The organism is Pseudomonas sp. URMO17WK12:I7 (assembly GCF_003269045.1).
GTDB lineage: Bacteria > Pseudomonadota > Gammaproteobacteria > Pseudomonadales > Pseudomonadaceae > Aquipseudomonas > Aquipseudomonas putida_J.
The window spans coordinates 1-55,283 of record NZ_QLTL01000026.1 but is presented as its reverse complement, the minus strand read 5'-3'; the positions used below and the strand labels follow the sequence as shown (position 1 = coordinate 55,283).

Here is a 55,283-nt window from a genome sequence, read left to right as displayed (position 1 = left end):
CGCCGCCCCGCAAAACTCAAGACATACTACAGCCCTTCCAGCTCGGCCATCAGGTCACTGAGCCGATCCGCCTTGCCCTCATCCAGCTCACTGCCCTGCAAGCCGCGCACATTCTCGGCCAACGCCTCCACCGTGCTGCACTCGAACATCGCCCGCAGCGGCACGTTCAGCTGCAGCTGCTTCTGCACCCGCGCAGCGATCTGCCTGGCCAGCAGCGAATGCCCGCCCAGCTCGAAGAAGTTGTCAGGCAACCCAAACCGTTTCAGTAGAGCGTTGGCCAGACCTATCAATTTTGACAGTGGCCCTACGTTTGAGTGCAGATGATACTCCGTCTGACTTCTGCCCCGTAATCAGGACCAAGGCCATGGACTACAAAGGTGACGCACCTTCAACCTTAAAGCCTCAAAGCACTGGGTTCGGCCGTACAGCACTTCTATCGACAGATAATAAAGGGTCGGTGCTTTTTGCCGCTGACGAAAGTCATGCATACGCCCCCTTTGGATACTTAAATAACCTCAAATCACACGTGCTTTACTACAATGGACAATTGCCAGATGCCCTGACGCAGCGCTATCCATTGGGAAACGGCTATCGCCACTACAGCGTACCTCTCATGCGTTTCATATGCCCGGACAGTCTAAGTCCTTTCGGCGCCGGTGGTATCAATGCATACGCTTATTGCGCCGGAGACCCGATCAATCGGACTGATGAATCAGGGCATACCGGCATTCTGACACCCCTGAACCCGCGGGCATCCCGCAATCCATTCAGTGGCTTTGAAAATTGGAAAAGTTACCCCGGGATTTCATCAGGTCAGCGCAAGCACATACTGAAGCTGGAAAAACGCATAAACAAAGCACGTCGCTTTGCAGAACACATCAACAACAATCCCGAAGCACATGATCAAATCGAGAACTCTAATTCCCGGCAGCGCTATGAGAGCAATAGAAAGAAGATTGAGACTAGCTTCTTAAAGCTGGAAGAAGGCAGGAGCATGTGGAATACCGGCAGACAACCAGGACAACCCTTTGATCTCGATGAAGTCCCTGATGTGCAAAACATACAACCCACACTCGCCGACCCACTGCTTGATCCGCCACCGACTTACAGTGAAGTCATCACAAATATATCAAAGTACCCACCAGCTTCAAGTGAAGCCAAACTCATTCGTTCAACCTAAACCATTCAAAGCAAAATGCTCGGCATGCACTGAGTCCGAAATGGCCGGGGCTGCTTTGCAGCCTTCTGTGGCGATAGGGGCGCAAAGCGCCCCCCGTACGGTCTACAGCCCTTCCAGCTCGGCCATCAGGTCACTGAGCCGATCCGCCTTGCCCTCATCCAGCTCACTGCCCTGCAACCCGCGCACGTACTCGGCCAACGCCTCCACCGTGCTGCACTCGAACATCGCCCGCAGCGGCACGTTCAGCTGCAGCTGCTTCTGCACCCGCGAAGCGATCTGCGTGGCCAGCAACGAATGCCCGCCCAACTCGAAGAAGTTGTCATGCACCCCGACCCGCCCGGCCTTGAGCACTTCGGCCCAGATACCGGCAAGCACCTCTTCAAGCTCATCCCGCGGCGCCAGGTAGGCCTGGCTGTGCTGGCCACCGATTTCGATGGCCGGCAGTGCCTTGCGGTCGAGCTTGCCGTTGGCGTTGTGCGGCAGGCTGGCGAACCAGGCCCAGTGCAGCGGCACCATGTACTCCGGAAGTTCGGCACGCAGGCGCTGCTTGACCTGCTCCAGCAACGCCGCATCGGCGAGCACGCCCTGGTGCGCCACCAGGTAGCCAACCAGGTGCTTGCCATTGGCGCTTTCCTGCACCCCCACCGCCGCATCGCGAATCTCGGCCTGCTCGTGCAGACGCGCCTCGATCTCGCCCAGCTCGATACGGTAGCCACGGATCTTCACCTGGTGGTCGATGCGCCCGACGTACTCAAGCACCCCGTCCGGGCGCTGTCGTGCCAGGTCACCGGTACGGTACAGGCGTTCGCCCGGCGCCCCGTGCGGGTGCGGGATGAATGCCAGTGCCGTGCGCAGTGGGTCGCCGACATAACCGCGACCGACGCCAGTACCCGCCACACACACCTCACCCACCGCACCCAGCGGCACCAAGGTCTGGTCTTCGCCATACAGGTACAGGCGGTTGTTGTCGGTCGGCGTGCCGATCGGCAGGTAACTGCCACGGGTCGACGCCATGTCGACGCGGAAGAAGGCCACGTCATCCGAGCACTCCGCCGGCCCGTAGGCATTGACCAGGCCAATCTGCGGATAACGCTGCAGCCATTGCGCAGCCAGCTCCGGCGGCATTGCTTCGCCGGTCGGCAACATCCAGCGCAAGCCATCCAGCGCCTGATGATCGTTGGCGAGCATGCCCTGAATCAGCGATGGGACGCTTTCCAGCACGCTGATGCCGGTTGCCTGCACATGCGCCAGCAAACCTTGCGGGTCATGGGCGATGGCGTTCGGCACAATCTCAACCCGGGCCCCGAACAACGGTGCGGCGAGGAACTGCCAGACCGAAATGTCGAAGCTCTGCGAAGCGGTCTGCGCGATCACGTCGCGCTCGCTCAAGGCCAGGTAGGGCAGCTTGCTCAACTGGTTGTTGAGCATCCCGCGCTGCTCGACCATCACGCCTTTGGGCAGCCCGGTGGAGCCGGAGGTGTAGATGACGTAAGCCAGGTTGTCCGGACCACTGTGGATGCCAGGGTTGTGGCTGGCGACGCTGCTGCCCTGCACTTCTTCCCACACCAGCAACTGCGGCCGCGCCACACTCGCCAGGTCATCCAGCAACTGGCGCGCCTGCTCGGCACAGGCCGCGCTGCACACCAGCACCGGCGTGCGGCTCAGCTCGACAATGCGCTGCAGGCGCGCCGACGGCAGGCCCGGGTCCAGCGGCAAATAGCCGGCGCCAGCCTTGAAGCTGCCGACGATCATGCCCAGCAACGGCAAGCCCCGCTCGGCCAGCAAGGCGACCGGCTGGTCGATGGCCACGCCCGCTGCGACCAGCGCATGGCCGAGGCGGTTGGCCGCAAGGTTCAGCCCGGCGTAGTCATACGACGCATCCAGGCAGCGGGCCACAGTGCGCTCAGGGTGGGCAGCCACCTGCGCTTCGAACAGTGCCACGTAGCTCTGCGTCAGCGGGTAGGCGCGCTCGGTGCGGTTGCAGTCGTCGAGCAGGAAGCGTTGTTCAGCCTCGCCCAGCAACGGCAATTCGCTCACCTCACCGTCAAAGCCTTGCACCAGCGCCAGCAACAGGCGCTTGAACTCGGCCAGCAGGCGCTCGACGGTCGGGTAGTCGAAGTAGCGCTGGTCGAACGACAGGTGCAGGCCCAGGTCGTCGCCCGGGTAGCACACCGCCGTCAGCGGGAAGTTGGTGTGGGTACGGCCAGAATCGGAACTGGCATTGAGGTGCTGGGCGTGGTCGAGCACCGCGGTTTCCACCGGTGCGTTCTCGAACACGAACAGGCTGTTGAACAGCGGCTGCCCCTTGGGCAGTTCGCTACAGTCCTGGATTGCCACCAGCGGCAGGTACTCGTACTCGCGCAGTTCCATGTTGCGTTCCAGCACAGCTTGCAACCACTGGCGCACGCTGCAGCGCTGGCCCGGCTCGGGCAGTTGCACGCGCAGGGCGATACTGTTGATGAACAGGCCGACCGTGCGCTGCATCTGCGGCAGGCTCACCGGGCGCCCGGCCACGGTCACGCCGAAGGCCACGTCGCGATCGCCGCTGTAGCGCGCCAGCACCAGCGCCCAGGCCGCCTGGGCGAAGGTGTTGATGGTCAGCTGATGGGCCTGGGCCAGTTCACGCAGGCGCACGCCGTCGCTTACCTCCAGGCGGGTATAGCAGTCGCCCACAACCATGCCGTCACCGGCGTGATCGTTGCGCAGCGGGCGGTCGCTGGGCAGCGCCGTGGCGCGTTCGAAGCCGGCCAGGCTGGCCTGCCACCAGTTGCGCGCTTCGTCCATGTCCTGGCGCTGCAGCCAGCCGATGTAGTCGCGGTAGCGCGGCGGCACCGGCAACTGGGCCTGGCGGTCTTCGCCGAGGGCCTGGTAGAGCTCGAAGAAGTCGTTCATCAGCAACGAACGGCACCAGGCATCGATAAGGATGTGGTGGTTGCTCATCATGAACCAGTAGCGCTCATCATCGACCCGCACCAGGCGCAGGTGGAACGGCGGCTCCTGCAGCAGTGCAAAGCCCGCTTCCCGCTCCTGCTTGTGCAACACTTGCAGGCGCGCCTCCTGGGCCGCTTCATCAAGGCCGCGCCAGTCCTGATAGTCCACCGGCGTGTTGCCCGGTTTATGAATGATCTGCAGCATGGTTTCGCCGGCGTTCCAGCTGAACGAGGCGCGCAAGGCCTCATGCCGTGCCACCACGGCCTGCCAGGCCAGGGCGAAACGCTCGGGGTCGAGCGCGCTGTTGATGCGGTAGCGGTCCTGCATGTAGTAGAGGCCGGTGCCCGGTTCCAGCAGGGTATGCAGCAGCATGCCCTCCTGCATCGGCGTCAGCGGGTAGACGTCTTCGATCTGCGTGGCCGGGACCGGCAGTGCGTCGATCTGCGCCTGGGTCAGGTGCGCCAGCGGGAAGTCCGATGGCGTGAAGCTGCCGTTGCCATCGGCCAGGCAATGGCCGATCAGGGCCAGCAGCTCCTGGCGATAGGCCTCGGCCAGCTGCGCGATGGTCCGCTGGTTATACCGCTCGCGGCTGAAGGTCCAGCGCAGTTGCAAGGCACCGCCGTAGACCTGCCCATCGACACTGAGCCAGTTCGGCAGCGGCGCATCCAGATCGTGGGCCAAGCCTGCCGGTGCATCCAGCGGCAGGAACAATGCGGCCTCGTCGAACTGCTGATCGAACTGGCCCAGGTAGTTGAAGGTGATGCGCGCCTGCGGCAACGCCGCCATGCGTTCGCGGCTGGCAGCATCGCCCAGGTAGCGCAGCACGCCATAGCCCAGCCCCTTGTGGGGCACCTGGCGCAGCTGTTCCTTGATGCACTTGAGCGAAGTGGCGCGCGCGGCATCGTCGTCGCCAACCTGCGGGTTCAGGCGCAGCGGGTAGGCATTGGTGAACCAGCCGACGCTGCGGGTCAGGTCCATGTCTTCGAACAGGCCGTCGCGGCCGTGGCCTTCAAGCTGCACCAGCACTTCCTGGTCACCACTCCAGCGGCACAGGGTACGCGCCAGTGCGGTCAGCAGCAGGTCGTTGACCTGGGTGTGGTAGGCCGCCGGTGCCTGTTGCAGCAACTGCCGGGTCTGTTCCACGTCCAGGCCGATGGCCAGAGTGTCGGCATGCCGATGCAGGTTGCCACCCTGCGGGTGATCGCATGGCAGCCCATGGCGCACGCTGCCGAGCTGGCCTTGCCACCAGCCCAGTTCGTCGCGCAGCGAATCGCTGCCGGCGTAGCTGGCCAGGCGCGCGGCCCAGTCGGCCATGGCGTGGGTCTTGGCCGCCAGTGGCTGGCCGCGATACAGCGCTTGCAGGTCTTCGAGCAGCACGCGCCAGGACACCCCATCGACCACCAGGTGGTGGATCGCCAGCAGCAGGCGTTGCGCGCCCTGTCCATCACTCACCAACAGTGCGCGCAACAGCGGGCCCCGTTCCAGGTCAAGGCTGCGTTGCACGTCGGTATACAGCGCCTGGCAGTCGGCGAAGTCGGCGACCGTTGCAGTCCACAACAGCTGCTCGGCAGACAGCGCGGCGAACGCAGCGTGGCCTTGGGTGAATCGCAGGCGCAGGCTGTCGTGGTGCGTCACCAGCCCGGCCAGGGCCTGCTCAAGGGTGGCACGCTCCAGTGGCTGGCGCGCGTCCAGCAGCACCGCCTGGTTCCAGTGCTGCGGCTGGGCCACGTCACGGTCGAAGAACCAGTGCTGAATCGGCGTGAGGCCGCTGCGCCCCTCACGCGCCCCCTGGTCGATACTGCTCGGCGCCGCGCTGCGGCTGACCACGGCAGCCAGGGTCTGGATGGTCTGGTGCTGGAACAGGTCGCGCGGGGTGAACTGCAGGCCCAGCTGGCGAGCGCGGCTGACCACCTGAATCGACAGGATCGAGTCGCCACCCAGTTCGAAGAAGTTGTCCTGCACACCTACGCGGGACGTGTTGAGCACTTCGCGCCAGACTTGCGCCAACTGCTCTTCCAGCTCATTGGCCGGGGCCTGGTAATGCTGGCGCGCCTGCTCCAGGTCCGGTGCCGGCAGTGCACGGCGGTCGAGCTTGCCATTGCCCATCAGCGGCAGGCGTTCGAGCAGCACCAGGTGCGCTGGCACCATGTAGTCCGGCAGGTGCTGACGCGCATCGGTCTTGACCGCTTCGCGCAGCCTGGACTGGGTTTCGCTGTCGGCAGTGGCCTGCGTGCACACCAGGTAACCAACCAACTGCTTGCCGCCCGGCAGGTCAAGGGCCAGGACCACAGCCTCGTCGACATCGGCATGCGCCTGCAGGCAGCTTTCGATTTCGCCAAGTTCAATGCGGAAGCCGCGAATCTTCACCTGCTGATCGGCGCGGCCGATGTATTCCACCAAGCCATCGGCGCGCAGGCGCACCAGGTCGCCGGTGCGGTACAGGCGCCCGCCGTCATGGCTGAACGGGTCGGCGACGAAGCGCTCGGCGCTGAGGCCCGGGCGGTCATGGTAACCCTGGGCCAGGCCGGCACCGCCGACGTAGAGTTCGCCGATCCCGCCTTGCGGCAGCAGGGCCAAGTCTTCGTCGAGGATGTACGCCGTGCGGGCACCGATCACCCGGCCGATCGGCACGCTGCCAGCGTCGGCGGGCATCACCTGCGGCGCCAGGCAGGCCAGTGGCATGACCACGGTTTCGGTGGGGCCGTAGGCGTTGAAAAACTGCTGCGGGACAAAGGCCTGGCGGATGCGCTGCAGGTGCTCGCCGGTCAGCGCTTCGCCGCCGGTGATCACCAGCCGCACCGGCAACTGCTCACCCTGCCCGGCCAGGTACTGGGCCAACTGGCTGCCATAGCTCGGGGTGAAGCCCAGAACGCTCACCTGCTGCTCACGCACCAGCTGGCAGATGTCCTCGGCACCCCATTGGCCCTGGGCACGCAGCACCACGCGGGCGCCACACAGCAGAGGTACCAGTAAACGCTCGCTGGCTGCATCGAAGTTGATCGAATAGAAGTGCAACTCGCAGTCATCGCTGCGCATGCCGAAGGCGTCGATCACCGCCTGGCAATGCATGGCGATTTCGCCATGGCTGACCACCACGCCCTTGGGCTTGCCGGTGGAGCCGGAGGTATAGATCAGGTAAGCCTGATGCTGCGGCAGGTTGAGGTTGTCCAGCGGCGCATCGCTGTAGGCCGACAGGCTTGCCGCGTCGTCTTCAAGGCTCCAGCGGGCCACGCCGTCGGGCAACTCACCGAGGTTTTCAAGCAGCGCTTGCTGGCCCAGCAGCAGGCCGATGCGGCTGTCTTCGATCATGTAGCGCAGGCGGTCGAGCGGGTACTCCGGGTCGAGCGGCACATAGGCGCCACCGGCCTTGAGAATGGCCAGGAGGCCGACCACCATCTGCAGCGAACGCTCAAGCGCCAGGCCCACACGCACCTGCGGGCCGACCCCGCGCTCGCGCAGGGCACGCGCCAGGCGGTTGGCCTGCTGGTCGAGCTCGGCGTAGGTCATGTGCTGGCCGGCGAAGGTCAGCGCCCCCGCGCTGGGCGTACGCGCAGCCTGGGCGGCGAACAGGCCGTGAATCGTCTGGTCGAGTGCGAAGTCCTGCTCGCCTTGCAACTGGCCGATCAGCACCTGTTGTTCGGCATCGGCCAGCATCGGCAGCTCGCACAGGCGCTGCTGCGGGTTGTCGAGCAGGCCGACCAGCAGTTGCTGCCAGTGCTCGGCCATGCGGGCGATGCGCGGCTCGTCGAACAGGTCGCGGCTGTAGGTCAGGCAGCAGCCCAGGCGGCCGTCGAGGTCAGTGACCTCCAGGTACAGGTCGAACTTGGTGGCACTGGCGTCGTTGACCAGGTAATCCACCTGCATGCCGGCCAGTTCACGGCTTTGCTGGAAGGCCCAGCGCTGCACGTTGCACATCACCTGAAACAGCGGGTTGTAAGCACTGCTGCGCGGCGGCTGCAGGGCCTCGACCAACTGGTCGAACGGCAGGTCCTGATGCGACTGGCCTTCGATAGCGGCCTGGCGTACCTGGTCGAGCAACGCGGCAGCTGTCATTTGCCCGTCCAGTTCACAGCGCAACACCTGGGTGTTGAGGAAGGCACCGATCAGGCCTTCGCTTTCCGGGCGGATACGGTTGGCCACTGGCGCACCGATGCGCAGGTCGCGCTGGCCGCTGTAGCGGTGCAGCAACGCAGCCAGCGTGGCGGTCATGGTCATGAACAGGGTCAGCCCACGCTGATTGTTGAAGGCATGCACGCGGGCGACCAGCGCCGGGTCGAGGTCGAAGCGGTACAGCTCGCCGCGGTGGCTCTGCACAGCCGGGCGCGGGCGGTCGGCGGGCAGCGCCAGCACCGGGTGGTCACCGCCGAGGCGGTCTTTCCAGTAGGCCAGCTGGCGTGCGCCCTCGCCGCTTTCCAGCCATTGCCGTTGCCACACGCTGTAGTCGAGGTATTGCACCGGCAGCGGCGCCAAGGGCGACTCACGGTCATCGACGAAGGCTTCATAGAGCTCGCCCAGTTCGCGGGCGAAGATGTCCATGGCCCAGCCTTCGGTGACGATGTGGTGCAAGGTCAGCACGAAGTAGTGCTCACGGTCCTCGGTCTTGGCCAGGCACGCGCGCAGCAGCGGGCCACGCTCCAGGTCGAACGGCTGGTGGGCCTGGTCGTCGGCCAGTTGTTGCAGGCGCTGTTGACGGGCCTGCGCCGGCAGGGCCGTGAAGTCCTGCCAGTCCAGTTGCAGCCCGCTGTCGTCGGCCACGCACTGGTACGGCACGCCATCGATGCTCGGGAAGGTAGTGCGCAGGCTTTCGTGGCGCACGATCAGTGCCTGCAGGGCGCGTTCGAAAGCATCCACATGCAGGGCACCACGTAAACGCGCCATGCCGCCAACGTTGTAGGCGGGGCTGTCTGGTTCCATCTGCCAGAGGAACCACATGCGCTGCTGCGAATACGACAGAGGCACGGCCTGGCGGCGGTCGACCAAGGCGATTTCGCCTTGCCGATTGCACTCACCGGCAGCGCGGATGCGGGCGATTTCTTCACAGAACGCAGCCAGCTCGCTGGCGTCGAACAACGCCTTGAGCGGCAGCTCGACATCACAGGCCTGGCGGGTGCGCGAGACAATCTGGGTGGCCAGCAGCGAGTGGCCGCCGAGGGCGAAAAAGTCATCGTGCAGGCCAACCTGCGGCAGGTTCAGCACCTCGCGCCAGATGGCTGCCACCTGTTGCTGCAACGCAGTCTGCGGCTCGACATGGGCACGCTGCTGCCACACGGGCGCCGGCAGCGCCTTGCGCTCGACCTTGCCGCTCGGGCCCAGCGGCATCTGCGCCAGGCCGATCAACTGGGCCGGCACCATGTACGCCGGCAATTGCGCGGCCAAGGCAGCCAGCAGGGCCTCGGACTGTGCCGTGCCACTGTAGTAACCGACCAGTTGCGCACCGACGGCGTCCTGGTGAATCAGCACCAGTGCCTGTTCGACACCCGGCTGGGCCAGCAGGCAAGCCTGCACTTCTTCCGGCTCGACTCGGAAACCGCGCACCTTGACCTGCTGATCGAGGCGACCGAGGTATGCCAAGGCCTGGTTCTGCACCTGCCAGCGGGCGCGGTCGCCACTGCGGTACAGGCGCGCGCCATTGCCGTCGGCCTGTGGCACGAAACGCTCGGCCGTCAGGCCCGGCCGGCCCAGGTAGCCACGGGCAAGGCCCGCTCCCCCCAGGTACAGCTCGCCCGGCACGCCAGGCGCGGTCAGTTCAAGCTCATCGTCCAGTATCCGGCAGAGCACGTTGCCCAACGGGCGACCGATCGGCGAGCGTTCACCATCTTCTGCCTGGCACTGCCAGTGGGTGACGTTGATGGCGGTTTCGGTCGGCCCGTAGCGGTTGTGCAACTGCACCTGTGGCAGCAACTGCAGCACACGGTCACGCAGGTTCGAAGGCAGCGCCTCGCCACCGGAGAACAGCCGGCGCAGGCTGCTGCAGCCAGCGGCCAGCGGCTCCTGCACAAACACCTGCAGCAGCGGCGGCACGAAGTGCAGCGTGGTCACGCCATGCGCTTGCACCAGCGCGGCGATGCGCTGCGGGTCGCGGTGCTCGCCGGGGCCGGCCAGCACCAGCTTGCAACCGCTGATCAGTGGCCAGAAACACTCCCACACCGACACGTCGAAGCTGATCGGTGCTTTCTGCATCAGCACGTCGCTTTCATCCAGCGCATAGCTGGCCTGCATCCACTGCAGGCGCTCCGCCAGGGCGGCATGGGTATTGCCAACGCCCTTCGGCTGGCCGGTGGAGCCGGAGGTATAGATCACGTAGGCCAGGTTGTCGCCCTGCAAGTGCAGGCCCGGTGCCTGGCTTGGCCAGCTGTCCAGGTGCAACTGGTCGAGGGCGATGGCGCTGACGCCGTCCACCTGCGGCAATGTGCCGAGCAGGCTGCTGTGGCTGAGCAGCAGGCTGGCCTGGCAGTCGCCAAGCATGTAGGCCAGGCGCTCGGCCGGGTAATCGACATCCAGCGGCACATAGGCACCGCCAGCCTTGAGGATGGCCAGCAAGCCGACCAGCAGTTGCGGCGAACGCTCGACAGCGATGGCCACGCAGGTGTCGGGGCCGACGCCTTTGTCGCGCAGATAATGCGCCAGCCGGTTGGCCTGCTGATGCAGCTCGGCGTAGTCGAGGCTACCGCCCTCCCAGACCAGTGCAGTGCGCTGCGGCGTCAGGCGGGCCTGTTCATTGAGCTGCTCGACCAGCAGACGCTGCGGCGCGGCCGCAGGCGCCTGCCCCCATGCCAACAGTTGTTGGCGCCCCTGTTCATCCAGCAGTTGTACGTCGCCCAACGGCAATTGCGGCTGCGCGCAAACTTGCTCGAGCAGCGCCAGCAAGTGCTGGGCCAGGCGCTTGACGGTGCTGGCTTCGAACAGCTCGGCAGCGTAGTCGAAGGCCAGGCTAAGGCGGCCCTGGTGGTCTTCCTCACTGTGCAGCTGCAGGTCGAACTTGGCTTCGCGGCTGTGCCATGGCAGCTCTTCGGCGAGCAGGCCCGGCAAGCGGCGCAAAGCGCAGAGGTCGCGCTGCTGGTGGTTGAACATGACCTGGAACAGGCCCTGCTCGCGCGCCTCGGGCAGCGCTTCGAGCAGTTGCTCGAACGGCAGGTCCTGGTTGGCCTGGGCGCCGAGTGTCGCGCCACGCACCTGGGCCAGCAGTTGAGTGAACGGCAGGCGGCCATCGAGCTGCGCACGTAGCACCTGGGTATTGATGAAGAAGCCGACCATGCCCTGGGTTTCCTGGCGCGGGCGGTTGGCATTGGGCACACCGACGCGGATGTCACTCTGGCCGGTGTAGCGATGCAGCAGGCCCTGCCAGGCAGCCAGCAGGACCATGAACAGGCTGGCCTGCTGTTCGCGGGCCAGGCCCTTGAGGGCGTCGCCCAGCTTGGCCGGCACTTTCACGCTCAGGCGCGCGGCACGGTTTTCATGCTGGCTGGAGCGCGGCTGGTCCGGGTACAGGTCGAGCACTGGCGAGGTATCGCCCAATGTGGCTGTCCAATACTCCAGCTGGCGCGCACTTTCGCCCTCGGCCAGCCATTGGCGCTGCCAGGTGCCGTAATCGGCATAGCCCAGGGTTAGCGGTGCCAGCTTGGCGTCCAGCCCCTGGCAATGGGCGGCATAGAGTTTGGCGAACTCGTCGAGCAGGATGTTCAGCGACCAGCCATCGGCGATGATGTGATGCAAGGTCACCCACAGTTGGTGGTCTTCATCATCCAGGCGCACCAAGGTTACGCGCAGCAGCGGGCCATTGATCAGGTCGAAGGGTTGCCGGGCCTCGTCCTCGCGACGCGAGGCCACCTGTTCAGGCGCCAGCCCTTCCAGGTCCAGACGCTCAAGGCTGAATGGCTGCTGCGCCAGCACACGCTGCAACGCCATGCCGTCTTCTTCACTGAATACCGTGCGCAACGATTCGTGACGCGTGACCAAGGCTTGGAACGCCCGCTCAAGTGCGGCCTCATCCAGCTCCCCGCGCAGGTGCAGCCCCGCAGGAATGTTGTAGGCCGCAGACTGCGGCTCAAGCTGCCAGGTCAGCCAAAGGCGGTTCTGTGCCAGCGACTGCGGCAAGGCCTGGTCGCGGTTCAACGCCGTGATAGCGCAGGCTTCACCGGCGCCTTCCGCCAGGATGGCTGCCACGCCAGCGCAGTACTCGGCCAGCGTTGGTGCTTCGAACAAGGTACGCAGGCTCAGCTGGATACCCAGCTCATCAGCCAGGCGTGCAGTGACCTGCGTGGCAGCGATGGAGTTGCCGCCCAGCAGCAGGAAGTGATCGTCAGCGGCAACCGTCTCGACCCTGAGGACCTCGCGCCAGACTCCGGCGATGCGAGCCTGCAGGTCATCGCCCGTTGCCGTAACTGCAGCCTGCCCGGTAGCGATGGGGAAGCGCGCATAGCAATCCAGGCTGCCATCGTTCATGCGCAGGCGGCAGGCCGAACGCTGCAGCTTGCCGCTGGAAGTCTTCGGCAATGCGCCCGGGTTGAGCAGCAGGACCACGGCCGGCGCCTGGCGACAGGCATCGGCGATCACCTTGCGCAGGGTCTTGATCAGGTCCTCGGGCTTGACGGCTTTCTGCACATTGCGGCTGACCTCTACCGCCACGCCGATGCCCTCCTGGCCCTGGTCGTCGACCGCGAACACGGCCACCCGGCCCTTGCGCAGCACTTCGACCTCACGCTCCAGGGTCTTTTCCAGGTCTTGCGGATACAGGTTCTGGCCACGGACGATCAGCATGTCCTTCAGGCGGCCGGTGACGAACACTTCGCCGTCACGCATGAAACCAAGGTCGCCGGTACGCAGCCAGGTCTGGCCATCACTTTCGACGAAGGTACGCGCCGTGGCTTCAGGGTTGCGCCAGTAACCCAGGGCAATGCTCGGGCCGCCGGCCCAGATCTCGCCGACCTGGTTGTCGCCCAGTACCTCAAGTTGCTGTGGCTCGACGATGCGCACCGCGTGGCCGGGCTGCGGGTAGCCACAGCTCATCAGCACGCTGCCCTTGCCGGCTTCGGCACGGTGGGCGGCGAACGCCTCGGCATCCAGCTCCAGCGCGCCGATACCCTGCCCACGGCGGCTGCCACTGACGAACAAGGTGGCTTCGGCCAGGCCATAGCTGGCAAAGAAGCTGCCCGGCTGGAAACCGCAGGCAGCGAACTTGCCGGCGAAGGTGGCGAGACTGTCCTGGCGGATCGGCTCGGAACCGGAATAGGCCACACGCCAGCGGCTCAGGTCGAGGCCGGCCAAGGCCGCCTCGCTGACCCGTTCGCTGCACAGCCGGTAGGCGAAATCCGGCCCGCCGCTGATGGTACCGCCGTACTCGCTGATCGCCTGCAACCAGCGCAGCGGCCGGGCGAGGAAATAACCCGGCGACATCAGCACGCACGGTACGCCACTGAAGATCGGCTGCAGCAGCCCGCCAATCAGGCCCATGTCGTGGTACAGCGGCAGCCAGCTGACGATCACGTCGTCGGGGTTGAGGTCGATGCCGAAGCCCGAGCGGATCAACTGCTCGTTGGCCACCAGGTTGCCGTGGCTGACCTGCACGCCCTTCGGTAGCGCGGTGGAGCCGGAGGTGTACTGCAGGAAGGCGATGTCGTGCGCCTGCAACTGCGGCTCGCGCCAACTGCCCGCCAATGCCGGGTCAAGCGTATCCACAGCCAGCAGCTCGGGGGCGTTGTTGCCGCTCAGGGCCTCCAACCCCTGCAGGCTGTCGTGCAGCGCGGCAACGGTCAGCAGCAGGCGCGGCTCGGCGTCATCGATGATCGACAGCAGGCGCTCCTGGTGATGCTGGCGGGACGACTCCGGTGGGTAGGCCGGCACGGCAATGACGCCGGCGTACAGGCAACCGAAGAACGCCGCCACGTAGTCCGGGCCGCTGGGGAACAGCAGCACGGCCCGCTCGGCAAACCCGGCGCGGGCCTGCAGCGCCGCCGCGATGGTGCGCGCACGGGCGTCCAGGTCGCGATAGCTGAGCACGGCCTGCTCGCCGGGGGCATCGGCCAGAAAGCGCAGGGCGATGCGGTCCGGGGTCAGCGCGGCGCGTTGCGCCAGGGCCTGGACCAGCGAGAGCGGGAGTTCGAAGGCGTCCGTCATGGGGGGTTCCTGCCAGTGTCTGGTTGAGTCGGGCTGGCTGCCCCGCACAAGGTCGGCGGGCAGCGGCAGCGGCCGGATGTACACAGGGGAACGGATGGGCGTGGCAGGAAATTAGCGGTGCGAAAAAGGCTGAGGGGCGCAGGAAGGTGAACTGCGTCACGCGCGCTCGCTTAGAACTGAAACTAATGGAAACTCATTAACTTTCGTATTTGACAATCATTATCATTCTGAATAGTTTGTCGCACGTCGTAGGAAGCTTCCCTTTTTGGGGTGCTCCCTTTCCCCTTCGAGACAAGGTGATTTCCATGGCGGAACAACTATCCACAAGTAAGTGCGATTCACCATTACTCCAGGCATTCGTCGACAACCGCAGCATCCTGGTCAAGATCGCAGCGCGCATCACCGGCTGCCGCTCGCGGGCCGAGGACGTGGTGCAGGACGCCTTCTTCCGGCTCAGCGCCGCCCCGCAGATCACCTCGTCGTTCAAGGCACAGCTCAGCTACCTGTTCCAGATCGTGCGCAACCTGGCCATCGACCATTACCGCAAGCAGGCGATGGAGCTGAAGTATTCCGGCAGCGAAGAGGAAGGCCTGAACGTGGTCATCCCGAACGCTTCGCCCGAGGCCACGCATATCAACCTGGCGGCGCTCGAACACATCGCCGAAGCACTCAACGAACTGCCCCAGCGCACCCGCTATGCCTTCGAGATGTACCGCCTGCATGGCGTGCCACAGAAAGACATCGCCAAGGAACTGGGGGTGTCACCCACGCTGGTCAACTTCATGATTCGCGATGCCTTGGTGCATTGCCGCAAGACCGCCAACCGGCAGGTCTGAAACATCGGTGCTGGCTTCTTCGCGGGTAAACCCGCTCCCACAGGGGCGGCGCAGGCCTCAGATCCTGTGCTGTCTCTGTGGGAGCGGGTTTACCCGCGAAGCAGGCGACGGGGTTTCAGACCAGCTTGCAGCGGTCGAAGAATTGCTCCCGCCCCAGAATCATCAGCGCCGCGCGCTTGTGCGGGAAATCGAACGCCTTGTCGCAATGGAAGCACTGGTCGTGCATGTAGCCGATCATCTTGCCATTGTCGGCACGCGGCTCAGCCACCACCCGCTGGGTGCGCGGGTCATCCAGGAACAGGTAGTGCACCAGCGCCGACAGCCAGCTGGCGACCTTGTGCGGGCCACGGTGCGTCTCTTCCCCCACCAGCATGTGAATGCCACGGTCGTAATCGTCGGCCGGGTAGAACGGTGCGATGCGATCTTCCTTGGCCCAGTACGCTTCGAAGTAGGCAAATGGCTGGTCATCGAAGCAACCAATCAGGGTCAAGGCATGGGGGTCGGCCTCCAGCTTGGCCAGGTACTCGCGGTGCTGCTCCAGCGAACCCGCCTCCTGCCAGAATTTCTCCACCCGCGGATTGTTCTGCCAGCGATTGAAACGCTCCAGGTCCTGGTCGATTTCCAGGGTGCGCAGCGACACCCAGGCGCCCAGGCGCGCATCGAACCGGCGATACACCTCGCCACGCGGCTTGGGTGCCCGGCGTGGGTGGCGCTTGCCATTGCTGAACTGCATCTGCTGCGGGTAGATACCGCTGGCCAAGGCGCCCAGCCACGGCTGCGGCAACTGCCAGAACAGCGTGCGCTCGCACACGTAGACACCTGACTGCTCAGTGGCCAGCAGCAAGCCGCTGGCCAATGCCTCAGGTACGCTTGCAGACACGTGCACAGCCAGGCGCCGACGTGCCGGATCACGCGACAGCAGCCAGTAACAGGCGGCCCACAAGGCCTGCTGCGGGCGCTCCGGGCACAAGTCCTGCACATGAACCTGCAGCGTCTCGCCCGGCTCCAGGCGTACCTGGATCAGGGGGCGGCCTTCAAGGGTCAAGCTCAGCCAGCAGTCACCCTCCTCGGCATCGAGGCTGCGCCAACGTGGTAACGACAGGGGCTGCGAAGCGGCATCGAACGGCATGGTCTTGGCTCACGGAAAAATGAAAGAAAGGCTCACTGCTGATGACGTGCCCGTGCCGGGGGAATTTAGTCGCCCGGTGCGGCAACGGTGATCCGGTAGGGCTGGAAGATGCGCGTCAGTTCACCCGTGTCGCGCAGGTAGCCCATCAGCTCGGCGAACTTGCGATCACTGATCGGTGAATCGGGACGGAGCAAGGCATAGTGGTGATACACCTGGTCGATGCGCTGCGAGGCCATCAGCTGGTTGAGGCTTTCGGGGTTGCGGGCGAGGAAGTCGCTCAGGTACGAGCGCGTTACCAGGGCGATGTCGGAGCGCCCGGCCTGAACCATCAGCAGGTTGCTGTCGTGGGAGTAGGTCAGTGTCGCGTTGTAGGTTTTGCGCAGGTAGTCGGGGTCGGGGTTGAAGTTGGCGAAGGCGTAGTGATAACCGTTGAACAGTGCCAGGCGCTTGCCACCCAGGTTATCGAAGTAATGCTGGTCTCGGCCATTGACCTTCCTGGCAACGAACACTTCGGCATCCTCCAGGCCCATGTCCACCGTCTGGTGGGGGATCTGCTGCCACCCCCACTGAGGGTTCTCGAAGATCGCCATGTCGGTGCGACCTTGCTGGAAATCACCGAAGCGCCGCTGAATGGAGGTCGGCACCAGGACGAAGCGGTAGTCCTGTTGCAGGCGGTTCAAGGCCTCGACCAGCTGTGGCAGCAAACCGGTGTCGGCACCCTGCTCCGGGCGCACGGTATATGGCGGGAAATGCGCGGCACCGATCTTCACGTCGATGGCCTCGGCGGCCCACGCTGGCACCGCCAGCCAGGCTGCGGCCAGCATCAACAGGGTGGAAAACAACTTCAGGCCGGGCACTGGAGTCAAAGCGGGCGCTCATCACGGTTCATACCTGGATGCGCCTAAACTAGGCGTTTTCACGGCACGGCACAACCGCTGCTTATGCCAAAATGAGGGCATTTTGCCAGGGGATGCCGTATGGCCAGACATTGGCTACGCTGCTTTGGCATGTATGGCGAGGGAGCCTGGTATGGGCCACTGGTTGGTGATCGACCTGGAAGCCACCACCGATGACGGTGGCTGGCCGGTCACGGAGATGGAAATCATTGAAATCGGCGCCAGCCTGGTGACCCGCGAGGGCCGCGAAGTGGACCACTTCCAGCGCTTCGTGCGGCCCCGGCGGCGGCCACAGCTGACGCCGTTCTGCCGCGAGCTGACACACATCAGCCAGGCAAATGTCGACAGCGCCGCAGCCTTCCCTGAAGTGTGGGAGCGTTTCGAGCGCTGGCTGGGGCACCATCGCGGGCAGCTGCAGGCCTGGGTCAGCTGGGGCGACTATGACCGCCAGCAGCTGCTGCAGGAGTGGCGCCAGCACGCAGTCGACAGCCTGCTGCGCGAGCTGCCGCACATCAACCTCAAGCAGCGTTTCGCCAAAGCCCGCCACCTGCAGCGCCCGGCCGGGCTCAATGGCGCGCTGCAGCTGGCCGGCATGCACTTTTGCGGACAGCAGCACCGAGCCTTGGAAGATGCCCGCAACACGGCGCGCCTGCTGCCCTTGAGCCTGCCCGCGAACGGCACTTGAAAGCAGATGACGAGGCAGAAGGGCTTTGGCATACTGGCCAGCCCTTTTTCACCCCTATTTTTTCAGGAGTCGCCCATGTTCAAGGTCAACGAGTACTTCAACGGCACCGTCAAGTCGATCGCCTTCGCAAGTGCTGAAGGCCCTGCCACCGTGGGTGTGATGGCACCCGGCGAATACGAGTTCGGCACCGCCCAGCGCGAGATCATGCACGTGGTGTCCGGCGCCCTGACCGTGAAGCTGCCAGGCAGCGACAACTGGGAAACCTTCAACGCTGGCGACAAGTTCAACGTGCCGGCCGACAGCAAGTTCCAGTTGCAGGTGAACGTGGATACCGCCTACCTGTGCGAGTACCGCTAATAAGCGGTAGCCTGCTCCGGCCTCTTCGCGGGTAACCCCGCGAAGAATCCAGCACTATCCCTTCAGGAAACCCGCCACCTTTTCAGCCGCAGCCTGCAGATGCTGTTCATGGCTGAACCCGGAAGCCTTCAGCGGCTTCAGATCATGATCCCCCGCCACCAGCCAGCTCACCTCGATCGACGGTGACAGCGCATACCCCTCGACAGCCTCACGATTGCCCAGCGCATCCCGCTCCCCTTGTACGATCAACGTACGCGTCTTCAGCTCGGCCAGATGCTCGACCCTGGGCTTCTCCGGCTTGCCCACCGCATAAAACGGATACCCCAGGCACACCAGCGCATCCGCGCCCAGCTCATCGGCCAGCAGGCTGGCCATGCGCCCGCCCATCGACTTGCCACCAATGGCCAGCCTGCCCGTGACCAAAGGTCGCACCTGCCGGTACACCTCGCGCCAGCATTCGAGCAGCACCTTCTGCGGATTGGGCGGCCGCTTGCCGCCACCGTTACGCCGCTCGGCCATGTAGGGGAACTCGAAGCGAATCACCGCTACCCCAAGCGCCGCCAGCCTTTGCGCCATTTCGTTCATGAAATCGCTGTCCATCGGCGCGCCCGCGCCATGGGCCAGGATCAGGCACGCCGACACAGCACCTTCGCCTCCATTTTTCGGAGGATCGCAGCGCAAGCCTGGGACATTTCCGACTTGCGCCCATTGATCCCCGTCAATACCGGCACTTTGCCCATTACTCATGCTTGCCTCGCTGTAAAGCCTGCCAAAATAACCGTGGATGGGAACCCATACATGAACACAACCAGCAGTACCGCCTATAACTACAAGGTGGTCCGCCAATTCGCCATCATGACGGTGGTGTGGGGAATCGTCGGGATGGGGCTCGGCGTCTTCATCGCCGCCCAGCTCGCCTGGCCTTCCCTCAACTTCGACCTCCCCTGGACCAGCTTCGGCCGCCTGCGACCCCTGCATACCAATGCGGTGATCTTCGCCTTCGGCGGCTGCGCGCTGTTCGCCACCTCCTATTATTCGGTGCAACGCACCTGCCAGACCACCCTCTTTGCGCCGGGCCTGGCCGCGTTCAGCTTCTGGGGCTGGCAACTGGTAATCCTGCTGGCGGCCATCAGCCTGCCGCTGGGCTACACCAGCTCCAAGGAATACGCCGAGCTGGAATGGCCGATCGACATCCTGATCACCATCGTCTGGGTGAGCTACGCCATCGTGTTCTTCGGCACGCTGATGAAACGCACCACCAAGCACATCTACGTGGGCAACTGGTTCTTCGGCGCGTTCATCCTGACCGTGGCGATACTGCACATCGTCAACAACCTGGAACTGCCGGTCAGCCTGACCAAGTCGTACTCGGTCTACGCCGGCGCCACCGACGCCATGGTGCAATGGTGGTACGGCCACAACGCGGTGGGCTTCTTCCTCACTGCTGGCTTCCTGGGGATGATGTACTACTACGTGCCCAAGCAGGCCGAACGCCCGGTCTATTCCTATCGCCTGTCGATCGTCCACTTCTGGGCGCTGATTACCCTGTACATCTGGGCAGGTCCCCACCACCTGCACTACACCGCCCTGCCGGACTGGGCGCAGTCGCTGGGCATGGTGATGTCGCTGATCCTGCTGGCACCGAGCTGGGGCGGCATGATCAACGGCATGATGACCCTCTCGGGCGCCTGGCACAAACTGCGCAGCGACCCGATCCTGCGCTTTTTGGTGGTGTCGCTGGCGTTCTACGGCATGTCCACCTTCGAAGGCCCGATGATGGCCATCAAGACGGTCAACGCCCTGTCCCACTACACCGACTGGACCATCGGCCACGTCCACGCCGGCGCCCTTGGCTGGGTGGCGATGATCTCGATCGGCGCGCTGTACCACACCATCCCGAAAGTGTTCGGCAAGCAGCAGATGCACAGCATCGGCCTGATCAACGCGCACTTCTGGCTGGCGACCATCGGCACCGTACTGTACATCGCCTCGATGTGGGTCAACGGCATCGCCCAGGGCCTGATGTGGCGCGCGGTCAACAGCGACGGCACGCTCACCTACTCGTTCGTGGAAACCCTGGTGGCCAGCCACCCAGGCTTCATCGTGCGCTTCGTCGGCGGCGCGATCTTCCTCAGCGGCATGTTCCTGATGGCCTGGAACACCTGGCGCACCGTGCGTTCGCCGGCGCTCGACGCCGCCCCTGCGAACGCCCAGCTGGCTTGAGGAGACCTGCCTGATGAAACATGAAGTCATCGAGAAAAACGTCGGCCTGCTGGCCCTGCTGATGGTGTTTGCCGTGAGCATCGGCGGCCTGACCCAGATCGTCCCACTGTTCTTCCAGGACGTCACCAACAAGCCGGTCGAAGGCATGAAGCCCTACACCGCGCTGCAACTGGAAGGCCGCGACATCTACATCCGTGAAGGCTGCGTCGGCTGCCACTCGCAGATGATCCGCCCGTTCCGCGCCGAAACCGAGCGCTACGGCCACTACTCGGTCGCTGGCGAAAGTGTCTGGGACCACCCGTTCCTGTGGGGCTCCAAGCGCACCGGGCCGGACCTGGCCCGCGTCGGCGGCCGCTACTCGGACGACTGGCACCGTGCGCACCTGTACAACCCGCGCAACGTGGTACCGGAATCGAAGATGCCGTCCTACCCCTGGCTGGTCGCCGAAAAGGTCGACAACAGCCACACCGACACCAAGATGCGCACCCTGCGCACCCTGGGCGTGCCGTACACCGACGACGACATCGCCGGGGCCCGTGACGCGGTCAAGGACAAGACCGAGATGGACGCCCTGGTCGCCTACCTGCAGGTGCTGGGCACCGCAATCAAGAACAAGAGGTAACCCCCATGGAAATGGACATCGGCATGATCCGTGGCCTGGGCACCCTGGTGGTGATGATCGCCTTCATCGGCCTCTCACTGTGGGTGTTCAACCGCCGCCGCGACCATGATTTCGCCGAAGCGCGCCTGTTGCCCTTCGTCGACGACCGCCTGCCCCCCGTCGGGCAGGAACCTGCTGCCATGACTGCGGCTGTGAGGAGCAAAGCGCAATGACCACCTTCTGGAGTACCTACATCAGCGTACTGACCATCGGTAGCCTGATCGGCCTGGCCTGGCTGTTGCTGTCGACCCGCAAGGGCCAGAGCAACACCACCACCGACCAGACCATGGGGCACAGCTTCGATGGCATCGAGGAGTACGACAACCCGCTGCCCAAGTGGTGGTTCTGGCTGTTCGTCGGCACCCTGGTGTTCGGTGCCGGTTACCTGGTGCTGTACCCGGGCCTGGGCAACTGGAAAGGCATCCTGCCCGGCTACGAGAATGGCTGGACCGGGGCCAACGAGTGGCAGAAGGAAATGGAAAAGGCCGACGCCAAGTTCGGCCCGATCTTTGCCAAGTACGCCGCCATGCCGGTCGAGGAAGTGGCCAAGGACCCACAGGCACTGAAAATGGGCAGCCGCCTGTTTGCCTCCAACTGCTCGGTGTGCCACGGCTCCGACGCCAAGGGTGCCTACGGCTTCCCCAACCTGACTGACAAGGACTGGCGCTGGGGTGGCGAGCCAGAGACCATCAAGGCCTCGATCATGAACGGCCGCCACGGTGTGATGCCGGCGTGGGTCGAGGTGATCGGCGACCAGGGCGTGGCAGATGTCGCCGCGTTCGTGCTGAGCAACCTCGACGGCCGCAGTCTGCCGGAAGGGGTCAAGGCCGACCCGCTCAAGGGCAAGGAGATCTTTGCGGGCAACTGCGTGGCCTGCCACGGGCCTGAAGGCAAAGGCACCCCGGCCATGGGCGCGCCGAACCTGACCCACCCGCAGGCGTTCATCTACGGCTCGAGCTTTGCCCAGTTGCAGCAGACCATTCGCTATGGCCGCCAAGGGCAGATGCCAGCCCAGGCGGAAATCCAGGGCAATGACAAGGTGCACCTGCTGGCAGCCTATGTGTACAGTCTGTCGCAGGATAGCGCTGCTGAAGCGGTGACCGCCAAGTGAGTTCGTCGAGAGCGATTCGGCGCCTGTGAAATCGAGCGCCGCCCGCGCGGCGCATCGCGGATGAATCCGCTCCTACATTTGTTGCAACGTGGCCATGCCTGCAAGGCCATGGTTGTCAGCCGGTTTGAACGGCTCAAGTCATGCGCCAAGGCAGGCCACCATGGCGTAACAGGTTCGGCACGTAGCAACAAATGTAGGAGCGGATTCATCCGCGATGCGCCGCGCGGGCGGCGCTCGATACCCGCCCCACCGCAACACCCATGCCTTACACCCGCCGTACCCCTCCCTTGCACCCCCTCCGAACAGAACTAAGCTTGTTGCCACAGTGGGCTTCGCTCCCAAAGGAGCGAAGCAGACGCGGCGCACAGCCTGATGCCGTCCGCAAAAAAAAGCTTGACCGATCGATCAGAAAAAGGTGAAAAACGGTACACATTACAAATATTTATTTGTGTACAATCGTCCCGACCCTATCGCCGTGGGACACCGACGAAAGGGCCCGGACACGGGTCGGCGCAAGGATCCTTGCGTTGCCATAACCCAAGTGGTTATCGATACTGGCGCCGATTTTTCGACCAACAAGAACACCAAAACCGTGGAACCTTAGAATGAGCACAGCAATCAGTCCGACTGCTTATAACTATAAGGTCGTCCGCCAGTTCGCCATCATGACGGTGGTCTGGGGGATCCTTGGCATGGGCCTGGGCGTCTTCATCGCCTCGCAGCTGGTGTGGCCGCAACTGAACCTGGACCTGCCCTGGACCAGCTTCGGCCGCCTGCGCCCGCTGCACACCAACCTGGTCATCTTCGCCTTCGGTGGCTGTGCGCTGTTCGGCACCAGCTACTACGTGGTGCAGCGGACCTGCCAGACCCGGCTGATCTCCGACAGCATGGCCGCCTTCACCTTCTGGGGCTGGCAGGCGGTGATCGTCGGCGCGCTGATCACCCTGCCGATGGGCTTCACCACCACCAAGGAATACGCTGAGCTCGAGTGGCCGCTGGCGATCCTGCTGGCCATTGTCTGGGTCACCTACGGGTTGGTGTTCTTCGGCACCATCGTCAAGCGCAAGACCAAGCACATCTATGTCGGCAACTGGTTCTACGGTGCCTTCATCGTGGTCACCGCGATGCTGCACATCGTCAACCACATCTCGCTGCCGGTCAGCCTGTTCAAGTCGTACTCGGCCTATGCCGGTGCCACCGACGCGATGATCCAGTGGTGGTACGGCCACAACGCAGTGGGCTTCTTCCTCACCACAGGCTTCCTGGGGATGATGTACTACTTCGTGCCCAAGCAGGCCGAGCGGCCGATCTACTCCTATCGCCTGTCGATCGTCCACTTCTGGGCGCTGATTACACTGTACATCTGGGCAGGCCCCCACCACCTGCACTACACCGCCCTGCCGGATTGGGCGCAGTCGCTGGGCATGGTGATGTCGATCATCCTCCTGGCACCGAGCTGGGGCGGCATGATCAACGGCATGATGACCCTCTCGGGCGCCTGGCACAAACTGCGCACCGACCCGATCCTGCGCTTCCTGGTGGTGTCGCTGGCGTTCTATGGCATGTCCACCTTCGAAGGCCCGATGATGGCCATCAAGACTGTGAACTCGCTGTCGCACTACACCGACTGGACCATCGGCCACGTACATGCCGGCGCCCTCGGCTGGGTGGCGATGATCTCCATCGGCGCGGTCTACCACATGATCCCGAAACTCTACGGCCGCGAGCAGATGCACAGTGTCGGCCTGATCAACGCGCACTTCTGGCTGGCGACCATCGGCACCGTGCTGTACATCGCCTCGATGTGGGTCAACGGCATTACCCAGGGCCTGATGTGGCGCGCCATCAACGATGACGGCACGCTCACCTACTCCTTCGTCGAAGCTCTGCAGGCCAGCCACCCTGGCTATATCGTCCGCGCCCTGGGCGGTGCGTTCTTCGCCTCCGGCATGCTGCTGATGGCCTACAACGTATTCCGTACCGTACGTGCCGCCAACCCGGTACAGGCTGAGGAAGCCGCCAAGATCGTCGTCGTGGGAGCGCACTGATGAAGCATGAAGCCGTCGAGAAGAACATAGGCCTGCTGGCCTTCTTCATGGTCATCGCCGTGAGCGTCGGTGGCCTGACCCAGATCGTCCCACTGTTTTTCCAGGACGTCACCAACAAACCGGTCGAAGGCATGAAGCCGCGCACCGCGCTGGAAGTCGAAGGCCGCGACATCTACATCCGTGAAGGCTGCGTCGGTTGCCACTCGCAGATGATCCGCCCGTTCCGCGCCGAAACCGAGCGCTACGGCCACTACTCGGTCGCTGGCGAAAGCGTCTGGGACCACCCGTTCCTGTGGGGCTCCAAGCGCACCGGGCCTGACCTGGCCCGCGTTGGCGGCCGCTACTCGGACGACTGGCACCGCGCGCACCTGTACAACCCGCGCAACGTGGTACCGGAATCGAAGATGCCGTCCTACCCGTGGCTGGTCGAGAACAAGCTCGACGGCAAGGACACCGCCAAGAAGCTCGAAGTGCTGCGTACCCTGGGCACGCCGTACACCGATGCAGACATCGCCGGCGCCCGCGACGCGGTCAAGGGCAAGACCGAAATGGACGCCCTGGTCGCGTACCTGCAGGGTCTTGGCACCATCATCAAAAGCAAACGGTGACGCTAATGGATATCGGGATGATTCGCGGTCTGGGCACCGTCGTGGTGATGGTGGCCTTCGTGGGCCTGGCGCTGTGGGTGTTCAACCCACGGCGCAAGAAGGACTTCGACGAAGCGACCCAGCTGCCCTTTGCGGATGATCCCGGGGCCAGCAAGCACGTCGAGCAAGCAAAAGCTTCTGGGAGCAAACAACAATGACAACCTTCTGGAGTCTGTACGTTACCGTCCTGACCCTGGGCACCATCTTCTCGCTGACCTGGCTGCTGCTGTCGACCCGCAAGGGCCAGCGCGAAGAGGTCACCGACGAAACCGTCGGGCATGCCTTCGATGGCATCGAGGAATACGACAACCCACTGCCCAAATGGTGGTTCTGGCTGTTCGTCGGCACCATCATCTTCGCCCTTGGCTACCTGATGCTGTACCCAGGCCTGGGCAACTGGAAAGGCATGTTGCCGGGCTACTCGTACCTGGATAACGACAAGCAGACCGAGTTCTCCAACGGCCAGCCGGGCTGGACCGGCGTGCACGAGTGGGAAAAGGAAATGGCCAAGGCCAACGCGCGCTTCGGGCCGATCTTTGCCAAGTACGCCGCCATGCCGCTCGAGGAAGTGGCCAAGGACCCCCAGGCGCTGAAGATGGGCGCACGCCTGTTCGCTTCGAACTGCTCGGTCTGCCACGGTTCCGACGCCAAGGGCGCCTACGGCTTCCCCAACCTGACCGACCAGGACTGGCGCTGGGGCGGCGAGCCGGAAACCATCAAGACCACCATCATGGGCGGGCGCCATGGCGTGATGCCAGCCTGGGGTGACGTGCTCGGCGAACAGGGCGTGGCCGATGTCGCCGCATTCGTCACCAGCAAGCTCGATGGGCGCAGCCTGCCAGAAGGCGCCAAGGCCGATGCCGAGAACGGTCAGAAGCTGTTCGCCGCCAACTGCGTGGCTTGCCACGGGCCTGAGGGCAAGGGCACCCCAGCCATGGGTGCGCCAAACCTGACCCACCCGCAGGCGTTCATCTACGGTTCGAGCTTTGCCCAGCTGCAGCAGACCATTCGCTATGGCCGCCAAGGGCAGATGCCAGCCCAGGAGCAGCTGCAGGGTAATGACAAGGTGCACTTGCTGGCCGCTTATGTGTACAGCCTGTCGCACCAGCCGGAGGCGGCCCAGCAGGCCGAGTAAGGCAGGCCTGGCCTCTCGCGGATGAATCCGCTCCTACAAGGGTTACACGGGCCCTGTAGGGGCGGATTCATCCGCGATGAGCCTGGCAAAAGCTACACAAGATGACCTGGATCAATTGACACCCGCCATAACACGATTCATGCCACGAACCCAACGCGACTAAAAGTCGCAGCGCGATCCCATACCGCCATCAGCGGCGTATCATGGACCGCAGAGCGCTAGCAGAATGCGCGAGACTGCGGCCGGCACGCACTGGCCGCGGCGTTTCTCCACTGCCGTGGGACTTGATGATGAGCAAGCAAATTCCGGTACATGACGTCACCCCGCCTGCCAACAAAGGGAAGGATTCCGTCGATCTCTACGCCTCCCGCGAAAAAATCTACACCCGCGCCTTCACCGGCATCTTCCGCAGGCTGCGGATGGTCGGCGGCGCGGTGCTGTTCCTGCTCTACTTTGGCACCGTGTGGCTGAACTGGGGCGGGCACCAGGCCGTGTGGTGGAACCTGCCCGAGCGCAAGTTCTACATCTTCGGCGCCACCATCTGGCCCCAGGACTTCATCCTGCTCTCGGGCATCCTCATCGTCGCCGCCTTCGGCCTGTTCTTCGTCACCGTCTACGCTGGCCGCGTGTGGTGCGGCTACACCTGCCCGCAAAGCGTGTGGACGTGGATCTTCATGTGGTGCGAAAAAGTCACCGAGGGTGACCGCAACCAGCGCATGAAGCTCGACCGCTCCCCCATGAGCGGCAACAAATGCCTGCGCAAGTTCGCCAAGCACAGCCTGTGGCTGCTGATCGGCTTCGTCACCGGCATGACCTTCGTTGGCTACTTCTCGCCCATCCGCGAACTGCTCACTGAATTCTTCACAGGCGATGCCGACGGCTGGGCCTACTTCTGGGTCGGCTTCTTCACCCTGGCCACCTATGGCAACGCCGGCTGGCTGCGCGAGCAGGTGTGCGTGTACATGTGCCCCTACGCGCGCTTCCAGAGCGTGATGTTCGACAAGGACACCCTGATCGTTTCCTACGACCCGCGCCGTGGCGAAACCCGCGGCCCGCGCAAAAAAGACGTCGACTACAAGGCCAAGGGCCTGGGCGACTGCATCGATTGCACCATGTGCGTTCAGGTATGCCCCACCGGCATCGACATCCGCGACGGCTTGCAGATCGAATGCATTGGCTGTGCGGCGTGCATCGATGCCTGTGACAGCATCATGGAAAAGATGAACTACCCCAAAGGGCTGATCAGCTACACCACCGAACACAACCTCTCGGGGCAGAAGACCCATATGCTGCGCCCACGCCTGATCGGCTATGCCGCGGTGCTGCTGGTGATGATCGTCGCCTTGGGTACGGCCTTCGCCACCCGCTCGCTGGTGGGCTTCGACGTCAGCAAGGACCGCGTGCTGTACCGCGAGAACGCCCAGGGCCGGATCGAAAACGTGTACAGCCTCAAGGTCATGAACAAGGACCAGCGCGACCACGTCTACGTGCTGGACGCCGCCGGCCTGCCCGACCTGCGCCTGGAAGGCCAGCGTGAAATCCGCGTGGCCGCCGGCGATATCGTCAGCCTGCCGGTGCAACTGTCGATCGCCCCCGAGAAGCTGCCCTCGACCACCAACGAAATCACCTTCATCCTCAAGAGCGCCGACGACAGCGCTGCCAAGGTTGAAGCCAAGAGCCGCTTCATCGGCCCACAGATCCGCTGACAGAGAGAACACTGACAATGCCTGCCGCCACCGCCGCCAGCCCTTGGTACAAGCACCTCTGGCCCTGGATCATCATCGGCATCCTGACCGCCTCGGTGTGCCTGAGCCTGACCATGGTCAGCATTGCCGTAAACAACCCGGACAACCTGGTCAACGACAACTATTACGAGGCTGGCAAAGGCATCAACCGCTCGCTGGACCGTGAACTGCTGGCCCAGACCCTCAATCTCAAGGCCAGCGTGCACCTGGATGAGTTGACCGGCGAAGTGGACGTGCGCCTGAACGGCAACAGTGACCCACAGAACCTGGAACTGAACCTGATTTCGCCGACCCAGCCAGATAAGGACCGCAAGGTGCTGCTCAGCCGGGTCGAGGCCGGGCGTTATGTCGGGCAGCTGGAAGACAAGGTCGACGGGCGCCGGTTCGTGGAGCTGCTCGGCAGCCAGGACGAACATGTGTGGCGGTTGTTCGAGGAAGAGAAGGTCGAGCATGGCGTCACGTTGCAACTGGGCGATGAAGCCATCCAGGGCGCCGAGCACCTGTAGCAGCGGCCTTGCGTCGCGAACGGGGCGCGGAGCGGCCCCAGGATTTAAGCTTAGCCGCAAAGATTGCCGGGGCTGCCATGCAGCCCTTTCGCGACACAAGGCCGCTCCTACAAGGATGCGCGTCATGCAGACGATTTGTGTAAGGCCATGATGTAATGACCCAACCCACCCCCTGCTACCACTGCGCCCTGCCCGTCCCCGCCGGCAGCCGCTTCACTGCCGTGGTCCTCGGCGAACCCCGGCAGTTTTGCTGCCCGGGCTGCCAGGCGGTGGCCGAGTCCATCGTCGCCGGCGGCCTTGCGCACTATTACCAGCACCGCAGCGACAGCAGCATCAACCCCGAAGCGCTGCCCAAGCAACTGCAGGACGAACTGGCCCTTTACGACCGCAGCGATGTACAGCAGCACTTCGTCCGCCATGCCGGCGAACTCGCCGAGACCACCCTGCTGGTCGAGGGCATCAGCTGCGCTGCCTGCGGCTGGCTGATCGAAAAACACCTGCGCAACCTGCCAGGCGTCGCCGAAGCCCGCCTGAACCTGTCCAACCATCGCCTCCAGCTCAACTGGGACGACCACCAGCTACCGCTGTCGCGGCTGCTCGCCGAGCTGCGCCAGATCGGCTATGCCGCCCACCCCTACCAGCCCGACCAGGCCGCCGAGCAGCTCGCCCGGGAGAACCGCAGCGCCCTGCGCCGCCTGGGCGTGGCCGGGCTGCTGTGGTTCCAGGCGATGATGGCGACCATGGCCACCTGGCCGGAATTCAACATCGACCTGTCGCCAGAGATGCACACCATCCTGCGCTGGGTCGCGCTGTTTCTGACCATTCCCATCGTGTTCTACAGCTGCGCACCGTTCTTCAAGGGTGCCGCGCGCGACCTGCGCACCCGCCACCTGACCATGGACGTCTCAGTGTCGCTGGCCATTGGCCTGGCTTTCGGCGCGGGCATCTGGACGGCCGTGACCGGCAGCGGCGAGCTGTACTTCGATACCGTCGGCATGTTTGCCCTGTTCCTCCTCACCGGCCGCTACCTCGAGCGCCGCGCCCGTGAACGTACCGCCGCCGCCACCGCGCAGCTGGTCAACCTGCTACCCGCCTCATGCCTGCGCCTGGACAGCCTCGGCCGGGCCGAACGCATCCTGCTCGGCGAGCTGCAGCGTGGCGATACCGTGCAAGTGCTGCCTGGCGCGGTGATCCCTGCCGACGGGCGCATCGTCGAAGGCCGCTCCAGCGTCGACGAATCGCTGCTGACGGGCGAGTACTTGCCACAACCGCGCCGGGCCGGCGAGCGCGTCACTGGCGGCACGCTGAACGTCGAGAGCACGCTGAACGTGGAAGTCGAAGCCCTCGGCCATGACTCGCGCCTTTCAGCCATTGTCCGCCTGCTTGAACGCGCGCAGACAGAAAAACCACGGCTGGCGGAAATCGCCGACCGCGCCTCGCAGTATTTCCTGCTGTTCTCGCTGCTGGCCGCCCTGGCCATCGGCCTGTGGTGGTGGTACCTGGACCCGGCGCGGGCATTCTGGATCGTCCTGGCCATGCTGGTGGCAACCTGCCCATGCGCCTTGTCCCTGGCCACCCCGACCGCGCTCACCGCTGCCACTGGCACCCTGCACAAGCTGGGCCTGCTGGTGACCCGCGGCCACGTGCTGGAGGGCCTCAACCAGATCGACACGGTGATCTTCGACAAGACCGGCACCCTCACCGAAGGCCGCCTGACCCTGCGCAACATCCGCCCTCTGGCGGCGCTGCCTGCCGACCGCTGCCTGGCCCTCGCCGCTGCCCTCGAGAACCGCTCAGAACACCCGATCGCCCGTGCCTTTGGCCGTACCGCCAGCCCCGCCGACGAGGTCCAGACAGTGCCGGGGCTCGGGCTCGAGGGCAAGGTCGACGGCCAGCCACTGCGCATCGGCCAGGCCACCTTCGTCTGTGCGCTCAGTGGCGCCGAAATCCCCAGCGTGCCAGAACCTCGCGGCCAATGGTTGCTGCTGGGCGACCGCCAGGGCCCAATGGCCTGGTTCGGCCTCGATGATCGCCTGCGCGAAGATGCCCCGGCCCTGCTCGCCGCTTGCCAGGCACGCGGCTGGCGTACGCTGCTGCTGTCCGGCGACAGTTCGCCAATGGTCGCCGAGGTGGCCGCGCAACTGGGCATCGACCAGGCCATTGGAGGGCTGCGCCCGGACGACAAGCTGGACCGGCTCAAGGCGCTTCAGGCGTCGGGGCGCAAGGTGCTGATGCTTGGTGACGGGGTCAACGACGTGCCGGTGCTGGCCGCCGCCGACATCAGCATCGCCATGGGCAGCGCCACCGACCTGGCCAAGACCAGCGCCGACGCGGTGCTGTTATCCAACCGCCTGCAAGCACTGGTCGAGGCCTTTGACCTGGCCCGCCGCACCCGCCGCAACATCCTCGAGAACCTGCTCTGGGCAACCCTGTATAATGGCCTCATGTTGCCGTTCGCCGCGCTTGGCTGGATTACCCCGGTGTGGGCGGCCATCGGCATGTCGGTCAGTTCACTGATCGTGGTGCTCAATGCCCTGCGCCTGACCCGGCTGGCTAACCCGCCGGCGGCAGCGGGGCTGCCTGCGAACGACACAGCAGCTAACGGAAGGAAGTCGCCATGCCCGCGCTCTATGTGATGATCCCAGCCGCCCTGCTGCTGGTTGGCGTGGCCGTGTACATCTTCTTCTGGGCGGTGGACAGCGGCCAGTACGACGACCTCGAAGGGCCGGCCCACAGCATCCTGTTCGATGATCAGGACCCGCGCCATCAGGCGGCGGTCAAACCTGACGAAACCACAGCGCCAGGCGACAAGGAAGCACCACCCCGTGCCTGACCTGCTTCCCCTGATCGGCTCGGCACTGGTCCTCGGCCTGCTCGGTGGTGGCCACTGCCTGGGCATGTGCGGTGGCCTGATGGGCGCGCTGACCCTGGCCATCCCCCCAGAACAACGCGGGCGGCGCCTGCGCCTGCTGGTGGCATACAACCTGGGGCGCATCCTCAGCTATGCCTGCGCCGGCCTGCTGCTGGGCCTGGCTGGCTGGGCAGTGGCCAGCAGCCCGGCAGCCATGGCCTTGCGCGTGGTGGCAGCATTGTTGCTGATCGCCATGGGCCTGTACCTGGCCGGCTGGTGGAGCGGGCTGACCCGCATCGAAGCACTGGGCCGAGGGCTTTGGCGGCACATCCAGCCAGCCGCCTCCCGCCTGATGCCGGTGTCCAGCCTACCCCGCGCACTGCTGCTGGGCGCGCTGTGGGGCTGGCTGCCGTGCGGCCTGGTGTACAGCACCTTGTTGTGGGCGGCCAGCCAGGGCAACGCTGGCTACAGTGCTGCGTTGATGCTGGCATTCGGGCTGGGGACCTGGCCGATATTGCTGGCCACAGGGCTGGCGGCGGAGCGGGTAAACGCCGTGTTGAGGCGGCGCAGTGTGCGCATGGCCGGTGGTGTACTGGTGATCCTGTTTGGAATCTGGACGTTGCCTGGCCCTCACCAGCACTGGCTCATGGGCCACTGATGGGCCGTGTCGCGGCCCATTCGCGGGCAAGCCCGCGCCCACAGGGACGGCACACGCCGTGAGGCCTGTGGTGGCCCTGTGAGAGCGGGCTTGGCCCGCCAATGGGCTGCAAAGCAGCTCCTGTCAGCCTTGATACAAATCAACACAGTTTCCTACAGACGGCCATAGACTCCGGACACTGCTGCATTATCCGGGGACCGCCCACATGCTCGACGACCTACGTTGGGATGCCGACCTGATCCGCCGCTACGATCTCGCCGGCCCACGCTACACCTCCTACCCGACCGCCGTGCAACTGCACAGCGAGGTAGGCTCGTTCGACCTGCTCCACGCCCTGCGCGAGAGCCGCCGGGCCGTGCGCCCACTGTCGCTGTATGTGCACGTACCGTTCTGCGCCAACATCTGCTACTACTGCGCCTGCAACAAGGTCATCACCAAGGACCGCGGCCGCGCGGCACCTTACCTGCAGCGCCTGGAGCAGGAGATCCAGCTGATCGCCTGCCACCTGGACCCTAAACAGCGCGTTGAACAGCTGCACTTTGGCGGTGGCACGCCGACCTTCCTCAGCCATGTGGAACTGCGCCAGCTGATGGCCACCCTGCGCCAGCACTTCAACCTGCTGGATGACGATTCCGGGGACTACGGCATCGAGATCGACCCCCGCGAAGCCGACTGGTCGACCATGGGCCTGCTCCGCGAACTGGGCTTCAACCGCGTCAGCCTCGGCGTGCAGGACCTCGACCCGGCTGTACAACGCGCGGTCAACCGCCTGCAGAGCCTGGAGCAGACCCGCACCCTGATCGAGGCCGCACGCACCTTGCAGTTCCGCTCGGTCAACCTCGACCTGATCTACGGCCTGCCCAAACAGACCGTGGAAGGTTTTGCCCGAACCGTCGACGAGGTGATTCGCCTGCAACCGGATCGGCTCTCGGTGTTCAACTACGCCCACCTGCCCGAGCGCTTCATGCCGCAGCGGCGCATCGACAGCAACGACCTGCCGGCCCCGGCGGTGAAGCTGGAGATGCTGCACAACACCATCGAGCAACTGACCGCCGCCGGCTACCGCTACATCGGCATGGACCACTTCGCCCTGCCCGACGACGAGCTGGCAATCGCCCAGGAAGAAGGCACCCTGCAGCGCAACTTCCAGGGCTACACCACCCACGGCCACTGCGACCTCATTGGCCTGGGGGTTTCGGCGATCAGCCAGATCGGCGACCTGTACTGCCAGAACAGCAGCGACCTCAATACCTATCAGGACGCCCTGTCCAACGCCCAACTGGCGACCCAGCGCGGGCTGCTCTGCAACCACGACGACCGCCTGCGGCGGGCCGTGATCCAACAGCTGATCTGCCATTTCGAACTGGACTTCGAGCCGATCGAGGAGGCGTTCACCATCGATTTCCGTGGATATTTCAACGGTCTGTGGCCAGAACTGCAGAGCATGCAACGTGACGGCCTGATCAGCCTCGACGACAAGGGCATACGCATCCTGCCAGCCGGGCGCCTGCTGGCGCGCTCGGTGTGCATGGTGTTCGACGCCTACCTGGCGATGCAAAACCGCCAGCGTTTTTCCCGGGTGATCTGAACGGCGAGCCGATCAACCGCATGGACAAGCCTCCTGGCCAGGCACACTATGGGCACACATGGACTCCCGGCAGGTAACCTGCCGGGGTATCGCCAGCGCGCACCACCAACGCGCAACTGGCCTACACCCTGTGTCGTGGGTTACCCTTACGACTTATGTGTGCTTTCCCACAAGGATCGATTCAAATGTCCGAGCCAGTCAAACTGCGCCCTCATAACCAGGCCCACTGCAAGGACTGCAGCCTGGCCCCCCTGTGCCTGCCTCTTTCGCTCAACCTGGAAGACATGGATGCACTGGATGAAATCGTCAAGCGCGGGCGCCCACTGAAGAAAGGCGAGTTCCTGTTCCGCCAGGGTGACAATTTCGGCTCGGTTTACGCCGTTCGTTCCGGCGCCCTCAAGACCTTCAGCCTGAGCGACAGCGGCGAAGAACAGATCACCGGCTTCCACCTGCCCAGCGAGCTGGTCGGCCTGTCCGGCATGGACACCGAGGCCTACCCGGTGTCGGCCCAGGCCCAGGAAACCACTTCGGTCTGTGAAATTCCCTTCGAGCGCCTCGATGAGCTCTCCGTTCAGCTGCCACAGCTGCGCCGCCAGCTGATGCGGGTGATGAGCCGCGAAATTCGTGACGATCAGCAGATGATGCTGCTGCTGTCGAAGAAAACCGCCGACGAACGCATTGCCACCTTCCTGGTCAACCTGTCCGCACGCTTCCGCGCCCGCGGCTACTCGGCCAACCAGTTCCGCCTGAGCATGTCGCGCAACGAGATCGGCAACTACCTGGGGCTGGCGGTGGAAACCGTGTCGCGAGTCTTCACCCGCTTCCAGCAGAACGGCCTGATCCGCGCCGAAGGCAAGGAAGTGCATATCCTCGACCCGATCCAGCTGTGCGCGCTGGCCGGCGGTGCAATCGAAGCCTGAAATTGGCGTTTAGCGGGTATACTTGGGCATTCGTTTTCCCAGGATACCCGCAACAATGCACAGCGACGCCTTCGACCTCAAAGCCCTGATCCGCCCGGTAGTGGACTTCCCCAAGCCCGGCGTGATCTTCCGCGACATCACCCCGCTGTTCCAGTCGCCGCGCGGGCTGCGCTACGTGGCCGACCAGTTCATCGAGCGTTACGTCGAGGCTGAGTTCAGCCACATCGGCGCCATGGACGCACGGGGTTTCCTGATCGGCTCGATCATCGCCCACCAGCTGAACAAGCCGCTGATCCTGTTCCGCAAGCAAGGCAAGCTGCCGGCTGACGTGTTGAGCGAGGCCTACCAGACCGAATACGGCGAAGCCTTCCTGGAAGTGCATGCCGACAGCCTGTGCGAAGGTGATTCGGTACTGATCTTCGATGACCTGATTGCCACCGGCGGCACCCTGCTGGCCGCAGCCAACCTGGTGCGCCGCACCGGTGCACAGGTATTCGAAGCGGCAGCGATCATCGACCTGCCAGAGCTGGACGGCTCGCGCCGACTGCAGGCGGCCGGGGTACCGACCTTCTGCCTGACCGAGTTTTCCCTGAGCGAATACTGAGTTGCTGTTTGGGGCCGCTGTGCGGCCCATTCGCGGGCAAGCCCGCCCCCACAGTGTTCATGTGCGGCGGGCTTGCCTGCGAATAGCCCCAGCGATTTACAGCGAGATCGGCTTGCGCCCGGCAAAGGCATGGGCCAGGGTGCCGCCATCGACCAGTTCCAGCTCCCCACCCAGCGGCACGCCATGGGCGATGCGCGACGCCACCAGCCCTTTCTCGTTCAGCAACTGGGCGATGTAATGCGCCGTGGCCTCACCCTCCACGGTCGGGTTGGTCGCCAGGATCACTTCAGTGAAGCTGCCTTGCTCTTCGATCCGCGCCATCAGCTGCGGCACGCCAATTGCTTCAGGCCCCAGGCCATCGAGCGGCGACAAGTGCCCCTTGAGCACAAAGTAACGCCCGCGATAGCCGGTCTGCTCCACCGCATACACATCCATCGGCCCTTCCACCACGCACAGCTGCGTGTCATCACGGCGCGGGTCACTGCACTGCGGGCACAGCGCCTGCTCGGTCAGGGTCCGGCACTGGCGGCAATGCCCTACCCCCTCCATGGCCTGGCTCAGCGCCTGAGCCAGGCGCAGGCCGCCACTGCGGTCACGTTCAAGCAGCTGCAAGGCCATGCGCTGGGCGGTTTTCTGGCCGACGCCCGGGAGGGTGCGCAGGGCGTCGATCAGTTGGCGGATCAGGGGGCTGAAGCTCATGTAGACAGGCCTGCAAGTCTTGGAAAACAGAATGAACAAGGGAGCAACGACCGCCAGGCCGTTACTCCCCCTGTGAAGCTGAAAGCGGATCAGAACGGCATCTTGAAGCCCGGCGGCAGCTGCATGCCGGCAGTCATGTTGCCCATCTTGTCCTGGCTGTTCTGCTCGATCTTGCGCACGGCGTCGTTCAGCGCAGCGGCGATCAGGTCTTCCAGCACTTCCTTGTCGTCTTCATCGGTCGACATCAGGCTCTGGTCGATGCTGACACGCTTGACGTCGTGACGACCGGTCATCACCACGCTCACCAGGCCGCCACCGGACTGGCCGGTGACTTCGGCGTTGGCCAGCTCTTCCTGCATCTTTTGCATCTTTTCCTGCATCTGCTGGGCCTGCTTCATCAGGCCGGCCATGCCACCTTTCATCATGGGGGTATACCTCGATTGGGTCATATGATGCGGCACGACGAGGGGCCGGCCGCATGGTTGTGATTACTGGCCCTGGCTGACCAGGGCTTCTACAGGCTCAATAGTATCCTGTCGTACCGTGGCACCGAACAGCTTGATCATCTGCTGGATCAACGGATCCTGTTCGATCGAGTGCACGGCGTCCTGCTGGCGCTCGGCGCGCTTGCGCGACGCTGCCTGGGCCGGGGTTTCCTGTTCGGGGCGAATCAGTTCGATCCGCAGGTTCAGGGTACGCCCCAGGTGCTGGTTGAGCGCCTCGTTCAGCCGGCGTTGCTGGGTGCTGTTGAACAGCGCGCCCTGGCCTGGGTCCAGGTGCAGCAGCCAATCGTCACCGTCGGCAGCCATCAGCGTACAGTTTGCAGCGATGTTGCCTGTCATGCCGGACACAGGCAACTGTGGGAACAACTCCAGCCATTGCAGGGCCAGGCCGGTCGCCGGTTGAGCAGCCGGCAGCGGTTCGGGCGTTGCGGCCTGGGGTTCTTCCTGAACGTGTTCTGCCAGCTCATCGAGGTAGCTGAAGCCTGCCGGGTCGCTTTCGCCACCGTAGTAGTCCTCGTCCATTGGCGGCTCGTCGTCGCGGTCCATGCCAGCCGAAGCGTAGGCCGACGGGTCGAAGGGCGGCTCGTCGTAAGCTGGCTGGGGGTCATGCGAGGCTGCAATCGGTGCTGGGGCTGCTACTGGCTCGGGCGCAGGCGCGGCAGCAGGCTCCTCCCAAGGCAGGTCGATGACCTCTTCCACAACCGCCGGCTCAGGTGCGGCAACTTCAGGTTCAGGTTCAGGTGCTGGCTCAGGCGCCGGAGCCGGAGCCACAACCGGTGCGGCCTCAACCTCTGCAGCAGGTGCCACTGGCGCAGGCTGCGACACCGCAACCGCAGGCGCCTCGACAGCAACGGCTGGCGCTGCCACCGGGGTTGCCGGATCAGCTGTGGCCTGGCTGATCCCCACTGGCTTTAGCACCGGCTTCGGCGCATCGTCGGTATCCGCCGGCCGGAACGCCAGCATGCGCAGCAAGACCATTTCGAAACCGCCCCGCGGGTCCGGCGCCAACGGCAGGTCGCGACGGCCGATCAGGCCCATCTGGTAGTAGAACTGCACGTCTTCGGCCGGCAACGCCGACGCCAGTGCCAGCACCCGGTCGCGATCGCCCTGGCCATTGTCCACCGCCTCGGGCAGCGCCTGGGCGATGGCCACGCGGTGCAGCACGTTGAGCATCTCGGCCAGCACCCCGCTCCAGTCCGGCCCCTGCTCGGCAAGGTTGCGCACGGCTTCGAGCAGCGCCCGCGCATCCCCTTCGAGCAGCGCCTGCAGCACGCCATAGACCTGGCCATGATCGAGGCTGCCAAGCATGGCGCGCACATCGGCTGCCAGTACCTTGCCCTCACCGAAGGCGATGGCCTGATCGGTGAGGCTCATGGCGTCACGCATCGAACCATCGGCAGCACGGCCGAGCAGCCACAGGGCATCCGCCTCGAACGGCACGTTTTCGGCCTGCAGCACGTGGCTCAGGTGCTCGACCACCCGCTCCGGGCTCATGTTCTTGAGCGAGAACTGCAGGCAGCGCGACAGGATGGTGGCCGGCAGCTTCTGCGGGTCGGTGGTGGCGAGGATGAACTTGACGTAGGGCGGCGGCTCTTCAAGCGTCTTGAGCAAGGCGTTGAACGAGTGGGTGGAGAGCATGTGCACTTCGTCGATCAGGTAGACCTTGAAGCGCCCACGGCTCGGCGCGTACTGCACGTTATCGAGCAGCTCGCGGGTGTCTTCGACCTTGGTGCGGCTGGCGGCGTCGATCTCGATCAGGTCGACGAAACGGCCTTCGTCGATCTCCCTGCACACCGAGCAGACTCCACAAGGCGTGGAGGTAATGCCGGTTTCGCAGTTGAGGCATTTGGCGATGATTCGCGCAATGGTAGTCTTGCCCACCCCCCGCGTACCGGTAAACAGGTAGGCGTGGTGCAGGCGCTGGTTGTCCAAGGCATTGATCAAGGCCTTGAGCACATGGGTCTGGCCGACCATTTCGCGGAACGAGCGCGGACGCCATTTACGTGCAAGAACCTGATAACTCATCGAAAAACCATCGCAGCCTGATCGAGCGGAAGATCGCTAATGCTAGCGGAGCGGGGGCAAAATTGCACCCTGCACAGTTCGTCTAAGCTAAGCAACTGGCGCGCTGTTCAAGGAGGATGTGCATTGCGACGACTGCTGGCCCTGCTATTGCTCTGGTGCACCCACAGCCTGGCGGATCAACCGGTGCTGCGCTTTTCCGTGGCCGAGAGCTGGAGCATGCCGCTGGTGCGGGTCGAAGGCGGCCAGCCGGTGGAAGGCCTGGTCTTTGATCTTCTGCAGGCGCTGGCCCGGGAAGCCGGCGTGCGACCGGAATACCACGTGATGGCCCGCCTGCGCCTGCAACAGGCGATGGATGCTGGCGATATCGATGTACGCTGCTATGTCAGCAGCCAGTGGTTCAATGATCGGCCAGGGAATTTTGTCTGGAGCATTCCGTTACTTCTGCAGCGTGATGTACTGGTCGGGCGACCTGATGACGATACCCCTATCGACCCCGAACAACTGCCGCCCCAGGCAATCGGTACGGTGCTGGGGTATGCCTACGGCACGCTGGAGCCGTTGTTTGCCCAAGGGTGCCTGCAGCGCGAGGACAGCCGTAGCCAGCAATTGGCACTGCAGAAGCTGCAGATCGGGCGGTATCGGCATGCGGTGAGCAATGAGCTTTCGCTGCAGTGGTTCAACCAGGGTTTGCCTGCCGGGCAGCGGCTGCAGGTGCAGGCGGTGCTGGAGGAACAGGCGCTGGGGTGCATGGTGAGGAACGACCCGGCGATACCAACCCAAGGCATCTTGCGGGCCCTGGTGCGCATGAGGCAGTCGGGGGAGATCGAACGGATTGTGCGGCGGTATGGGGCAACGGAGTATTCGGGGGAGTTTTCGGTGGTCCAGCCTTGAGCTGAATTGGCTAACGACCGCCTGACAGTCAATCCCGACCTGCCAGCGGCGACTAAATATCAATGTGCCATCACTCAGTGTAAAGTTACGCGCCCCGACGCCCTGCGGCGGGCGAAAACCGTATCCACACTAAGGAAAGTTGCATGTCCACCGCTCGAACTCTGACCGCCGCCGCATTGATAGCGCTGACCACTGGCTGTGCCACCGGCCTCAATTCGGTCCAAGAGTCGGAACTCGCTGGCTACCGCGCCAGAAACCTCTCGGTAGAAGAGAAAAAACCCGGGCTTGCCGCCGGCCTCGGCCTGCTTCCAGGTGGCGGGTCGTTCTACGGCCGCGCCTACGGCTTTGGCGTGGTGAACCTGCTGTGCTGGCCGCTCTCCATCCTCTGGGACCCCGTCAGCGGGCATGACGCTGCAGAGATGATCAACTATCAAGCCACAAAGGCCCATATCGCAGCGCTGAAAAAACGCGACATGGACGAGTTGGATGCCCAGTTGGAGACTGAAGCGATCGACATCAAGCGCTATGCGCTCGACAAACGCCGTATTGATGAGAAATACAACCTTTGAGGCCATCAGCCGCAGAGCGTCGCACAGGCGGCGCTCAATCTCACAGGCGCTGAAGCTGCTGTGGCACGTGCCTGCCAGGCGCTACACGCTCACTTGCGCTTCAGCGCCAGCCGACTGTCGCTACCGGGGATTCAAGGCCACCGAGACTACAACATCATCCGAAGCGAACGATGTGCCGTTCCACCCAGGGAATTCGCGAGCCCTTTCATCTTGACCTTGAAGCTGGAAAAAACCCTACGCAAAGCCAGGAGTGAATCAGCTTGGCAAGCGCTGCTGCCTTTCTGCCTGGGAGCGGGGTTTTCGTTGATCGTGATCGTTGTCGGCACCGGGATCAGGCGACAGCTGTAACCAGTGATCACAAGATGGGAAAGGTAATGCGCAGGCCGAATGCAACTTTCCGACCCCGGAAATGGAGGCGGCCCCACCAGCCACACCCCGGCACTCGATGTTCCCGCTATGGCTGCTCCCTTCCGGGCCTGACCAGGTTAACGGGTAATCAATGCGGGGGGACCGATGGGGCCACCACTACGCGGCTCGCCAAGCAGCGAGCCGCGCCATTGTACCGGTCTGGGGCCAAGATACAACCTCTGCGCGAGAAAAAGTCATCATTTCTCAATGACTTGTCCGAAATCAGGGTGATCGGGCGCTGGCACGGGGCGCGTATAGGAGCGGCCTTGTGTCGCGAAAGGGCTGTAAAGCAGCCCCCGCAAAATCGAGTCACGGCACTGACAGGGGGGCGCTTCGCACCCCTTTCGCGACACAAGGCCGCTCCTACAAAGGCCGCGCAGGATCAGACAGTGATGCCATGCCCTGCCAGGAAAGTGACGAAGGCTTCCTCATCCAGCACCTTCACACCAAGCTCACTGGCCTTGGCCAGCTTGGAGCCGGCACCAGGGCCTGCGACCACACAGTGGGTCTTGCCGGAGACCGAGCCGGCTACCTTGGCGCCCAGGCCTTCCAGCTTTTCCTTGGCTATGTCACGGCTGAAGCGCTCCAGCGACCCTGTCAGCACCCAGGTCTGGCCGGCCAGTGGCAGGCCTTCGGCAACTTTCTTCTCGCTGCTCCAGTGCATACCGAAGGCCAGCAGTTGTGCCTCGATGTCGCGGGCCAGCTGCTGGTTCGCCGGGACTTTGAAGAAATCGCGCACCGCTTCGGCCTGTTTGGCCGCCAGCGCCTGGCGCAAGTCGATGCCGTCAGCCGCAATGATCTTGTCCAGGCTGTCGAGCTTGGCCACCAGTTTTTCCGCACCCGTCGGGCCGACCGAGGGGATGTCGAGCTTGGCGATCATGCCAGCCAGGGTAGTGCTGGCGGCAAACTCGGCGGCCAGCTCGCCCTCGTCCTGCAACTGCATGCCGCAGGCCAGCAACTGCTCGATGACCGTGCGGTTGTGCTCGTCCTCGAAGAAGTTGTGGATCTCGTACGCTACCTCCAGGCCGATGTCCGGAAGATAGGTCAGCACCTGCGGCAGCGCCTGCTGCACGCGCGTCAGGCTGCCCAGCGAGCGGGCCAGGACCTTGGCGGTTTCCTCGCCCACATCCGGGATACCCAGGGCATAGATGAAGCGCGCCAGGCTCGGGCGTTTGCTGGCCTCGATGGCGTCCAGCAGTTTCCTGCTGGAAACCTCGGCGAAACCTTCAAGGCCGACGATCTGGTCGAACTCCAACTTGTACAGGTCTGCCGGAGAGCCGATCAGGTCCTCATCCACCAACTGCTCGACGCTCTTCTCGCCCAAGCCATCAATGTCCATGGCACGGCGAGAAACGTAGTGGATGATTGCCTGCTTGAGCTGGGCACCACAGGCCAGACGGCCGACGCATCGATACACCGCGCCTTCGCTGGTGGTTTCCTTGCCCTTGCTGCGCTTGACCAATTGAGTGCGCTCGACCTGGGAGCCACACACCGGGCACTCGGTCGGCACTTCGACCGGCCGCGCATCTTCGGGGCGGCGTTCGAGCACCACCTGCATCACCTGGGGAATCACGTCACCGGCACGGCGAATGATCACCGTGTCACCGATGCGCAGGCCCAGCCGGGCGATTTCGTCCATGTTGTGCAGGGTGGCGTTGGACACGGTCACACCTGCCACCTTGACCGGCTTCAGGCGCGCCACTGGCGTGACCGCGCCGGTACGGCCGACCTGGAATTCCACATCCAGCACTTCGGTGAGCTCTTCCATGGCCGGGAACTTGTGGGCGATGGCCCAGCGTGGTTCGCGCGCACGGAAGCCCAGCTCGCGCTGAGCCGCCAGGCTGTTGACCTTGAACACCACGCCATCGATCTCGTACGGCAGGCTGTTGCGCCGTTCGCCAATGTCGCGGTAGTAGGCCAGGCACTCTTCGATGCCGGCCGCATGCCTGAGCTCGCGACTGATCGGCAGGCCCCACTGCTTGAGCTGCTCGAGAATGCCGATATGGCTCTCGCCGATGCTCTCGGACACCTGCCCGACACCGTAGCAGCAGAACTCCAGCGGGCGGCTGGCGGTGATCTTCGAGTCCAGCTGGCGCAGGCTGCCGGCCGCCGCGTTGCGAGGGTTGGCGAAGGTCTTGCCACCGGCCTCGGCCTGGGCGGCATTGAGGCGGTCGAAGCCGGCCTTGCTCATGTACACCTCGCCACGCACTTCAAGCACGGCGGGCCAGCCTTCGCCCTGCAGCTTCAGCGGGATGTTGCGCACGGTGCGCACATTGGCACTGATGTCTTCGCCGGTCGTGCCGTCGCCACGGGTAGCGCCTTGCACCAACTGACCATCGCGGTACAGCAGGCTTACTGCCAGGCCATCGAGTTTCGGTTCGCAGCTGAAATCCACGGCGCCCGGCTGGTCGAGCCCATCGACCACGCGGCGGCCGAATTCGCGCAGGTCAGCTTCTTCGAAGGCGTTGCCAAGGCTGAGCATCGGCACTTCATGACGCACCTGGCTAAAGGCAGCCAAGGCAGCCCCCCCGACACGCTGGGTTGGCGAATCAGGGGTGACCAGGTGGGGGTGCTCGGCTTCGAGCGCCTTCAGTTCATTGAACAGACGATCGTATTCGGCATCGGGCACGCTTGGCTCGTCGAGCACGTAGTAGCGGTAGTTGTGCTGGTCGAGCTCGGCGCGCAGTTCGTGGATTCGGGTTTCGGCGTTCATGGGTCAGGGTCTCTTGCAAAGCAAAAAGAGCAGCCTGGAGGGATGCTTGGGGCTTAAGAGTCTGACTACCTGTGTCGGCCCCTTCGCGGGCAAGCCCGCTCCCGCAGGTACGCCACACGCCTCATGGGCAGTGGCATACCTGCGGGAGCGGGCTTGCCCGCGAAAAGGGCCGGCACAGACGACAACACGTCTTGAACCGGCCAGCATGCCCACAGGCTGCTCTTTCGTCTGGATCTATCAGCGTTTCTGGGTCAGCGCACGGCGCTCGAACTCGACGATGCGCTGGCGGTAGTGCTCGATGGTTTGCGCGGTCAGCACGCTGCGCTGGTCGTCCTTGAGCTCGCCATTGAGCTCATGGGCCAGCTTGCGCGCCGCAGCCACCATCACGTCAAAGGCCTGCTTCGGATGACGCGGGCCAGGCAGGCCGAGGAAGAAGCTCACGGCACGGGTGCTGAAGTGGTCGATGTCGTCCAGGTCGAAGATGCCTGGCTTGACTGCGTTGGCCATGGAGAACAGCACTTCGCCGTGACCCGCCATGCTTTCGTGGCGGTGGAAGATGTCCATCTCGCCAAAACGCAGGCCGCTTTCGAGGATGTTCTGCAGCAGGGCTGGCCCCTTGAAACCGCCCTCATCGCGGGAAATCACGCTGATCACCAGCACTTCCTCGACCGGCGGCAGCTCCTTGGCCGCGTTGCCGGTGGCGGCAAAGCCGCTGCTGCGGGTGTTGTCAGCGACAAATTCTTCGTCAGCATCGGCAAACAGGTCAGGCTCGCGCGGTTCGGCGGCCAGGTTCAGGTCACCCTGCTGCTGCGCCTCTGCCGTACGCTTGCCACGCTTGCTGGCCTTGGCCGGCTTGGGCTCGCGCTCACGTTCGCGCTCACGCGCCGGTGCGCTGAGCGACGGCAGGTCGGCCTCGTCCAGTTCAGGCTCCTTCTGGGTATCCAGCACCCGCGACGGGCCGAGCACTTCAGCGCTGCCCTCCTCGTCCGGCAGGTTGGAATAACTGCGATCCAGACGGAATTTCAGCTTGCCTTTTCCGCCGCGCATGCGGCGCCAGCCGTCGAAAAGAATACCGGCGATGACAATGACGCCGATGACGATCAGCCACTCGCGCAGACCGATTTCCATGTAATCCCGTGCCTCTATAAAAATATGCTTGAAAACAAAGGGTTCAAAGCCCTTTAACACGTGGCGCCAACTCTATGTTCTGACAGGCGTTTTACCCACGCAAAAAACGAGTGACATTAAGCTAGCACGACCAAAGACAACTTTACACCGTCTGTCGCACATGACAGGGGCATTTGCCTACAGTTTTCGCCCTATCTTCCCTCATCAGGCGTCTACCATGGCCAGCGCCTCCTCGACATCAACTGCAACAAGACGTGAACAACCGGGCTCGTGCATGGTCACCCCCATCAATTGGTCCGCCATCTCCATGGCAATCTTGTTATGGGTGATGTAGATGAACTGCACGCTTTCACTCATTTCCTTGACCAGCCGGGCGTAGCGCCCGACGTTGGCATCGTCCAGCGGCGCATCGACTTCGTCGAGCATGCAGAACGGTGCGGGGTTCAACTTGAAGATGGCAAACACCAGCGCCAACGCGGTCAGTGCCTTCTCGCCGCCGGACAGCAGATGGATGGTGCTGTTCTTCTTGCCCGGCGGACGCGCCATGATCGTCACCCCTGTATCGAGTAGATCTTCGCCCGTCAGTTCCAGATAAGCGCTGCCGCCACCGAAAACTTTTGGAAAAAGTGCCTGTAATCCGGCATTTATCTGATCAAAGGTATCCTTGAAGCGGTTGCGGGTCTCCTTGTCGATCTTGCGAATGACGTTTTCCAAGGTATCCAGGGCTTCGACCAGGTCAGCATCCTGGGCGTCCAGATAACGCTTGCGCTCCGACTGCTGCTCGTATTCCTCGATGGCCGCCAGGTTGATCGCACCCAGGCGCTGAATGCGCCCTTCGGTCTGCTCCAGCTCCTGCTCGGTGCCCTGCTCGCTGGCATCCGCCTCGACGGTGGCGAGCACGCCCTGCAAATCGTAGCCGTCGGCCAGCAGTTGTTCCTGCAAGGTCTTGCGGCGGATGTCCAGACCCTGGTTTTCCAGGCGCATCTGTTCCAGCTGGCCGCGCAGCAGCTGGGCTTGCTGTTCGGCCTGGGTGCGGCGCTTTTCGGCGTCGCGCAGTGCGCGGTCGGCTTCGTCCATGTGCAGCCGCGCCAGGCGCATTTCTTCGTCCACGCTCATGCGCCGCTCCAGCAGCTCTTCGAGCTTCAGGCGCAACTCTTCGAGCGGAGCCTCACCCTCTTCAAGGTTCAGGCTCAGTTGCTCCTGACGCTCGCTCAGGCGTGCGGCCTGCTGCTCCAGACGCTCCAAGGCCTGGCGGGTGGAGTCGTACTGAGCGCGCAGCGAACCCAGGCGCACGGCCAACTGATGGGCGTGATCCTTGTGCTGGCGGGCTTCCTGGCGGATGCGATCGAGGCCTTCGCGCAAGGTGTCGCGGCGCGCCATCAACTGCTCTCGCTGCTCGGTGTCCTGGGCCATCAGGTCCAGAGCCTCCTGCAGCACCAGGCGCGCCTCGCCCAATTGCTCCTGCTCCAAGGTGCGCTGCTCCTGAAGCTCAGCCAGCTCTTCCTGCAGTCGGCGGCGGCGCAGCTCGACCTGCTCGGCGCGGGCACGGCCGGCGGACAGGCTGGCCTTGAACTCGCCGTGCTGGCGGCTTTCTTCCTGGGTGCGGCGGCGCAACTGCTCACGCTGCTCCTCCAGCTCCAGCTGCTGCTCGCGGGTTACCTGAAGCTGCTGCTCCTGATGCTCCAGCGTTGCTTCAAGCTCCAGCTGCTCCTGGCCCAGGCGTTCGATTTCCTGGCCGCGAGCCAGCACGCCACCCTGGGCTTCGCCACCCCGGCTGACGCGCAGAAAATGGCGGCCAACCCAGTAGCCATCGCGACTCACCAGGCTCTGCCCTTCCCCCAGCGCTGCGCGCCTCGCCAAGGCCTCGGCGAGGTCTTCGACCGGCTGCACCCGGCCCAGCCACGGGGCCAGATCGATACGCCCTTCGACCTTGTCGAGCAGGCTGCCGGGCTGACGCTCACCGCCCCCAGCCGCCAGCAACAGGCGTAGCTCGCCCTGCTCCAGGGCGTTGAAATCCAGGCCGGCAAAATCATCCAGCAGCACAGCCTGCAAATCGGCGCCCAGCACGGTTTCCACCGCCAGCTCCCAACCCGGCTCCACGCGCAGCCCCTCGGCCAGGCGCGGGCGCTGCTCCAGGCCTTGTTCGCGCAGCCAGTCGGCAGCACCGATGCCCGGTTCCAGGGCGGCCTGCTGCAGCGCCTCCAGCGAGGCCAGGCGGCCGCCGAGGCGCTGCAGGTCGCCCTGCTGCTGTTGCTGGGCCTGGATCGCCTGTTGCAGCTGCTCGCGCACGCTTTCCAGGCGCTCGACCACCTGCTGCTCAGACAACTGCAACTCTTCGAGCAACATTTCGCTGCTGGCCAGCTGCTCGGAAAGCTCCAGCAGGGAAGCATCCTGCGGATCTACCGCCAGTTGTCCGCTTTCCTCGACCAGCTTGCGTTGGCGTTCGGCCAGGCGCTCCAGGCTGGCTTCCAGCTGCTGCAGGCGCGCCTGCTGCACTTCGGCCTGACGCCGCGGTTCGGAGGAGCGGGTGTTGAAGCTGTCCCACTGCTCCTGCCAGCCGTGCATGCCCAACTCGGCTTCTTCGAGGGTGGCGGCAGCCTCTTCGGCGGCGGCCAGGGTCAGCTCCTGCTCCGGCTCGAGCATGGCCAGCTCTTCACCCAGGGTGGCCAGCAGGGTGCGGTCATGGCCCAGGTGCGATTCGGTTTCCTGGCGGGTACGCTCGGCTTCCTTGAAGTCGTCCTGCAACTGGCGCAGGCGCTGCTGGCCGTGCTGGATGCTCTGTTCCACCCGAGCGATATCACCGGCCACCGAATAGAAGCGCCCCTGCACCTGATTGAAGCGCTCCGACAGCTCGTGGTGGCCGTCGCGCAGGCGCTCGATGCTGGCGTCGGCGTTACGCTGCTCGGCAACCAGCGCCTCATGGGCGACATCCTGGTCACCGATCACCGCCTCGCGCTGGCGCACGCGCTCGTCCAGGTCGCGCCAACGCAGGGCCGACAGGCGCGCCTTGAGCTGGCGTTCCTGGGCCTTGTATTCACGGTACTTTTCGGCAGCCTGGGCCTGGCGATGCAGGCGTTCGAGCTGACGCTCCAGCTCTTCGCGCAGGTCGGTGAGCCGCGCCAGGTTCTCCTGGGTGCGGCGTATGCGGCTTTCGGTCTCGCGGCGGCGCTCCTTGTACTTGGAGATGCCGGCCGCCTCTTCGATGAAATTGCGCAGCTCTTCGGGCTTGGCCTCGATCAGCTTGGAAATCATGCCCTGCTCGATGATCGAATAGCTGCGCGGGCCCAGGCCTGTGCCGAGGAAGATGTCGGTGATGTCCCGACGGCGGCACTTGGTGCCGTTCAGGTAATAGCTGTTCTGCCCGTCACGAGTCACCTTGCGGCGGATGGAAATCTCGGCGTAGGCGGCGTACTCGCCGAGCAAGGTGGTTTCGCTGTTGTCGAATACCAGCTCGATGCTGGCCTGGCTCACCGGCTTGCGGCTGGTGGAGCCGTTGAAGATGACATCGGTCATCGACTCGCCACGCAGGTTCTTCGCCGAACTCTCGCCCATCACCCAGCGCACCGCGTCGATGATGTTGGACTTGCCGCAGCCATTGGGGCCGACGACGGCCGCCATGTTGCTGGGGAAGTTGACCGTAGTGGGGTCGACGAACGACTTGAACCCGGCCAGGCGAATGCACTTCAGGCGCATCGGTCAGCCCCGGGCCAGCGCCGCCAGCACCAGTTCGCAGCTGCGCTGGCCATAGGCGGTGAGTACCTCGCGGATGCGCGGCAGGTCGCGGGCAACCACGGCTTCGAGCAGGCGGGCGAACAGGTCGAGGTAGTCGTCCATGTTGGCCTGGCGCTGATCCAGGGCCAGGTAGTAGGCACGGCTCATGGCCGGCTGCAGGTTCTCGACCGTTTCCTGCAGGTAAGGGTTGTCTGCGAACGGGTAGGCAGCACGCATTACCGCAAAGCTGTCGGCGACGAAGACCTTGATGTCCTGCTGCTCGCGGGCCTGGCGCAGGCGCTGCTGGATGTCCAGGAACGGGCGCAGGTCGCCCTCGGTGCGCCACTTTTGTGCAACCGCATTACCCAGCAGGATGTAGAACTCGCCCATCAAGGTGCACAGGCTGCGCACGCCGCGCTCGTCCAGTTGGGTCACATGGGCGCCACGACGCGGCAGGATCGCCACCAGATGGCGACGTTCGAGGATCAATAACGCTTCGCGCACCGAGCCACGGCTGACACTGAGTGCCTGGGTGACCTTCTGCTCCTGGATCCGCTCACCGGGCGCAAGCTCGCCGCGAATGATGCGTTCGGCCAGGTAGTCGGCAATCTGCTCGGCGAGGCTGTCCGGCGCCTTGAACGTCATGGTTTTCCTTCAAAATCATTGAACTGGGCACAAGGGAGCGATTGTAGCGCACTTGCCCAGCACACGCGCAGAGGGGCGTGGCGCTTTCTTTGACCTGCCGGGCAGACAGCCGGGCGGCGCGATCTATGCTTAAGGTATGGGCACATTTTTCGGTGAGACATCAGCATGAATAATTTCCTGACCTTTGAGTCAGAAAATTATTGACCACCGCGACAGGTCTGCTTATTGTCCGCCCAACAACAATAAAACCATTGCGAGGCCATCCCCGTGATCCAGTTTCTCGTCAACCAGGCGCTGCGTAGTGAGCATGCCCTGGACCCGAACATGACGGTGCTGCAGTACCTGCGCGAGCACCTGGGCAAACCCGGCACCAAAGAAGGCTGCGCCAGTGGCGACTGCGGCGCCTGCACCGTGGTGGTCGGCGAGCTTGTCCAGGACGAACTAGGCGAGGACAAGCTGCGCTACCGCAGCCTGAACGCCTGCCTGACCTTCGTCTCCTCCTTGCACGGCAAGCAACTGATCAGCGTCGAAGGGCTCAAGCACGACGGGCAGTTGCACAGCGTGCAACAGGCCATGGCCGACTGCCACGGCTCGCAATGCGGCTTCTGCACACCTGGCTTCGTCATGTCGCTGTTCGCCCTGCAGAAGAACAGCCAGGGCGCCGACCTGCATCAGGCCCAGGAGGCCCTGGCCGGCAACCTTTGCCGCTGCACCGGTTACCGCCCGATCCTCGACGCTGCCGAGCAAAGCTGCCGCCAGCCTTGCCGCGACCAGTTCGACGCCCAGCAGGCGCAAACCATCGCCCGCCTGAAGGCCATCGCCCCCACCCAGACCGGCGAGCTCAACAGCGGCGACAAGCGCTGCCTGGTGCCGCTGACCGTGGCCGACCTGGCCGACCTGTACAGCTCGCACCCCGAAGCGCGCCTGCTGGCCGGTGGTACCGACCTGGCTCTGGAAGTCACCCAGTTCCACAAGACCCTGCCGGTGATGATCTACGTCGGCCACGTCGCCGAACTCAAGCGCATCGACAAGACCGCCAGCCACCTGGAAATCGGCGCTGCCACCCCGCTGACCGACTGTTACGGCGCACTCAACGAGGAGTACCCGGACTTCGGCGACCTGCTGCACCGCTTCGCCTCGCTGCAGATCCGCAACCAGGGCACCCTGGGCGGCAACATCGGCAACGCCTCGCCAATCGGCGACTCGCCACCCCTGCTGATCGCCCTGGATGCGCAGGTGGTCCTGCGCCAGGGCGAGCGCCAGCGGGTGATGCCGCTGGAAGACTACTTCATCGACTACCGCATCACCGCCCGCCAGGACAGTGAGTTCATCGAGAAGATCATCGTGCCACGTGCCAGCAACGACTGGGCCTTCCGTGCCTATAAAGTGTCCAAGCGCCTGGACGACGACATCTCCGCCGTGTGCGCCGCCTTCAACCTGAGCATCGAAGACGGCGTGGTCAGCGGCGTACGCATCGCCTTCGGCGGCATGGCAGCCATCCCGAAACGCGCCCGCGCCTGCGAAGCGGCCTTGCGCGGCAAACCGTGGAACCAGGCCAGCATCGAGCGTGCCTGCCAGGCCCTGGCCGAAGACTTCACCCCGCTCAGCGATTTCCGCGCCAGCAAGGAGTACCGCTTGCTGACCGCACAGAACCTGCTGCGCAAGTACTTCATCGAACAACAAACGCCCTACATCGAGACCCGGGTGACCGACTATGTCTAACCATCACGTGGCCAAGAGCCAGGCCAAGATGGCCGAACTGTTCAGCCAGGACCTGATCACCGGGGTCGGGCGCAGCGTCAAGCACGACAGCGCCGACAAGCATGTGTCGGGCGAAGCGCTGTACATCGACGACCGCCTGGAATTCCCCAACCAGCTGCACGTTTATGCGCGCACTGCGGACCGCGCCCATGCGCGCATCCTGCGCATCGACACCACGCCGTGCTACGCCTTCGAAGGCGTGCGCATCGCCATCACCCACGACGACATCCCGGGCCTGAAGGACATCGGCCCGGTGGTCGCCGGCGACCCGCTGCTGGCCATCGACAAGGTCGAGTTCTACGGCCAACCGGTGCTCGCCGTGGCCGCTCGCGACCTCGATACCGCACGCCGCGCAGCGATGGCTGCCATCGTCGAATACGAAGACCTGGAGCCCGTGCTGGACGTGGTCGATGCGCTGCGCAAGAAGCACTTCGTGCTCGACAGCCACACCCACCAGCGCGGCGATTCAGCCGCAGCCCTGGCCAGCGCCCCGCACCGCCTGCAAGGTACCCTGCACATCGGCGGCCAGGAGCACTTCTACCTGGAAACCCAGATCTCCTCGGTGATGCCCACCGAGGACGGCGGCATGATCGTCTACTGTTCCACGCAGAACCCCACCGAAGTGCAGAAGCTGGTCGCCGAAGTACTCGACGTACCGATGAACAAGGTGGTGCTGGACATGCGCCGCATGGGCGGCGGCTTCGGCGGCAAGGAAACCCAGGCCGCAAGCCCGGCCTGCCTGTGCGCGGTGGTCGCACGCCTGACCGGCCAGCCGACCAAGATGCGCCTGCCACGGGTTGAAGACATGACCATGACCGGCAAGCGCCACCCGTTCTACGTGGAGTACGATGTCGGCTTCGATGACGACGGCCGCCTGCACGGCATCAACCTCGACCTGGCCGGCAACTGCGGCTACTCGCCCGACCTGTCCGGGTCGATCGTCGACCGCGCCATGTTCCACTCCGACAACGCCTATTACCTGGGCGATGCCACCGTGCATGGCCACCGCTGCAAGACCAACACCGCCTCCAACACCGCCTACCGCGGCTTCGGCGGCCCACAGGGGATGGTCGCCATCGAACAGGTGATGGACCACATCGCCCGCCACCTGGGCCGCGACCCACTGGCCGTGCGCAAGGCCAACTATTACGGCAAGACCGAGCGCAACGTCACCCACTACTACCAGACCGTCGAGCACAACATGCTCGAGGAAATGACCGCCGAGCTCGAAGCCAGCAGCGACTACGCCGAACGCCGCGAGTCGATCCGCCGCTTCAACGCCAACAGCCCGGTCTTGAAGAAGGGCCTGGCGCTGACGCCCGTCAAGTTCGGTATCTCGTTCACCGCCACCTTCCTCAACCAAGCCGGCGCGCTGATCCACATCTACACCGACGGCAGCATCCACCTGAACCACGGCGGCACCGAGATGGGCCAGGGCCTGAACACCAAGGTGGCACAGGTGGTGGCGCAGGTCTTCCAAGTCGATATCAGCCGCATCCAGATCACCGCCACCAATACCGACAAGGTGCCCAACACCTCGCCGACTGCAGCCTCCAGCGGTGCCGACCTGAACGGCAAAGCCGCCCAGAACGCCGCCGAGATCCTCAAGAAGCGCCTCACCGAATTTGCCGCAAGGCACTATCAGGTGACCGAGGAAGACGTCGAGTTCCGTAACGGCCATGTGCGTGTGCGCGACCAGATCGTCAGCTTCGAGCAGTTGGTGCAGCAGGCCTACTTTGGCCAGGTATCGCTGTCGAGCACCGGTTTCTACCGCACGCCAAAGATCTACTACGACCGCAGCCAGGCGCGCGGCCGGCCGTTCTACTACTTCGCCTTCGGCGCTGCCTGCGTGGAAGTGATCGTCGACACCCTGACCGGCGAGTACAAGATGCTGCGCGCCGACATCCTGCATGACGTGGGTGACTCGCTGAACCCGGCCATCGACATCGGCCAGGTCGAAGGCGGTTTCATCCAGGGCATGGGCTGGCTGACCACCGAAGAGCTGGTGTGGAACGCCAAGGGCAAGCTGATGACCAACGGCCCGGCCAGCTACAAGATCCCGGCGGTGGCCGACATGCCGCTGGACATGCGGGTGAAGCTGGTGGAGAACCGCAAGAACCCGGAAGACACGGTGTTCCACTCCAAGGCCGTGGGCGAGCCACCGTTCATGCTTGGCATCGCCGCCTGGTGTGCGCTCAAGGATGCCGTGGCCAGCATCGCCGACTATCGCGTGCAGCCGAACATCGACGCGCCGGCAACACCGGAGCGGGTGTTGTGGGGTTGCGAGCAGATGCGCATGGCGGTGGCTGCAGCACAGCCTGCCGAGCCGGAACTGGAACCCGTCACCCACTGACAATGCAAGGCCCCTGTAGGAGCGGCCTTGCGTCGCGAAAGGGTCGCGCAGCGACCCCAGGATCTGTGCAGCAATGAAGATGCCTGGGCCTGCTGCGCAGCCCTTTCGCGACACAAGGCCGCTGCTACAACGGACCATGTCGCTCTTGAGAGAGGTTGAATCATGCACCAATGGATCAACGCCCTCGCCGACCATCAGTCCCGCGGCGAAGCCTGCGTGCTGGTAACCATCATCGAGGAGCGCGGCTCGACCCCGCGCAACGCCGGCTCGAAGATGGTCGTCAGCGCCACCGGCCTGTTCGACACCATCGGCGGCGGCCATCTGGAATACAAGGCCCTGCACATCGCCCGGCAGATGCTCGAGGAACACCGCAGCACCCCGCACCTGGAGCGCTTCAGCCTCGGTGCCAGCCTCGGCCAGTGCTGCGGCGGCGCCACCGTGCTGCTGTTCGAGCCAATGGCCGCGGTGCAGGCGCAGATCGCCGTGTTCGGCGCGGGCCATGTCGGCCGTGCTCTGGTACCCTTGCTCGCCGCCCTGCCCTGCCGGGTGCGCTGGATCGACGCGCGCGAACAGGAATTCCCCGAATTCATCCCCAACGGGGTGAGCAAGGTCGTCAGTGAGGAGCCGGTCGACGAAGTCGCGGACCTGCCACCAGGCAGCTACTGCATCGTCATGACCCACAACCACCAGCTCGACCTGGAACTGACCGCCGCCATTCTCAAGCGCAACGATTTCACCTGGTTCGGCCTGATCGGCTCGAAGACCAAACGGGTCAAGTTCGAGCACCGCCTGCGCGAGCGCGGCTACGACGATGCCGTGCTGGCGCGCATGCGCTGCCCGATGGGCCTGCCCGAGGTCAAGGGCAAGCTGCCGATCGAGATTGCCGTGTCCATCGCCGGCGAAATCATTGCCACCTACAACGCCTGCTTCGGCCAGCACGACGCTGCCGCCAACGCCGGCCCCATTGCCCAGTTGCTGCCGCCCTCCCGGCGCAGCCAAGCCATTTGACGAGTGTGTTATGACCGTTACCCGCAAAGCCTACCGTGCCGCCATCCTGCACAGCATCGCCGACCCGGCCGAGGTAGGCCTGGACGCTTCCCATGAGTATTTCGAGGACGGCCTGCTGGTGATCGACGATGGCCGCATCAGTGCCGTCGGCCCTGCCAGCGAGCTGCTGCCGAACCTGGCAGCCGATATCGAAGTGGTGCATTACCAGGACGCCCTGATCACCCCGGGCTTCATCGATACCCACATCCATTTCCCGCAGACCGGCATGATCGGCTCCTACGGCGAACAGCTGCTGGACTGGCTCAACACTTACACCTTCCCCTGCGAGAAGCAGTTCGCCGACAAGGATCACGCCGACAAGGTGGCGAAGATCTTCCTCAAGGAGCTGCTGCGCAACGGCACCACCACCGCCCTGGTGTTTGGCAGCGTGCACCCGCAGTCGGTCAATGCCCTGTTCGAAGAAGCCGAGCGCCTGGACCTGCGGATGATCGCAGGCAAGGTCATGATGGATCGCAATGCCCCGGACTACCTGACCGACACTGCCGAGTCCGGCTACACCCAGAGCAAGCAGCTGATCGAACGCTGGCACGGCAAGGGCCGCCTGCACTATGCGGTGACCCCGCGCTTCGCACCGACCAGCACACCAGAACAACTGGCCTTGGCCGGTCAGCTACTGAAGGAATACCCAGGGCTGTACATGCACACCCACCTGTCCGAGAACCTCAAGGAGATCGACTGGGTAAAAGAGCTGTTCCCCGAGCAAAAAGGCTACCTGGACGTCTATGACCACTTCGAGCTGCTCAGCGAGCGCTCGGTGTTCGCCCACGGCGTGCACCTGTGCGACAGCGAATGCCAGCGCCTGGCCGAAACCGGTTCGGCCGTGGCGTTCTGCCCGACCTCCAACCTGTTCCTCGGCAGCGGCCTGTTCAACCTGCCCCAGGCCGAGCGCTTCAAGGTCAACGTGGGCCTGGGCACCGACGTCGGCGCCGGCACCAGCTTCTCGCTGCTCAACACCCTGAACGAGGCCTACAAGGTGATGCAGCTGCAGGGCGCGCGCCTGCACCCTTACAAATCGCTGTACCTGGCCACCCTCGGTGGCGCGCGCGCACTGCGCCTGGACGACCGTATCGGCAGCCTGCGCCCAGGCAACGAAGCCGATTTCGTGGTGCTCGACTACAAGGCCACGCCGCTACTGGACTACCGCATTCAGCAGTCCAGCAGCATCGAAGAGACCCTGTTCGTGCTGACCACCTTGGGCGACGACCGCACCGTGCGCGAAACCTACGCCGCCGGGCGCTGCGTGCATCAGCGCTAAGGCTCCTTCGCCAGGCCCCGGTACAGCGCGCCGCCGATCGCAGCCCCGATCAGCGGCGCCACCCAGAACAGCCACAGCTGCTGCAGGGCCCAGCCACCGACGAACAATGCCGGCCCCGTGCTGCGCGCGGGGTTGACCGAGGTATTGGTCACCGGGATCGAGATCAGGTGGATGAGGGTCAGGGCCAGGCCGATGGCAATCGGCGCGAAGCCTGCCGGGGCACGGGCATCGGTGGCGCCCATGATCACCACCAGGAACATCGCCGTCATCACCACTTCACTGACAAAACCCGCCCCCAGCGAATAGCCGCCGGGCGAATGATCGGCGTAGCCGTTCGAGGCCAGGCCCGATGAAAGCTCGAAGCCGGCCTTGCCGCTGGCGATGAAGTAGATCACTGCAGCTGCCAGAATCGCGCCGATCACTTGGGCGATGACGTAGGGCAGCAGCTCCTTGGCTGGGAAACGCCCACCCACCACCAGCCCGAACGACACGGCGGGGTTGAGGTGACAGCCGGAGATATGACCGATGGCGAACGCCATGGTCAGCACGGTGAGACCGAAAGCGAAAGCGACACCAAGCACGCCGATGCCGACGGGAGAACTAGCTGCAAGTACGGCACTGCCACAGCCACCAAGAACCAACCAGAAGGTGCCGACCAGCTCGGCCCCCATCCGTGTACCCAGAGACATGGTCATCGACCTTTCCTCAAGTAGTGGAACGCAATGGATGC

The 55,283-nt window shown here is 64.2% G+C and carries 38 protein-coding genes, 1 other RNA gene and 1 pseudogene; 26 read left to right on the top strand and 14 right to left on the bottom strand.

Annotated elements, in window-relative coordinates; translation table 11 throughout:
* Positions 1–26 precede the first annotated feature (26 nt).
* Positions 27–263, bottom strand: a pseudogene (locus H040_RS25775) (phosphopantetheine-binding protein); the annotation flags it as partial.
* A 101-nt stretch (positions 264–364) separates the two neighbouring features.
* Between H040_RS25775 and H040_RS25770 the strand changes: the two are divergent.
* Positions 365–1,180 (top strand): RHS repeat-associated core domain-containing protein, encoded by an 816-nt coding sequence (locus tag H040_RS25770; protein ID WP_081784361.1) that lies wholly within the window; start codon positions 365–367, stop codon positions 1,178–1,180.
* A 102-nt stretch (positions 1,181–1,282) separates the two neighbouring features.
* Here the strand turns inward: H040_RS25770 and H040_RS25765 are convergent, their stop codons facing one another.
* Complete coding sequence (locus tag H040_RS25765; protein ID WP_027921289.1) at positions 1,283–14,224, bottom strand: non-ribosomal peptide synthetase; 12,942 nt, start codon at positions 14,222–14,224, stop codon at positions 1,283–1,285.
* 305 nt (positions 14,225–14,529) lie between these two features.
* On the opposite strand from H040_RS25765, the gene H040_RS25760 reads away from it, so the two are divergent.
* Positions 14,530–15,060 carry an RNA polymerase factor sigma-70 gene (locus tag H040_RS25760; protein WP_085205628.1) on the top strand — a complete coding sequence of 177 codons (531 nt, stop codon included), beginning with the start codon at positions 14,530–14,532 and terminating at the stop codon, positions 15,058–15,060.
* Positions 15,061–15,175: 115 nt separating this feature from the next.
* On the opposite strand, the gene H040_RS25750 is transcribed toward H040_RS25760, so the two are convergent.
* Together H040_RS25750 and H040_RS25745 are read right to left on the bottom strand one after the other, a co-directional pair.
* Positions 15,176–16,189 (bottom strand): GNAT family N-acetyltransferase, encoded by a 1,014-nt coding sequence (locus tag H040_RS25750; RefSeq protein ID WP_027921287.1) that lies wholly within the window; start codon positions 16,187–16,189, stop codon positions 15,176–15,178.
* Between the two features lie 65 nt (positions 16,190–16,254).
* Entirely contained in the window at positions 16,255–17,055 is an 801-nt protein-coding gene (locus tag H040_RS25745) for a substrate-binding periplasmic protein (protein ID WP_027921286.1), read from the bottom strand.
* Between the two features lie 163 nt (positions 17,056–17,218).
* Between H040_RS25745 and H040_RS25740 the strand changes: the two genes are divergently transcribed.
* On the top strand, positions 17,219–17,770 hold the full coding sequence (locus H040_RS25740; RefSeq protein WP_027921285.1) for an exonuclease domain-containing protein: 552 nt from the start codon (positions 17,219–17,221) through the stop codon (positions 17,768–17,770).
* 75 nt (positions 17,771–17,845) lie between these two features.
* Positions 17,846–18,127, top strand: a complete 282-nt coding sequence (gene ppnP, locus H040_RS25735; protein WP_027921284.1) for a pyrimidine/purine nucleoside phosphorylase — start codon at positions 17,846–17,848, stop codon at positions 18,125–18,127.
* A 54-nt stretch (positions 18,128–18,181) separates the two neighbouring features.
* Here ppnP and H040_RS25730 read toward each other — a convergent pair whose 3' ends face one another.
* Positions 18,182–18,874: an alpha/beta family hydrolase gene (locus H040_RS25730; RefSeq protein WP_027921283.1), complete on the bottom strand. Its 693-nt coding sequence runs from the start codon at positions 18,872–18,874 to the stop codon at positions 18,182–18,184.
* Positions 18,875–18,925: 51 nt separating this feature from the next.
* On the opposite strand from H040_RS25730, the gene ccoN (H040_RS25725) reads away from it, so the two are divergent.
* From ccoN (H040_RS25725) to H040_RS25640, 16 genes are all read left to right on the top strand, one after another.
* Entirely contained in the window at positions 18,926–20,350 is a 1,425-nt protein-coding gene (gene ccoN, locus H040_RS25725; RefSeq protein ID WP_027921282.1) for a cytochrome-c oxidase, cbb3-type subunit I, read from the top strand.
* Positions 20,351–20,363: 13 nt separating this feature from the next.
* On the top strand, positions 20,364–20,972 hold the full coding sequence (ccoO, locus tag H040_RS25720) for a cytochrome-c oxidase, cbb3-type subunit II (protein ID WP_027921281.1): 609 nt from the start codon (positions 20,364–20,366) through the stop codon (positions 20,970–20,972).
* 5 nt (positions 20,973–20,977) lie between these two features.
* Positions 20,978–21,184 (top strand): cbb3-type cytochrome oxidase subunit 3, encoded by a 207-nt coding sequence (locus tag H040_RS25715; RefSeq protein ID WP_027921280.1) that lies wholly within the window; start codon positions 20,978–20,980, stop codon positions 21,182–21,184.
* A complete protein-coding gene (gene ccoP / locus H040_RS25710) occupies positions 21,181–22,122 on the top strand; it encodes a cytochrome-c oxidase, cbb3-type subunit III (protein WP_027921279.1) in 942 nt (313 codons plus the stop codon). The genes H040_RS25715 and ccoP (H040_RS25710) overlap by 4 nt, the downstream gene beginning before the upstream one ends.
* 605 nt (positions 22,123–22,727) lie before the next feature.
* Positions 22,728–24,170 (top strand): cytochrome-c oxidase, cbb3-type subunit I, encoded by a 1,443-nt coding sequence (ccoN, locus tag H040_RS25700; RefSeq protein WP_027921278.1) that lies wholly within the window; start codon positions 22,728–22,730, stop codon positions 24,168–24,170.
* A complete protein-coding gene (gene ccoO / locus H040_RS25695) occupies positions 24,170–24,778 on the top strand; it encodes a cytochrome-c oxidase, cbb3-type subunit II (RefSeq protein ID WP_027921277.1) in 609 nt (202 codons plus the stop codon). Before ccoN (H040_RS25700) ends, ccoO (H040_RS25695) begins: the two co-directional genes overlap by 1 nt.
* 5 nt (positions 24,779–24,783) lie before the next feature.
* Complete coding sequence (locus tag H040_RS25690) at positions 24,784–24,975, top strand: CcoQ/FixQ family Cbb3-type cytochrome c oxidase assembly chaperone (RefSeq protein WP_027921276.1); 192 nt, start codon at positions 24,784–24,786, stop codon at positions 24,973–24,975.
* On the top strand, positions 24,972–25,952 hold the full coding sequence (gene ccoP / locus H040_RS25685; RefSeq protein WP_027921275.1) for a cytochrome-c oxidase, cbb3-type subunit III: 981 nt from the start codon (positions 24,972–24,974) through the stop codon (positions 25,950–25,952). Before H040_RS25690 ends, ccoP (H040_RS25685) begins: the two co-directional genes overlap by 4 nt.
* A gap of 290 nt (positions 25,953–26,242) precedes the next feature.
* Complete coding sequence (ccoG, locus tag H040_RS25680; RefSeq protein ID WP_027921274.1) at positions 26,243–27,658, top strand: cytochrome c oxidase accessory protein CcoG; 1,416 nt, start codon at positions 26,243–26,245, stop codon at positions 27,656–27,658.
* A gap of 17 nt (positions 27,659–27,675) precedes the next feature.
* Complete coding sequence (locus H040_RS25675) at positions 27,676–28,203, top strand: FixH family protein (protein WP_027921273.1); 528 nt, start codon at positions 27,676–27,678, stop codon at positions 28,201–28,203.
* Positions 28,204–28,358: 155 nt separating this feature from the next.
* Positions 28,359–30,839 (top strand): heavy metal translocating P-type ATPase, encoded by a 2,481-nt coding sequence (locus tag H040_RS25670; RefSeq protein ID WP_027921272.1) that lies wholly within the window; start codon positions 28,359–28,361, stop codon positions 30,837–30,839.
* The gene (ccoS, locus tag H040_RS25665; RefSeq protein ID WP_027921271.1) at positions 30,821–31,036 is read left to right on the top strand and encodes a cbb3-type cytochrome oxidase assembly protein CcoS; all 216 of its coding nucleotides are present in this window, start codon (positions 30,821–30,823) and stop codon (positions 31,034–31,036) included. The genes H040_RS25670 and ccoS overlap by 19 nt, the downstream gene beginning before the upstream one ends.
* Positions 31,029–31,712: a sulfite exporter TauE/SafE family protein gene (locus H040_RS25660; RefSeq protein ID WP_027921270.1), complete on the top strand. Its 684-nt coding sequence runs from the start codon at positions 31,029–31,031 to the stop codon at positions 31,710–31,712. Before ccoS ends, H040_RS25660 begins: the two co-directional genes overlap by 8 nt.
* Before the next feature lie 205 nt (positions 31,713–31,917).
* Positions 31,918–33,300 carry an oxygen-independent coproporphyrinogen III oxidase gene (gene hemN, locus H040_RS25650; protein ID WP_027921269.1) on the top strand — a complete coding sequence of 461 codons (1,383 nt, stop codon included), beginning with the start codon at positions 31,918–31,920 and terminating at the stop codon, positions 33,298–33,300.
* Positions 33,301–33,485: 185 nt separating this feature from the next.
* Entirely contained in the window at positions 33,486–34,220 is a 735-nt protein-coding gene (gene fnrA / locus H040_RS25645) for a Crp/Fnr family transcriptional regulator FnrA (RefSeq protein WP_016711709.1), read from the top strand.
* Positions 34,221–34,275: 55 nt separating this feature from the next.
* The gene (locus tag H040_RS25640) at positions 34,276–34,824 is read left to right on the top strand and encodes an adenine phosphoribosyltransferase (protein WP_027921268.1); all 549 of its coding nucleotides are present in this window, start codon (positions 34,276–34,278) and stop codon (positions 34,822–34,824) included.
* A 96-nt stretch (positions 34,825–34,920) separates the two neighbouring features.
* Here H040_RS25640 and recR read toward each other — a convergent pair whose 3' ends face one another.
* The 3 genes from recR to dnaX form a co-directional block, all read right to left on the bottom strand.
* Entirely contained in the window at positions 34,921–35,523 is a 603-nt protein-coding gene (gene recR, locus H040_RS25635; protein ID WP_027921267.1) for a recombination mediator RecR, read from the bottom strand.
* A gap of 89 nt (positions 35,524–35,612) precedes the next feature.
* On the bottom strand, positions 35,613–35,948 hold the full coding sequence (locus tag H040_RS25630; RefSeq protein WP_027921266.1) for a YbaB/EbfC family nucleoid-associated protein: 336 nt from the start codon (positions 35,946–35,948) through the stop codon (positions 35,613–35,615).
* A gap of 63 nt (positions 35,949–36,011) precedes the next feature.
* Complete coding sequence (gene dnaX / locus H040_RS25625; RefSeq protein ID WP_027921265.1) at positions 36,012–38,051, bottom strand: DNA polymerase III subunit gamma/tau; 2,040 nt, start codon at positions 38,049–38,051, stop codon at positions 36,012–36,014.
* Between the two features lie 123 nt (positions 38,052–38,174).
* Here dnaX and H040_RS25620 point away from each other — a divergent pair, with 123 nt between their 5' ends.
* Positions 38,175–38,942, top strand: coding sequence for a substrate-binding periplasmic protein (locus tag H040_RS25620; protein ID WP_027921264.1), 768 nt, complete (start codon positions 38,175–38,177; stop codon positions 38,940–38,942).
* 143 nt (positions 38,943–39,085) lie between these two features.
* The gene (locus tag H040_RS25615) at positions 39,086–39,511 is read left to right on the top strand and encodes a hypothetical protein (RefSeq protein ID WP_027921263.1); all 426 of its coding nucleotides are present in this window, start codon (positions 39,086–39,088) and stop codon (positions 39,509–39,511) included.
* A gap of 419 nt (positions 39,512–39,930) precedes the next feature.
* Here H040_RS25615 and ffs read toward each other — a convergent pair.
* From ffs to H040_RS25590, 5 genes are all read right to left on the bottom strand, one after another.
* Positions 39,931–40,027: signal recognition particle sRNA small type (gene ffs / locus H040_RS25610), an RNA gene on the bottom strand.
* 274 nt (positions 40,028–40,301) lie between these two features.
* Positions 40,302–42,632 (bottom strand): NAD-dependent DNA ligase LigA, encoded by a 2,331-nt coding sequence (gene ligA / locus H040_RS25605; protein WP_027921262.1) that lies wholly within the window; start codon positions 42,630–42,632, stop codon positions 40,302–40,304.
* A 237-nt stretch (positions 42,633–42,869) separates the two neighbouring features.
* Positions 42,870–43,760 (bottom strand): cell division protein ZipA, encoded by an 891-nt coding sequence (gene zipA / locus H040_RS25600; protein ID WP_027921261.1) that lies wholly within the window; start codon positions 43,758–43,760, stop codon positions 42,870–42,872.
* 204 nt (positions 43,761–43,964) lie between these two features.
* A complete protein-coding gene (gene smc, locus H040_RS25595; protein ID WP_027921260.1) occupies positions 43,965–47,453 on the bottom strand; it encodes a chromosome segregation protein SMC in 3,489 nt (1,162 codons plus the stop codon).
* A 3-nt stretch (positions 47,454–47,456) separates the two neighbouring features.
* Complete coding sequence (locus H040_RS25590; protein ID WP_027921259.1) at positions 47,457–48,116, bottom strand: GntR family transcriptional regulator; 660 nt, start codon at positions 48,114–48,116, stop codon at positions 47,457–47,459.
* 267 nt (positions 48,117–48,383) lie between these two features.
* Between H040_RS25590 and xdhA the strand changes: the two genes are divergently transcribed.
* The 4 genes from xdhA (at position 48,384) to guaD (ending at position 54,553) form a co-directional block, all read left to right on the top strand.
* Positions 48,384–49,838 (top strand): xanthine dehydrogenase small subunit, encoded by a 1,455-nt coding sequence (xdhA, locus tag H040_RS25585; RefSeq protein ID WP_027921258.1) that lies wholly within the window; start codon positions 48,384–48,386, stop codon positions 49,836–49,838.
* Positions 49,831–52,230, top strand: coding sequence for a xanthine dehydrogenase molybdopterin binding subunit (gene xdhB / locus H040_RS25580; RefSeq protein ID WP_027921257.1), 2,400 nt, complete (start codon positions 49,831–49,833; stop codon positions 52,228–52,230). The genes xdhA and xdhB overlap by 8 nt, the downstream gene beginning before the upstream one ends.
* 162 nt (positions 52,231–52,392) lie before the next feature.
* Entirely contained in the window at positions 52,393–53,238 is an 846-nt protein-coding gene (gene xdhC, locus H040_RS25575) for a xanthine dehydrogenase accessory protein XdhC (RefSeq protein WP_027921256.1), read from the top strand.
* A gap of 10 nt (positions 53,239–53,248) precedes the next feature.
* A complete protein-coding gene (guaD, locus tag H040_RS25570; protein ID WP_027921255.1) occupies positions 53,249–54,553 on the top strand; it encodes a guanine deaminase in 1,305 nt (434 codons plus the stop codon).
* On the opposite strand, the gene aqpZ is transcribed toward guaD, so the two are convergent.
* The gene (aqpZ, locus tag H040_RS25565; protein ID WP_027921254.1) at positions 54,550–55,248 is read right to left on the bottom strand and encodes an aquaporin Z; all 699 of its coding nucleotides are present in this window, start codon (positions 55,246–55,248) and stop codon (positions 54,550–54,552) included. The two genes, guaD and aqpZ, sit on opposite strands and share 4 nt — an antisense overlap.
* Positions 55,249–55,283 lie beyond the last annotated feature (35 nt).

What these genes read in the sequence shown, in the direction of transcription:
- ccoP (WP_027921275.1), top strand. Translation starts at nt 24,972, where the DNA reads ATGACAACCTTCTGGAGTCTGTACGTTACCGTCCTGACCCTGGGCACC.
- ccoN (WP_027921282.1), top strand. Translation starts at nt 18,926, where the DNA reads ATGAACACAACCAGCAGTACCGCCTATAACTACAAGGTGGTCCGCCAA.
- H040_RS25670 (WP_027921272.1), top strand. Translation starts at nt 28,359, where the DNA reads ATGACCCAACCCACCCCCTGCTACCACTGCGCCCTGCCCGTCCCCGCC.
- H040_RS25640 (WP_027921268.1), top strand. Translation starts at nt 34,276, where the DNA reads ATGCACAGCGACGCCTTCGACCTCAAAGCCCTGATCCGCCCGGTAGTG.
- ccoG (WP_027921274.1), top strand. Translation starts at nt 26,243, where the DNA reads ATGAGCAAGCAAATTCCGGTACATGACGTCACCCCGCCTGCCAACAAA.
- ccoP (WP_027921279.1), top strand. Translation starts at nt 21,181, where the DNA reads ATGACCACCTTCTGGAGTACCTACATCAGCGTACTGACCATCGGTAGC.
- guaD (WP_027921255.1), top strand. Translation starts at nt 53,249, where the DNA reads ATGACCGTTACCCGCAAAGCCTACCGTGCCGCCATCCTGCACAGCATC.
- H040_RS25630 (WP_027921266.1), bottom strand. Translation starts at nt 35,948, where the DNA reads ATGATGAAAGGTGGCATGGCCGGCCTGATGAAGCAGGCCCAGCAGATG.
- H040_RS25730 (WP_027921283.1), bottom strand. Translation starts at nt 18,874, where the DNA reads ATGAGTAATGGGCAAAGTGCCGGTATTGACGGGGATCAATGGGCGCAA.
- H040_RS25615 (WP_027921263.1), top strand. Translation starts at nt 39,086, where the DNA reads ATGTCCACCGCTCGAACTCTGACCGCCGCCGCATTGATAGCGCTGACC.
- H040_RS25740 (WP_027921285.1), top strand. Translation starts at nt 17,219, where the DNA reads ATGGGCCACTGGTTGGTGATCGACCTGGAAGCCACCACCGATGACGGT.
- H040_RS25590 (WP_027921259.1), bottom strand. Translation starts at nt 48,116, where the DNA reads ATGACGTTCAAGGCGCCGGACAGCCTCGCCGAGCAGATTGCCGACTAC.
- fnrA (WP_016711709.1), top strand. Translation starts at nt 33,486, where the DNA reads ATGTCCGAGCCAGTCAAACTGCGCCCTCATAACCAGGCCCACTGCAAG.
- H040_RS25770 (WP_081784361.1), top strand. Translation starts at nt 365, where the DNA reads ATGGACTACAAAGGTGACGCACCTTCAACCTTAAAGCCTCAAAGCACT.
- H040_RS25760 (WP_085205628.1), top strand. Translation starts at nt 14,530, where the DNA reads ATGGCGGAACAACTATCCACAAGTAAGTGCGATTCACCATTACTCCAG.
- hemN (WP_027921269.1), top strand. Translation starts at nt 31,918, where the DNA reads ATGCTCGACGACCTACGTTGGGATGCCGACCTGATCCGCCGCTACGAT.
- H040_RS25765 (WP_027921289.1), bottom strand. Translation starts at nt 14,224, where the DNA reads ATGACGGACGCCTTCGAACTCCCGCTCTCGCTGGTCCAGGCCCTGGCG.
- H040_RS25675 (WP_027921273.1), top strand. Translation starts at nt 27,676, where the DNA reads ATGCCTGCCGCCACCGCCGCCAGCCCTTGGTACAAGCACCTCTGGCCC.
- ppnP (WP_027921284.1), top strand. Translation starts at nt 17,846, where the DNA reads ATGTTCAAGGTCAACGAGTACTTCAACGGCACCGTCAAGTCGATCGCC.
- ccoS (WP_027921271.1), top strand. Translation starts at nt 30,821, where the DNA reads ATGCCCGCGCTCTATGTGATGATCCCAGCCGCCCTGCTGCTGGTTGGC.
- ccoO (WP_027921277.1), top strand. Translation starts at nt 24,170, where the DNA reads ATGAAGCATGAAGCCGTCGAGAAGAACATAGGCCTGCTGGCCTTCTTC.
- H040_RS25750 (WP_027921287.1), bottom strand. Translation starts at nt 16,189, where the DNA reads ATGCCGTTCGATGCCGCTTCGCAGCCCCTGTCGTTACCACGTTGGCGC.
- xdhB (WP_027921257.1), top strand. Translation starts at nt 49,831, where the DNA reads ATGTCTAACCATCACGTGGCCAAGAGCCAGGCCAAGATGGCCGAACTG.
- dnaX (WP_027921265.1), bottom strand. Translation starts at nt 38,051, where the DNA reads ATGAGTTATCAGGTTCTTGCACGTAAATGGCGTCCGCGCTCGTTCCGC.
- ccoN (WP_027921278.1), top strand. Translation starts at nt 22,728, where the DNA reads ATGAGCACAGCAATCAGTCCGACTGCTTATAACTATAAGGTCGTCCGC.
- aqpZ (WP_027921254.1), bottom strand. Translation starts at nt 55,248, where the DNA reads ATGACCATGTCTCTGGGTACACGGATGGGGGCCGAGCTGGTCGGCACC.
- H040_RS25715 (WP_027921280.1), top strand. Translation starts at nt 20,978, where the DNA reads ATGGAAATGGACATCGGCATGATCCGTGGCCTGGGCACCCTGGTGGTG.
- xdhC (WP_027921256.1), top strand. Translation starts at nt 52,393, where the DNA reads ATGCACCAATGGATCAACGCCCTCGCCGACCATCAGTCCCGCGGCGAA.
- ligA (WP_027921262.1), bottom strand. Translation starts at nt 42,632, where the DNA reads ATGAACGCCGAAACCCGAATCCACGAACTGCGCGCCGAGCTCGACCAG.
- zipA (WP_027921261.1), bottom strand. Translation starts at nt 43,760, where the DNA reads ATGGAAATCGGTCTGCGCGAGTGGCTGATCGTCATCGGCGTCATTGTC.
- recR (WP_027921267.1), bottom strand. Translation starts at nt 35,523, where the DNA reads ATGAGCTTCAGCCCCCTGATCCGCCAACTGATCGACGCCCTGCGCACC.
- smc (WP_027921260.1), bottom strand. Translation starts at nt 47,453, where the DNA reads ATGCGCCTGAAGTGCATTCGCCTGGCCGGGTTCAAGTCGTTCGTCGAC.
- H040_RS25690 (WP_027921276.1), top strand. Translation starts at nt 24,784, where the DNA reads ATGGATATCGGGATGATTCGCGGTCTGGGCACCGTCGTGGTGATGGTG.
- ccoO (WP_027921281.1), top strand. Translation starts at nt 20,364, where the DNA reads ATGAAACATGAAGTCATCGAGAAAAACGTCGGCCTGCTGGCCCTGCTG.